The following is a 48,018-nucleotide window of genomic DNA, read 5'->3' as shown; positions in this document are numbered from 1 at the left end:
TTCCTTACTTCTGCGTTAAATTTACTTGCAATAGGCCAGCTATTGACGCGAAATTTGCCTTGAATTAAGAAAAACTATCAAGCTAGAGATATATTAAAATAATTTTTACTGGTATTTCAATCTGTTAACTATCTCTTAAACCGAGTTCAGGTTAAGTTAGGATCTAGATTAGTAATAATGTTAATCTGAAGAACGAATACAAAACATAAGAAATAAATATGCCAAAAGCCAACCAATTACAAGTTGATATCGCTTGCCATTCAATTCAAGGTTTAAAAGATAACAACGAAGATGCGGTTGGTTTTTTAGTGCCAGATGAGCATACCGTACTTGAAGGTAAAGGTATTGTACTTGCCGTGGCTGATGGCGTAAGTAGTGCCGAAGCAGGTAAAGAAGCCAGTAATACTGCAATTTCTCGCTTTTTAAGTGATTATTATCAAACACCCGATACGTGGTCGGTAAAGCATGCGGGGCAGAAAATTCTCTCTAGTATTAACTTAACTTTATTTAAACGCAGTCATGAATTTGCTAGTGAAGAAAAAGGTTATTTAACTACTTTTACGGCACTCGTTTTAAAGTCTCAACTCGCACATTTTTTTCATGCGGGTGATAGCCGAGCTTATTTATACCGTGCTGGAAAATTTAAACAACTCACTAGAGACCATGTGGCAAGTATTGGCTCTGGTCGTAGCTTTCTTGCCCGTGCTATGGGTATGGATAATTCTATTCAAATTGATTACAGCCAATTTACGTTAGAAGTAGATGATATATTGCTGCTCACTTCCGACGGTATTCATGATTTTTTAACCCAAGCAAGTATGATTGAACTAATATCATCCCCAAAAACTTGCCAACAACGTATAGCTGCATTAGTACAAGCGGCTTTTGATAAGGGTAGTGATGATAATATTAGTGGCTCGCTTTGCCAAATAGTGTCATTGCCTAATGAAAGCTTAAATGATTATAACTCGAAATTAACACGACTACCTTTTCCACCGCCATTGGATGAAGGCGTAATACTTGACGGTTATAAAGTATTGAAAGAGTTGTTTGCAAGCAGCCGTAGTCAATTATATTTAGTTGAAGACATTGATACACATGAACAAATAGTGATGAAAACACCTTCTATTAATTTTGAAGAAGATACAGGGTATATTGATCGGTTTATTCAAGAAGAGTGGATTGGTAAACGTATAAACAGTGATTATGTCGTTAATATTATTAAACAAAACAGGCCGAGAACTTGTTTATATTATTTAATGGAATATGTACATGGTTTGTCATTAGATAAATGGATGCTGAAAAATCATTTCCCTAAACCTAAATTGGCGATAAGTATTGTCGAACAGGTAGCAAAAGGTTTATCTGATTTTCATAAAATGGAAACTATTCATCAAGACCTCAAGCCAGCAAATATAATTATAAGTAATGATAATGCAATAAAAATTGTTGATTTTGGTTCGGTATTTGTAGCTGGGCTGGCAGAAGTTTTTATTCCTTTAGAGCATGAAGGTGTTTTAGGAACCGCAACTTATTCTGACCCTAAATATTTATTAGGTAAAAATACTGGTATACAGGGTGATTTATACGCATTGGCTACCATTACTTATGAAATTTTTACTGGTAAACTACCTTATGGTGAAAAAATAGAAGAATGTCAAACAGCGTTTGAATATGATCGATTACGATATATTTCTGCAACTGTGGCTAACCCAGTTATTCCCATATGGTTTGATCGTACTCTAGCAAGAGGCGTTAGCTTTGATCTTGAACAGCGCTACGATAATATTCCAGAATTTATTAATGATTTGAAAAAGCCCAACCCAACCTATTTACTTGACGATCCTAAGGTAACCAAAAATAAATCCCAAGTTTTATTTTGGCAGTTACTTTCTGGTTTTTGGATTTTGATGTTAGTGCTTGTTGTTGCTTTATTTACCCAAGGATAAACGTTTTACTCTTTATTGAGCATTTTAGCTCAGGTTTTTTAGTCATCGTTTTTAAACTTAGCTTTTAATTTGTCTAAATTGATTAAAAACCAACAATTGAGACCAACCATTAACCCAACAAATGAAAATAATTGTAAGGTTAAATAGAACTCGTTTCCTTGTGTTACTGGCCAAATAAGCAACATAGGAATATCTGCTACAAAGATAGAGCCAAACACTATAGTGAAAAAGTTAACTATTTTTTTTCTTTTTAGTATTCCCCAAAATTTGCCACCAATAAAAAACATATAAATATAGGCAACAGGAATTGCTGCTAAGGTTAAACCTAAAAACAGCCCCAAAAAGTCTAACAAACCACTATCCATGTTGAATCCTGGTATATCAGAAATATATGCATAAAAAGTAAAGGCGAAAGGCGTTATCAGTGGTGCAAGTGCTAAGGCTTTATTTTCAGTCATTATGATACTCGTTCTTTGTATATAAGATGTTAAATACCTATACTATTTAGTGTACAGTATAGCCATCTTCTATAATGAGTTTACGCGCTTTATCAATATCTAACTGCTCAATTGGGGCAGCTAAATAATAAGGTAATTCTACAGCCTGTGTACTTAATTTCAGCATTTTGCTTTCTACTAAGCGTTCTATAACCGACTCAAGCGTGTCGTCTAAGCGATCAGGCTTTTGTTGGTATTGTTTAGCCATAAAATCAGTTAGTTCTTGCAACGTATGCTTGCCATCAGCCAGCGAAATTACTACACCAAACCACTCTTCTAGGGCTGTGGTTTCTGTTGGATTACTAATATCAGCAAGTGCAACAATACCAGCTTTACGAGTGAATATTACGGTGCGATAGAAATAGTGTGATTTATCCAAACTTTGTCTCTGCTTTGTTATAAAAATGGTCGAATTTAGTGGCAAAATACTAACATAGAATTTTGTCTAAAACGCTGATCTAGATTAAATCATAAAAGAAAAAAAACAGTAAACTGGTATGATGGTACTGACAATTAAAAAATAGCAGCGTAATGTTGTTAGTGTTGTATTTTTGTTTAAAGTACTTTCTTTGTTATTAAGCATTTTAGTGTTAACTTGGCTTGAGGGTGTTTTATTTTTCGGCTGACGCTAGTTATCCGTAATGATTCGATTTTATTATAATGATAAATAAAGTGAGGGTATTATGCGTATTTCATTACTTATTTTTTTACTTTTATTTTCTAATATTTTGTTTTCAAAAGAAATTGTTGTAGAAATATACAAAAAGCAATATATACCTGCTGAGGTTACTATTGAAGCAGGGGACACTGTCATTTGGAAAAATATTGAGAAACGTCAATATCATAATGTTTGGTTTAAACAATTAGATAAAGAAGAGCCAGATTATTTTTTTCCTGATGAAACGTATCAACGTAGTTTTGAGCAAGCAGGGGAGTTTTCTTATGAATGTGGCCCTCATCCTATGATGAAAGGCAGAGTGATTGTTGTTAACAGCAGTAAAGAATAATTTAATCAGGCTTATTTCGACGTAGTCTGGTTTAATCTTTTTGCCAAATATCTTTGTTGCGCATATTTAGCTCATTATAAATTTCGTAAACAGCCCTAGGCATAAAGTCAAACCGATCTTGTTTTAACATTTCAAATAAGCACTCTTGGTGGAGTCATATTAATACCAACATATTCAAATTCAAATGAGCCAAAGTCTGTTTCGGTAATTTGAAGTGTTCGAAGTATTGCCTCATTTTTATGTTGAGACCTTTTGTCATGTTCTGAAAAAGTTTTAATAATTTTACTGCGTCTATCGCTATTTGATGTTGTATTAGGAGTAATGCAACATCAAATAGCGATCATAAATCTAGTTAAGGAGATAGGCCTTATGTTTGACTCCCTACCGTATTATTTTTTGACTTTTATCACAAATATGCTGCTATAAACTTGGAAGTAAATATATTTTTATGCAAGTTAGTAGCAAAGAGGGGGCTCAAATAACGCACAATTGTTATGTGGCGGCCAAAGTTAAAGTCTTTCTATTTAGCTTAAAACCTAAAAATATAACCTTATTTTATATAGGGTTATAGCGTTTTTAGTGAATTAATTGTGTATAAATTTTATCTTTTACTTGATGTGGCGCAAGAATTATCAACTTTTAAACACATTTTCTTACAAGTCTTGAGAAACTTGATTTCTATCAAGCTATACTTTCTATTGTTTAAGTTATTATTCATTGGCTTTTTACTAACACAACTAACGCATGAATTTAATTATTCATTAAGGGAAACACCATGTCAGAGAGCTTTACTAAAGGCATGGCAAGGAATATATATTATGGGGGAAGTGTTTTCTTCTTCTTAATATTCCTAGCTTTGACTTTTCATACCACAAAAGAGATGCCTAAACGGGATCATCGAGAAAACATAACTGAGGCTGTTGAGCGAGGCAAAGAGCTTTGGGAAGAAAATAACTGTATTGGTTGCCATACACTTATTGGTGAAGGGGCATACTTTGCACCAGAACTAATGAATGTGTATAACCGTCGTGGCGGTGAAGCAGGCTTTAAAGCTTTCTTCAATGGCTGGATGAAGGCGCAACCTTTGAACATTCCTGGTCGTCGACAAATGCCACAATTTCATTTAACAGATCAAGAAATTGATGATTTAGCTGAATTCCTTAAATGGACATCAGAGCTAGACGCCAATAACTGGCCACCAAACATTGAGGGATAAAGCTGTGAGTACTTTAAAATATGAATCACAAGCCGTAGCAAAGCCTTATTTTATTTTTGCTATGATCTTGTTCGTTGGTCAAATATTGTTTGGCCTATTAATGGGGTTACAGTATGTTGTTGGTGATATTGTTGGCGGTTTAATTCCGTTTAACGTTGCACGTATGGTGCATACAAACCTTCTAATTGTTTGGTTACTATTTGGTTTTATGGGTGCGGCCTATTACTTGGTTCCTGATGAAGCTGAAACAGAGCTTTATAGTCCTAAATTAGCAATAGCACTGTTCTGGATATTTGCAGCAGCAGGTGTTGCTACCATTTTAGGTTACTTATTAGTACCTTATTCAACGCTTGCTCATATCACGATGAATGATTTATGGCCAACAATGGGGCGTGAATTCCTTGAGCAGCCCACGATCACCAAAATTGGCATTGTTATTGTCGCGTTAGGTTTCTTATTTAACCTAGGTATGACTGTCTTAAAAGGTCGTAAAACAGCCATTAATATGGTGCTTATGACAGGTTTGATCGGTTTAGCTGTATTCTTCTTATTCGCTTTCTATAACCCAACTAACCTAGCATTAGATAAATACTTCTGGTGGTTTGTTGTTCATTTATGGGTTGAAGGTGTTTGGGAATTAATCATGGGTGCTATTTTAGCTTATGTATTAATTAAAGTAACTGGTGTTGACCGTGAAGTCATTGAAAAATGGTTATACGTAATTATCGCGATGGCATTGATTTCAGGTATCTTAGGTACAGGTCATCACTTCTATTGGTTAATGACACCAGAATACTGGCAATGGGTTGGTTCAATCTTCTCAGCACTTGAACCACTACCATTCTTTGCAATGGTGCTATATGCCTTTAATATGGTTAACCGTCGTCGTCGTGAACATCCAAATAAAGCGGCTACCTTATGGGCACTAGGCACAGCAGTAATGGCTTTCTTAGGTGCTGGTGTTTGGGGTTTCTTACATACGCTTTCTTTTGTAAACTATTATACTCATGGTTCACAAATTACAGCAGCTCATGGGCATATGGCTTTCTACGGTGCTTATGCCATGATCGTTATGACTATTATGTCTTACGCAATGCCTAAACTTCGTGGTATTGGTGAAGCTAACTGTAATAAAGCGCAAGTTATTGAAATGTGGGGCTTCTGGTTAATGACAGTTGCGATGGTATTTATTACCTTATTCTTAACTGGTGCTGGTATCTTGCAGGTTTGGTTACAACGTTTACCTGAGTCTGGTGAAGCATTGAGCTTTATGGCAACACAAGATAAATTAGCCATTTTCTACTGGTTACGAGAAATTGCTGGTGTGATATTCTTGCTTGGTCTAATTGCTTATATCTCTAGCTTCTTTATAACTGAAGAGAAAACAGCTTAACACTTAGCTTAGTGTGAATTGCAGTTAGCGTGATAATCGCAAAAAATAAAAGCCGCGAATTTTACTTCGCGGTTTTTTTGTTTAAAAAAGTTACTATTATTCAAAAATAATGGATGAAAAATTATGAATAACTTGCTAAGTTAATTCCGCAATTATGGAAAGGTGTTTCTACAACACGTTCAAAATAATAGAAAGGAATAGTTTCAATGAAAAAATGGCTTTTTTCTAATAACGGTGAAATCACTGAATCATTAACTTTTGATGAAGCACAGAATTATATTAAAAAATATGGAAACTTAAACCTTTATGTTTGGCATCCAACCTATGCGTATTGGAAGCCACTTTATCTAGTTGAAGACTTTCAGTTAGATATAAAAATACCTCCCCCCCCTGTAGCAATACCTAAAGCGCTGTTGGAAGAGTATAAAAATAAAGAAGAAGCATTGTTTAAAATACTCACTCGCGTTGATAATACTTTAGGTAATACACGGTCTGTTATTTCAGAAATAGATCAAGATATTGATATGTATTGTACATTTACCGAAGAACTTAATGTTGAAGTTAAGGAAACATTAGATAGGGTAAGTGAACAATATGCTGCTTTACAAAAAAGCATTAGGACATCACCTAAAAGTAAGCTGGTCTATAGATAAATACAATCTACTTTGTGGTGAATTTTATTTCAAAATTAACAATAATAAGATAAATACATTATGGATAAATGGTATATTTCAGCAAATGGCCGTGTTACAGGGCCATTGAATATAGAGGGTGTTAAACGCTTAATTGCTAAACATAATGATTTGTATGGATGGAATCCGTCCTTTAGTCACTGGTTGCCGATAGCAGAAATAAAAGAATTAAGCGTATTTCTATCGAAGGAACAGTCCTCTGAACAAGTGTCAAAAGAGCTTATTCAAAAGTTTGTTAACCGAAAACGCGATCTTTATAAAAAGACTGCAATTATTGATTCCGCTATTGAAGCAACAATTGAAAAGATGACGCATTTTGAAAAAGAAATTAATAATTACAAAAAGCTAACTGCCACGCTGGCTGCTGACGTTCAAGATAATATTATACCACTAGAACAAAAATACAGTGGTATTGAAAAGCAATTAAATAATCTTCAAAAAGCGTTAATTATTTCGAAACAAGAAATCAATGACACAATAAAAGAATTTGGCGAATTGGTGCTACCTAAATCAACCGAAAGTAATGATGATTTTGTTGGACTTGTTCAAAACACGACTGCTACACCTGCAACTATATCAAATGAAATACCAGTATCTATTACAGCAGCTCCTACAGAGGTAGTGAAAAACAAGCCAGAATCTTTTGGTATTCCTGCTGAATTACGCGGTACTGTGGTTAATTATACAGAAGAGCCCAAAGCGCTTAAGCCCTCAGTTGTGCCTATTAGAAAGGAGGAAAAAGACGTCAATATTGCTAAAAAGTCACAAGATCTTTCTTCTATAGTGGTAGAACATCAGTTAGAGCAAACAAGCAAAGTTAATAAGCAGGTAGATTTACAACCCGTACAGAGTGAAAAAAAGGGTTTTACAAATAAATTAAAATCAGTTTTCGGGAAACAAAATAATAAAGCCGACTCCGCCAAACTTTCTGATAGGTTATTGCTGCTTGAACAAGAAGCGACTGAAAAGGTTGATACGACGAAGGATGACCCAGAAGATGAAACGGTAGGTTTTGAGTATGAAATAGAATCTCAGTTGGAAGATGATAGCGATCTTAAAAAGAAACGTCGTAGAAGAAGACGCATTTAAAAATGTAAGGGCTTTTGGTTGCTTATTAAACTAAATTCATATAAAGAAATTGCTTTTATACTTCCTAGTTCTATCCAAAATATGCTTAATTATGCTAATGAATTGTTTTATTTGAAAGAAGTTTTCATCTTAAAAGTAACCTATTTTCATTAGCATTAGAATTACTTTTTATTTGCCTTTTTGGGTTACTTTGGAGCTTGCATCATCTACAGAAATCCTTTTAAATAAATCGTCGGATTTATTATTCATCAGCTAAATTTTATTCGTATTGGATAAGATTTATTGGTTTGGGATGTTCCTATTATTGATGAGGAAATTTTCTCTAAACATGTTTGAATAATTAGTTTGGCCACAACGTAGTTTTTATCACTTATGCTTAAGTGGTGACTTAAAAGGTATTTTTAATATATAGTTACGAGGTGTTAAAGAATGAAAAGACAGAAAAGAGATAAATTAGGAAGAGCGCACTCAAATGGTTACCAGGCAGGACTCAGTGGTAAGTCAAAAGACCATTGTCCTTATCAATGCATAGATGCTAAATCAGAATGGTTAGGAGGATGGCGGGAAGCCGTAACCGATAGAAATATGGGACTATTTAAATAATACTCTTTTTATCGCTGTTGTTGATTGCCATTTCGCTCATCTTTACTGCTAAGTTACGAACGAAATGGCTGTAATGTAAACTAACGTTTTTTACCGCAAATACTACAATCTTCTTGTTTCTTCATTTTAAACTGTTGCCATTGGTTTGATAAGCCATCAAATAAATTTAATTGATTAACTTGTGCATCATTATCTATTCCATTGCCAATAAGTAACTTTATTGCTTGCAAAGCTTGCATTCCTGCAACAATTGCCAGAACAGGCCCTAAAATTCCAAGTGTTTGGCAGTTGTTTACTGGTGCTTTCATCGAGGAAGGAAATAAACAATGATAGCAAGCACTGTTTTCATCTCTGGGATCAACGACTAATTGTTGGCCGTCAAAGCCAGTTGCAGCACCGATGACTAAAGGTAATCTATGCTTAACGCAAGCTTGGTTGATTAAATACCGAGTTTTAATATTATCTGAACAATCCAGCACCAAATCAACTTGGGGTAAATAGTAGTCGCATAACTCTTGATCTAACATCTCGTCAATGGCTTCAATATCACTGTCGGGAAATTGTACGCTAAGCTTTTCAGCGGCGGTATCTGCTTTATTTTGGTTAATATCTTGTTCGTTAAATTGAACTTGACGCGGTAAATTACTGATTTCTACTGTATCCCCATCTGCTAGGTATAAAGTGCCAACACCTGCTGCAGCTAAATATAAACTAACAGGATTACCTAACCCTCCCATACCTACAATGAGTATTTTTGCGTTACGCAGTTTTGTTTGACCTTCTTCACCAACTTTTTCCATCATAATTTGACGTGAATATTTGAGTTGTTCTTGCGTTGTTAACACATGAGTACCTTTTGTTTTTATATGTAATTGTTGTAAATTAAAGTTTATAAGTAAAAGTCTGTAATCTGAAATTAATAAAGGTAAGTGCGAACAGCTCCTGCTTTAAATTGTAAATAGACCATTTGCCCTAGCGTTAGCGCTAATTTTTGTTGTGAAAAGGCGCTAATTTCAATAAAAAATAACTGTTCTCCATCAATTTTTTTACAAGAGGCAGTGACAATAACTTTGTTATTTTGCACTTCGATCATGCTAATTTTGGCTAATAAATGGTTAACAATCGAAGAATTGATGGGCTCTGTTAATGAAATACTAATATCGGTCGCTAAAATAAAGCAGCGCAAGCATGCTCCTGTTGAATACTCTGTTGATGCGGACAAATATATCTCATCTTGGGCATTTAAGGTTAAAGTTGTCAAGCCGTGACCGTTATCGGCTTTTTTTACAGGTAATGACAAGCTAGTTTGTTTATGAATTAAATCAGGTGCTTTTTCATGTTCATTTTGACTGCTGTTACCAGTGTGCTTAATCTCTTGGTTAATTGAGTTTAATCGATGAATCATTGAGTGAATATCGTCATAGCCTGTGACTTTGCCTTGCGTCAATACAAGTAATTTGTCGCAAACTTGTTGTAATTCATCAAGCGAGTGACTTACGTATAACATAGGCAATTGTAGTTTGTTTTGTACTTTTAAAATTAGTTTCAGTAAACCTGCTTTTGCTTGTCTATCTAAGGCGCTAAGTGGCTCATCTAGCAATAATAATTGCGGCTCTGCTAAGATAGCTCTGGCGAGGGCAACTCGTTGTTTCTGCCCGCCTGATAATTCATTAACATGTTTATGTAAGAGGTTATTTAACTCAGTGAGTGCGATGATTTCATTTAAATCTAATTGTCTATTTTTACAATGTTTTGCTGAAAATGTTAAATTACCTAATACGGTTAAATGCGGAAATAAGCGAGAATCTTGAAATACTAAACCAATATTTCTGTGCTCAGCTTTAATAAAGTGTTTATTGGTATTGTCAATTAAGCAGTTGTCGTTTAACAGAATCCTACCATCAAATTTATTTTCTAAGCCAGCTATGGTACGCAATAATGTTGATTTTCCAGAACCAGAATGACCAAAAATGCCTGTAATACCCCGTAGAGAGAGTTCTTCTTTAATAGCCAAGTTAAATTTTTCAAAACTAAGCTTGATATTAATCGAAAGGGTTTGGGGATTATTTTTTACAAAAGTCATTTTACTTCCCCTTTAAATGTATCTCTTTTGGGACTATTTAACAGATAAATTGCCGCTAATAGCATCATGGAACCAGCCAACAAGCTAATTGCCAAAATGTGGGCTTTTGCGTAATCGAAGGCTTCAACATGGTCAAATAGAGCAATAGATAATACTCTTGTTTCACCAGGAATATTGCCTCCTATCATGAGAATTACGCCAAACTCTCCCACCGTATGGGCAAAGCCTAAACTGGCAGCGGTAATAAAGCTAGCCTTGGTAATGGGAAAAACAATACTGAAAAATCGGTCAAAAGCGCCAGCACCTAACATTGCTCCAGCCTCTAGCAATGGCTTACCCAATTGTTCAAAAGATTTTTGCAGTGGTTGAACGACAAACGGCATAGAATAGAGTACAGAGCCAATGACAATGGCTGAAAAACTAAAAGCTAATTGCTGTCCTGTTACCTGCTGCCAAAGTTGCCCAGGTAAATGTTGAGGAGAAAAAGCAATAAGCAAATAAAAGCCGAGTACCGTTGGTGGTAAAACTAAAGGGAGAGCGACAATAGCTTCGATAATAACTTTATAGCGGCTTTGCATGTTAGCCAAATACCAAGCTAAAGGTGTGCCGATAAGTAATAAAATCATTGTCGTTAAGGCTGCTAGCTTTAATGTGGTAAATAAGGCAAGTAGATCGGGGTTTAACATACTTGTCTACTCTATTCCAGCATAACCAAACTGGATTATTTTTTGTTGTACGCTTTTTGATAGTAAGTAATTACTTAGTTGTTGTGCTTTATTAATGTTGCTACTGTTTTTTAGAATAACCAATTGTTGCACAATGGGCTGATGATAATTTGCTGGAATAATAACACCCGATAAATTATTGATTACTAATTGACTATTGGCAACTAAACCACTATTGACTGCTTGTGTGCGCACTTGAGAAAAAGTCTGATTTATATTCATTCCTATAATCAATGCAGCTTGATATTGTTGCCATAAACCAAGATGGGTTAGTACTTGTTTAGCCGCTTTTCCATAAGGTGCAGTGTCAGGATTGGCAATAGCAAACCGAGGAGGAACTGTACGTAAATCGTTTAAGTGCGCTTTTGAATTCATTGATAGCAGCGCTAATTGCCCTTGTGCGTATGTTTTTCTGCTATTGGCGACAACTAAACCCTGTTGTTCAAGTTTTTTAGGTCGTAAACTGTCGGCAGCAATAAATATATCAAAGGGGGCACCATGCTGTATTTGTATAAACATGGCGCCTGTCGCACCACTAATAATTTGTGTTTTGATATGAGTTTGTTGATGAAATTCAACTAAGAGTTTTTTTAATGCAGGTGTAAAATTTGAAGCAACAGCAATCCGCAGTGGTTGGTTTGTTTTTTCTGCTACTTTCTTTACTATATTTTGTGCCTTGCTATGAAAACTAAAACAAAGTAATACTGATGCTAATATAAAAAACAATGATTTAGTAAATGATTGTTGTTGCATGGGAATAATATTCTCTAGTTTTTACCAAGTTGCCGCTTTGTGTTTGTCACTTGATTTTGCATCTAACCAATTAACACCATCTTTATTCGCTTCTTTTTTCCAAAAAGGTGCCTGAATTTTTAGGTAATCCATAATAAACTCATTGGCAGCAAAAGCATCTTGTCGATGTTTACTGGTTACGCCAACAAAAACAATTTGATCGCCAATAAAGAGCTCACCCACACGGTGAATAACTTTTACTCGACCAATGTTCCAGCGTTCTTTTGCTTGTGCAATAATTTTGGATAGTGATTTTTCAGTCATGCCAGGATAATGCTCTAACGTTAAACTCGTTACCTGCTTACCTTCATTTTGATTACGTACTCGGCCAGTAAAAGTTACAACAGCGCCATCTACGTCATTTTCATATTCGAGCAAAGCGACTTCATCTGATAAGTTAAAGTCGTCTGTTTGTATGGATATTTCAGGGTAAGTTGTCTTTGTCATTTTTATCCACCTGTTACGGGCGGGAAAAAAGCAACTTCATCACCCGATTTTACCGTTTGTTCATTATTTACCATATCGTGATTAACTGCTGATAATAAAGCGTTATTAGCAAAGACTTGTTGCCACTGTTTATCTTTGCCCGCAAGGTGCTGTTTTATGTCTGCAACTGTGGTGAAATCGTTACTATTTAATGATAGTTCACTGCAATTTAATTGTTCGCGTAGTGCGGCAAAAAAAACAACTTTGATCATAATTATTCTCTCTTTAAATAAGTGCGATTAAAATCTTATCTACCAATAGGAGGTTGTTGAGTATTGTCAGATGTAGGCGAACTTATGAAGCGTGCCAGTGACCTGACTTACCCCCTTCTTTGGTGAGCACCTTAATGTCGGTAATCACCATCGCAGGATCAGCTGCCTTACACATATCAAATAGCGTTAAACATGCCACAGAAGCTGCTGTTAATGCTTCCATTTCCACCCCTGTTTGCCCAGTTAAGCGGCAAAGACTGGTAACCTTTACTTGTGAGTTTTCATCATCAAGTGCAAAATCAACTTGTACTTTACTGAGCATTAACGGGTGACATAAAGGGATTAAATCACTGCATTTTTTAGCTGCTTGAATACCCGCTATGCGGGCGACAGCAAAAACATCGCCTTTTTTGTGCTTGCCAGTAGTAATTAACTCAAACGTGGCACGGTTCATTTTGATAATACCTTGCGCGGTTGCTGTACGAGAAGTCATTGCTTTTTCAGTAACATCAACCATATTCGCTTCACCTTGTTGATTTAGGTGACTAAGCTCTACTGTTGTCTTTTGAGTTGATTGTGTTGAACTGCCCATTAGTCGCGTGTCTCACATTGAGCGGCACTAATATTTAAATGAGGCACAAAGTTACAAGGTCTATGGCTGGCATCTAATTGCTCTTTAATTACTTCATCCCAAGCTGTTTTACAGGCATTAGTTGACCCTGGTACACATAAAATAACAGTTTTATTAGCAATACCGCCAAATGCGCGTGATTGAATGGTTGATGTCCCTATTTCGCTTAACGATACATGACGAAATACTTCGCCAAACCCTTCAACATTTTTATCAAATAATGCCATTAATGCCTCTGGTGTGTTGTCACGTTCGGTAAATCCAGTACCACCTGTTGAGATAATGGCATTAATCGTATCATCTGCAATCCATTTAGATACTTGCGCACGAAGTTGATAAACGTCATCAATGACAATTGCTTTGTCTGCTAGGTTATGACCAGCAGCAGTAAGACGCTCTACTAATGCTTGTCCAGAGGTGTCATTTTCTTCTGTGCGGGTATCAGAAACAGTGAGTACCGCAATATTTAAGGGAATAAAAGTTGTTCCGCCATGTGCTGACATAGTTTTTCCTTTTTACACTTATCTGTTTAAGTTAATCATCTAAAAATTAACAGGTTAAAATGAATTGATTAAAATTTAAGTTGCTGTTTTGCATGTTGCCATTGTTCAGGAGTATTGCTATTAAATAAAATAGTTGCATCGCTACTTTGAATAGCTTGATGCGGAACTTTTTTTAGTAATGCTTTAATTGAAGGCCCTTTTTCCTGACCCGCAATGGTAAAGCGAGATTGATCATTAGACTGTTTACCTGTTTTTATAAAGGCTTGTGTTAAAAAAAGCGCTACGTAAGAGTTATTAGGTAAATAGAGCGGAATATTATGGCCTTCAAAAAATGTTGCTTTTTGGCTCAGCTCTCCTTTCAAACGTAAATCGGCTAAGGCTTTGGGCGTCATAAAAGGTAAGTCTACAGGGAGTATCAATAAGGATTTCGCTTGAGGGTATTTTGCCAAAACACTTAAAATACCGCCAACAGGACCACTACGTTTGATCTTATCAGGTACATCATAGTTATCACCGCTAACTACAATGTTATTAATGCCTGAATCATTAAGTAGTTGCTTAGAGAACTCTAACATTGAAAGCATAGCATGCTCGTTTCGTAGTAGTTGTGCTTTATTTCGTCCCATTCGCGATGATAAGCCGCCAGCGAGCACCACACCTAAACATTGCTCGTTTAAAAGAGCGGTATTTAAAGTTGAAGTATGTAAATCACTACTCATGTTAACCGCCTAACATGGCTAAATGCTTGGTACCGCCAGTAAGTTTGTCATGTAAAAAATGCGCGGCTTTTTTATCACCTAATAAAGATAATATTTGTGTTTGCAAAGGAATGATATCGTCTGATTGTAATTGCTCTCTTAACGATAAACCATTTTCACCAAAAAGGCATAAATGCAGTTTTCCAGACGAACTCACACGCAAACGGTTACAGGTATTACAGAAATCTTTGGAGTAGGGCATGATCAGCCCAATACGACCTTGATAATCAGGATGATAAAACTCTTGTGCAGGCCCTGCTGTTTTATCTTGAAGCACTGGTAGCCAGCCATCTAAAATTAGGTTTTGCTTAATGCGAGATCCTTGTACGTGTTGCGCATCAAAAAAAGTTTTATTATCACCCGTTTGCATTAGTTCAATAAACCGTAAAGTGACAGGCGTATCTTTTAACCAATCTAAGTAACTTTGAATATTTCGACCACTATATTCTTTCATTAATACCGTATTGACTTTGATGGTCGGTCGACCATCAGCGAGTGCTTTATCAATGCCTTTTAAAATAGTGTCGAGTTTGTTATGGCCTGTAATGGCAAGGAATTGTCTTGGGTCTAAACTATCAATACTGATATTGATAGCATCTATACCCGCGTCTAACCATGCGGGTAAGTGATCGGGTAACTTAAAACCATTACTGGTAATCGCAACTTTTTTAATGCCTTGAGTTTGTTTACAACTTGCTATGATCTCAGGAAGATCTTTTCGAAGCGCGGGCTCTCCGCCTGTAATACGAATTTTTTCTGTACCTAATCCTGCAAAAGCCGCTGTTAAACGTTTGATTTCAGTAAGCGATATAAAATCGCGCGGCTGATCACATTGATAACCGTCAGGCAGGCAGTAGTTGCACTTAAAATTGCACACGTCTGTAATGGATAGACGCAGATAGTAAAATCTACGACCAAAATTGTCTTGTAACATATCACCTTTCCAAATGTCGGGAGGCTAACGTGTTTCCTTGTTAACCCTGGTAGCAAATGTATTTTTTGATGATTTTTAAGGAAATTATCAAAATAATGCATTGCTACGGCTTGAAATGGCATAACCCATGTTATTAAAAACTGGGCGGTAGCTATTTAAGCTCGGTGTAAAATATTTTTGTGTAATGTATTTTTCATTGATATTGTATTTATGAACTAATACCTATCAATGAAAATGAGTATAGCACTTAATTACCTATCAATGAAAATGAGTATAGCACTTCTTAATGTAACGTCGAGTAGCATAATATTTTTTGATTTAATACTCTTTGATGCGTATCAACATATAGTTAATAAAAGCGCTGTTACTTTGGCTGTTAATTAAGTGATAATAACTGGATTGAGGTATTTCAATTTTAAAAAATAATTAAGTGAGATTATTATGTCTGATTGTTGTTCTGCTCCAGGTTTATTGCCATTTGAGTGTGCATTAGAAAATATGTTGTTACAAATAACACCCGTGAAGGAAACATTAACTTTGCCAATATCTCAGGCACTTAATTATACCTTAGCGCAAGATATTGCAAGCCCTATTAATGTGCCAAATCATGATAATTCAGCTATGGATGGTTATGCTTTTGCAATTGAAAGCTTGCAACAACATAGCGTGTTAACCTTAGTTGGTCGTTCTATGGCTGGCACTCCTTTTGAAGGTGAATGCAAATTAGGCGAATGTATACGTATTATGACAGGGGCTAAAATGCCAGCCTGCTGTGATAGTGTTGAAATGCAAGAAAACGTGCAAGTAAATGATGATAAGATAACTTTTCTTCAAGAGAAAGCATTGGGTTCGCATGTTCGTCATGCTGGCGAAGATATTCAGTTAGGCCAGCATGTTTTGAGTGAAGGCCATCAATTATCCGCAGTTGATATTGGCATTTTAGCATCACTCGGTATCAGCGAAGTGAATGTTTATCGTAAATTAACTGTGGCGTTAATTGCAACTGGTGATGAATTAAAACTGCCTGGACAAAGGTTAAATTCAGGCGATATATATGAAAGTAATAGTTTTGTGTTACGGGGTATGTTAACTAAATTGCATGTTGATATCATTGATTTTGGTATTATTGAAGATGATTTTGATGCGATCAAAGCTGCTTTTGTTAGTGCAGATCAGCAAGCTGATGCGGTTATTTCATCGGGCGGGGTTTCCGTTGGAGATGCAGATTATACTAAAACTGTGCTTGATGATTTAGGTGAAATTAATTTTTGGAAGCTAGCCATGAAGCCAGGTAAACCTTTTGCTTTTGGTAAGTTACCTAATAGTGTATTTTTTGGATTACCAGGAAACCCAGTATCGGCTTTAGTTACATTTCATCAATTAGCTATTGTTGCATTAACCAAAATGCAAAATGCCAAAGCGCTAAAGCGGACTACTTTACAGGTTAAATGTGTTAGTGATCTTAAAAAGTCGCCGGGACGGCTGGATTTTCAGCGTGGTGTGTTAAGTATTAATGAGCATGGTGAAAATGTAGTTAAATCGACAGGGTCGCAAGGCTCGGGTATTTTATCAAGTTTGGCACAAGCTAATTGCTTTATCGTTTTACCTTCTGAACAAGGAAAAGTTAATGCTGGTGAGCTAGTAACTGTTCAATTGTTCGACCATTTCATTCAATAAGTAAATAAATTTTATATTAAAAAAGTCAAAGGATTAGGCTATATGTAACTTAACGAGGTACGTTATAGATGACCTATCATTTGAGTTTTGGAAAAATTAATATTATTAATGGCAATATTGCTGAAATAATTATCAATAAAGACATTGAAATGTCGATAGAAATGGTTGAAGAGTGTGAGTATTTCTTTAGCCAGCACTTTCATGACAACTTTGCTATTTTAGTCAATAAAATAAATACTTTTAAGTATACGTTTGAAGCTAAGCTGACTATTGGCATGAGTGATAAACTTTGTGCTATTGCTGTTGTTAATTATCATGGTAGCGGTCTTGAACAAACGGATAGAATAATGCGGCTGCGAAAACAAGATAATTTAAACTTAAAAGTTTTTTCAGGTTTAGAATTAGGTTGGCAAGAAGGGGTTGTATGGCTAAATAAAGAGCTGTTAGCATAGGCTAGCAGCCCTTTATTATGTGATATTATGTACTATAGTGCTTACTAAAGCTGTGCAAAACACTTAGCCGCAGCTTCTAATGTTTTTTCAATAATATCATCATTGTGAGCCATAGAAACAAAGCCAGTTTCAAATGCTGATGGCGCTAAGTAAACACCATGTTCCAACATTAGATGAAAAAATTGTTTAAATTTTTCACTGTCACATGCCATTACCTGTTTAAAGGTGGTGATTGGTGTTTCATCACTAGTAAAGAAGAAGCCAAACATACCGCCAACATAGTTAATATTTAAATCAACGCCATGTCGCTCGGCTGCGGCTTTTAAACCCATGGCTAATTTTTCAGTCGCGGCACTTAATTGTAGATGCTTTTCACCTTTGGCTAGCTCAGTTAATGAGGCTAAACCAGCAGCCATTGCTAATGGGTTACCAGAAAGCGTGCCTGCTTGGTATACAGGGCCAACAGGGGCAATGAAATCCATAATTTCTTTTTTACCACCAAAAGCACCAACAGGCATTCCGCCGCCAATGACTTTACCTAAGGTGGTAAGATCTGGTTTGATACCATAATGAGCTTGTGCACCACCTAGAGCAACACGAAAGCCTGTCATTACCTCATCAAAAATAAGTACAGCGTTATATTCATCACATACTTTGCGTAAACCTTCTAGAAAACCTTCCACAGGAGGAATACAGTTCATGTTACCCGCAACAGGTTCAATGATAATACACGCAATTTGCTCAGGATATTTGTTAAAAATTTCTTTTACTTCATCCAGATTATTATAACTAACCGTTAATGTATGTTTTGCAAAGTCGGCAGGAATACCAGGAGAATTAGGCACGCCTAAAGTTAATGCGCCTGAGCCTGCTTTTACTAACAAAGAATCAGCATGACCATGATAACAGCCTTCAAATTTCAATATTTTATCGCGACCTGTATATCCTCGTGCTAAACGAATGGCGCTCATGGTTGCCTCAGTACCTGAGTTAACCATGCGTAAAGACTCCATTGAAGGTACCAATTCACGGACTTTCTCAGCCATGGTAATTTCAATTTCTGTTGGTGCACCAAAGCTTAAACCGTTTTGAGCAGTATTAATAACAGCATCTAAAATTGCTGGGTGGTTATGACCTAAGATCATAGGTCCCCATGATCCCACATAGTCGATGTAGGCATTATCGTCTGCATCATAAATATATGCACCTTCTGCACGCTTAATAAATGAAGGCGTACCACCAACACCATTAAATGCTCGTACTGGCGAATTAACACCTCCAGGGATAATACTCTTTGCTTTAGCAAAAAGTTCTTCTGAATTGTTTGTTGAAAAGTTAGTGGATCCATTCATAGTCAAAACTCTTTTTGGGTTTGTTATTTTAAATAGTTAGTTACTTGCTTCAATAGGAACAAGTTTTCACTGTTAAAATGATAAATTAGTTGTTTGCAGAAATATTAGTGTTTATTTGTGTGCCAGTTTACCTCTTTTTCGTACTGAGTTAATTGATCTTCGACACCTAATGCTAAAGCAAATAGTGCCATTCTCACTAATACCCCATTTTGTGCTTGCCTAAAAATAGCTAAGCTATCTAAGTCATTTAAATCAATATCCAGTTCATTGGCTTCTGGACGAGAATCCCGAGGCAGAGGATGCATTATTACGGTGTTTTCACGGCAATATTGTTGATAAACACTTTTGTTTAAACTGAAATGGCCACGATATAAATCAGCTTCATCTTTACTGGCAAAACGTTCTTGTTGAATTCTAGTTTGATAAATAACATCGCAAGATAAGTTACCTGCCATTGTATCAGTAACAATAACTTGATGGCCTGCATTTTCTAGTGCAGAAATAACACTGTCAGGCATTTGTAATGCGGTTGGTGAAACCATGGTGACTTTAACGTTGTTATACAGGCTGAGTAGTTTTGAAAGTGAATGAACAGTACGACCATGTTTTAGATCGCCCATTAATACAATATCAAGGTTATCTAAGCCTTTTTGATAATGCATCATTTCAGATTGTATGGTGAACAAGTCTAATAATGCTTGTGTTGGGTGCTCATTAGCACCATCGCCACCGTTAATGACAGGCACAGTGCTACCTTGTGCAAATTTTTCCACAGAATGCATTTGTGGATGTCGCATTGCAATGATATCACTGTAACCACTGATCACTTGTGCAGTATCAAATAACGATTCACCTTTACTTAGTGATGAGTTTTCTTGCCCTACCGTTTCACGGACAAAGCCGCCTAGCAAATTAAAAGCAGTACCAAAACTAACTCGAGTTCGCGTGCTGGGTTCAAAAAAAAGATTACTTAGAATAGCTCCATCAAGCACGGTACAACGCTTTTGTCTAGCTGCATAGGGCGCCATCTGTGCTGAAACATCGAGAATTTTCGCAATAGCATCACGATCAAATTGAGAGACTGACAGTATGTTATTGCCTTGGAATTTCATCATTTGGAGAAGCCCCGCTGTTAATGAAGAGCAAAAAATTTGCGGAAATATAGCATAGATTGAATATTTATAGAATGATAAAAACAAGTTTTCATGACTAATGTAGGTGAATTAACTAGCCTAGCTAACCTAGTTAATTCACCTACTTCTTAGCTAATGCTAGCGTTTAACACAAGATTTCGTTGTTAAGGTCCATTCTTGTGAGGTATTTATTCGTTTCAGTAAGCAATTATCACCTTGTTTTAGTAATTCAAAAACGATAGCAACTTCGTTATCAGTACGAATAATATTAATACCATCTGGCGAAGTCACTGGTGTTTTGCCTAGTAATAATCGACTTGTCTGTTGAAAAATATCTTTAGCAATAGGAATTTTTTTTCCTCCCATCGACTCACTTATTAACGTTATTATTTCAATACGGGCTAGTTCACTATTAGGTGTGAGTAAAGCGGCTTCTTTTTCGTTTGCTTGAATAGCACACGCGCATAAAGCAACAGGTAGAATAAACAATATTATTGCTTTGGTTTTGCTAAATAGATGCTTATTCATTACTGTTGCTTCCAGAATTAATGTGTCTGTATTTGTTAATGTAAGCATCGCGAATAATGGCATCTTGCAAAGGCGTTTTACCGTGAAGTATTATTTCTTGTTCTGATAGTAGTGTATGCGAGCGCATTGATTTCATTTTTTTCGCTGGCTGTTCAACCACATCAGGGCAGTCGTTGTTTGCTTGGTAGTACAGGGCACTGGCTAATAACAGTTCTTGCTCATCACCTAAGTCATGTTGGTAATCTTCTATTATTGGGCAGCCTTGAACTTGTGCTAATTTACCAGCAGCTGGTAATACAACAGGCATCAAACCATCAGTATAGTCACCAAAACCAGCGTTATTTTCACCTTTAAATTGAATGGTATAATAGGTTGAACCACAATTATCTTCGCTATCAAAACCATAAGGTTTACCGCAAGTAGTTTCACCAATTTGAATAACTTCAATATCAATACCAATAAGGGCGTTAATGAAAGATTCGCTTGCTGAACATGAAGAACCTGTAGTTAGTACATAAATGCGATTTAAATTTAACGTAGGTAGGGCTTGTCCCGCTTGAACAATAGACTCACCGCCTATGAGTCTTCTTAAATCCAGCGTTTTATCATAAAAGGGCATGGACTTATTTGCTATTTTATCGTTATATACGGTTGTTTCGTATGTTTTACCTGTTGTGGCATTACTACCCGCAATCATATACGCTAATTGTGATGATAGGGCTAAGTAGCCGCCACCGTTATAACGAAGGTCAACAATAAGCTCACTAATGTTTTGTTCAGTAAAGGTCCTTAAGTTTTCAAATAAATCTTTCTCAACGATGCTATTATAAAATGAATTGAGTAATATATACCCTGTTTTGCCTTGTGGGGTTTCAATAGTTTTAGCTATTTGTAGTGGTACCCCAGTTATTGCGGCGGTTTGTAGTTCAACTTCATAGGTATTATCTTTATTATCAATAAATTTAAAAGTATGTGCTTCACCTTCAATATTACTGTAAATAGCATTATTGATTGTATCTATATCATCTTCATTATCGCTATTAACAAAATCAATACCATCTATTGCTAACAATTTTGAACCACGTGAAATATTAGCGTTAAATGCTTGTGTGTTTGGGGTGATATTTTGAACAACCCATTGTCTTGGTATTGAACTTTGTTGCTTATCAAATAAAATACCGTAACCATAACTCACACCTAATTGTGTCAACTCTTCAACCTCGCTAGTAGGGCGGACAAAATGATAATAATCTTTCTCTTTTCCTGAGTCGGTTACAGCCGTAGTTTTAAGCTGGTCAAAGTAATCAGACAAGCTATAGTTTTTTGGATCTTTATCAATGACTTCCTTGTACCAAAGATAAGTTTCGTGAGTAAAAGCACGTTGCCAGTGTTTTTCTATTAACTCACTACCGTCTTTGTCTGGGTAGGCTATACCTGTAATAGGGCTATTACCTATTCTCGGGTTTTCACATTGAGCAGCAAAGTTATCAGATGGTTCAAATGTACCTTGTTCCCAAGAAGGTGCTGTATTGTCAGTGGGATTGGTGGGAGTTGAGTTTGTACTTCCGCCACCACCACAAGCTGTCAACAAAGCAAATGGCAGCAATATGGTTAATAATCGCGGGTATCGAGTGAAAGTATTTATATTCATTGTTTGAGGGTCCTTTTCATTATGCTTTCCTGTAAATATCATATCAAACAAATAGTAGGAGAGAATATTAAAAGTTATTAATAAAGCTAACAATAAGCAGGGTAAGTGCTTTGAGCTAGCGTTAATTTTTTATTAAATATAAGAACACATTAACCAAATGTAGGCTTGATATAGGCTAGCAGTATTACTGCAAATAAGGCTAATACGGGTATTTCGTTAAACACACGATAAAACTTACCTGAGCGCGTATTATTGTCTTGCTGAAAAGTTTTAACTAGCTTAAAACAATAGCCATGGTACATTAACAGTACAATCACTAAGGTAAGCTTTATATGTAACCATTTAGCAGCTACAAACCAAACATAACCATAACTATAAATGAGTGCTAAACCAAGTAAAACAGTAAATATTGCAAACGGAGTGATGAAATAAAGTAACCGTTTTTCCATCCCCTTTAATTGCTCACAAACTTCAACAGAGCTTGTTTCTGCGTGATTCACAAATAATCGAGGTAAATAGAATATTCCTGCAAACCAAGCCACCATGAAAATAACATGAAAGGCCTTAAACCATAAAACATTGTTCAATATAAATTCACTCATTACTCTTTTTTTCCTTCAAGTACGCATTCTCTTGCTGTTGATTGTGCCGGTAATATACTAGCAATGAGTTTACCATTCACTAGATATTGTCTAATTTGTTCAAAGGTCACAATGCCGATAATATTATCGATATTATCTTGATAAATATAAACTCCACCACGACGGTCATGTACAAGTGCTAAATATGCCTCTGCCAATGTTGCCTGTTGAGAGAGTGGGATAAGCTTATGAAAATTCATTTTTTCTGTTATTTGGTATTCCACTGCAATATTCTCAGGCGTTGTGTCAGTTTCAGCTTGTATGGTAACTAAAGGAATTTCTTCATTGAACTCAGCCCAATGATAATTTACTTGCTCTACTACTTTTTTATTTTTCATTATTTTTCTGATAGTTTTATTTACCACTGGAATCTTACTGTCGCTTGTTACTATCATGCCAGCGATAGTATTTGCTGAGGCATTTTCTGTGTATTCTATGTTTTTTATCATCAAACTTAACACCCCAATCTTTTGTAATGTTTTTTCTATTGGAGGTTTACGATAAACTAAGCCCTGCACATCTAACTGCATGGTAAATACAGATCGATTATTAAATAATTGGCCTGAAATAATACTTGCAACGGTGATAACAATCATTGCGGGTAAAATGACTTCTAACTGTCCTGATAATTCTACTACTGCTAACAAAGCAGCAAGAGGGGCATTTAAACTTGCCGCCATAAAGCCCGCCATTCCCATTAATATAAAGTCATTGCCAATGTGTTCACCAGGCAGTACTTGCATTACTAATGCGCCGCCTAATCCCCCCGCAATTGCACCTATTCCTATAATAGGGCCGACAATACCACCTGGAATACCTAAGCCTAAAGCAAACGTTGTCATTAAAAATTTGGCTAATAGCAAACTAAATAATAAACCAATATGCCAATTATTTGCGAGTGATAGATCAATAGCCCCACTGCCAACGCCCATAGCACCAGGTACTAAATAACCTAAGGCTCCAGTGATCAATGCTGCTAACATAAGCCTTGGCACAATATGAAAATTTTCACTATGTTTGATGACTGTTACAAGGGTTTTATTAAAGGCGGCAGCAAGCGAACCGAGTAAAATACCTAAAATAACTAAAGGAATATAGTGTTGTGGAATTAGCTCTATTCTATGAAAGTAATCAAAGTGCTGTGAGACCTCAAAAACATTGCGTGTGACCAAAGAGCCCACTAAAGAAGCCAACATAACAGGAATAAAAATATGAATTTTATATTCTCTCATGATGACTTCCATGACAAAAAGTACAGCGGCAATTGGTGTGTTAAATGTTGCAGCAATACCAGCAGCAATACCACAGGCACATAACGTGCGAATGCTATTATAGGGGAGTTTTAATAAACTACCTACATAGCTACCTGCGGCAGCGCCTAGATGAACAGCAGGACCCTCTCTTCCTACAGAAAAGCCAGAAGCAAGTGCCACCGCACTACCAAAAAATTGGTTGAAGGTATTTTTGAAAGGTATAACACCATGAGCGATTTTTAAGCGGTAAAGCACAAATGGGATACCTGTTCTTAAATACTCATAGCCAGTAATCCAAGCAAAGAGTAATATAATAAGTGAACCGATAATAGGCAAATCAAAACGACTTACCCCATCTAAAGTGATATAGTTATCGCGTTTAACTAAATAAAGCTGTTGGATTTGCTCTATAGTCAAGGTGAATAGAATAACTAATAATGCGGATGCAAACCCACCCACAATAGCAAGTAAACAAACTTGCCATGAAGTTTTGGGTAACGCTAGATGCTTTCTTACTGTGCTAATGTAACTCATTATTAATGACTAGTTTTATTGGTTTTACTTATTAACTGTGCTTATTTAGATAGTCTAAATAAGCACAGTTAATAAGCGACAGCTTCACAGCGCTTTTTTATTCTTTATGCATTAAGGTTATTGTACGTTACAAATGAATTGGTTAGCAAAAATAAATCTCACTGTTGTAACAAAGCGCTTAGGCCCCTTGAAATCAGCACTTTTTTTAGTCACGTTAATTATCCTTTGTTTATTCATTGGCTATAGATTTGGTAACTTCTATCATAATTTTCAATCAACTACGTTAGAGCAACAAAAAAATCGACTTGATCAATTATATGAAGAACAAGCGAGGCAAGTTGAACGTATTCACACGTTAGAAGTTGAGTTAGCAGTAGAGCAATTAGCGAATCAAAATGCACAAGCAACCTTGAAGAAGATGTCACTTGAGCATTATCAGGTAAAAAAAGAATTGGCTTTTTATGAAAAAGTGATGGCACCAGAGAAAGAGGTTGATGGTTTAGTTATTGATAATATTAAAATTTCAGCGAGTAAAAGCCCTGGTTATTATCACTTTCAAGTTGTATTAATGCAGCAGCAACGAAAAAGAAGCTATGTTAAAGGCTATATTGATTTAGCAATAACAGGTAGTTTAGCAAGCCAACCCACTCAATTAACATTGTCGGATATTTCAACTGTCAGTAAAAAAGATGTGTCATTTAGTTTCAAGTATTTTCAAATTATAGAGGGTACTTTTACTTTGCCTGAAAACTTTACTCCAGAAAAAATGCAAATATCTGCAATATTAACGAAAACTAAATGGCAAAAATATCAAAAGCTTAATAAAACATTACCTTGGGGGCTTGAATAATAAAACAATAATACTTGATTAAATTAGTCAGGTTTAAGATAATATCACTGTTGGCAAATTTATTGTCCTGACTAGGAAAAAATTTAATAGCCTTGGTATAATTACCTCAATTTTCGTATTTTTTTCAATCAAAAGTAGAGCTCCATGTCTGATCCTATTTCAAATCCAGAGTTACCCATTAAATTCACTGATTCAGCGGCTAAAAAAGTATTGTCTTTAATCACTGAAGAAGAAAATCCTGAACTAAAACTAAGAGTATATGTTACTGGCGGTGGCTGTTCTGGTTTCCAGTATGGTTTTACGTTTGATGAAAAAATTAATGAAGGCGATATGACCATAGAAAAGCAAGGTGTTACTATGGTCATAGATCCAATGAGCTTACAATATTTAGTTGACGGTGAAGTTGACTACCTTGAAAGTTTAGAAGGGTCTCGTTTTGTTGTGAATAACCCCAATGCAACAACTACTTGTGGCTGTGGTTCTTCTTTTTCAATGTAATTTCATTTATTTAACGCTTTGTAAACACACATTCTAGCGCAATAATAATTCAATATTATCAAACTATGCATTTTTCTAAATGTTTTCATTGGTTACTTCAGCTTTTTTACGCAAATAGAGTTGCTCATCAGCTTGCTGTAAAAGCTCTTCCATTGTTTGCTGTCCATCACTTGCAGCCGCGCCGCAGCTAATGGTTATGGGCAGGTATGAGCCTTGATAAGGCATAGGGTTATTCTTGAAAAATTCAGTTAAGCGTTTACAAGCTAGCAGTGCTTCTTCGTAGGTTTGACTTGCTAAGGTGATGACAAATTCATCACCAGCATAACGAAAGCACTTGTCGTTTTCACGGATTAGTTCTTTTAGTTGTGTGGCAACGTAAGTCAGTACTTTGTCACCACAATCATGTCCATAAGTATCGTTGATTTGTTTAAATTTATTACAATCTATGAACAATAATGAGAAAGGGATATTATATCGGCGCTGACGAATTAACTCTTCGTTAATCGAAGTTTCCATAAGACGTCGATTAGCGACCCCTGTCAATCTATCGTAATGAGCCATGTATTCTAGTTGCTCTCGAATTAATGTATTAGATAAACATAAGCTCACTTTTACTGCGAGTTGTTCTAGGTGTAATGTACCTAAGTTTGGCTGAAAACGTTCTTTATCATCGTCTGTAAAAAGTAGGCTACCAAATAGTTTGTCCTCAATAATTAAGGGGATTAGCGCGGCAGATTGAGTTTGGGCTCTTAAACTCTTTGGTATTATTGTTTCGATAATGTGAGGCGTATTAGTTAAAAATGGTTTTCTCTGAGGGTGAAGCTTTTGCAATTCTTTCATTGCGATGTTTTTGCAGTTTTCTCTATGCCAATTAGAATGCATGTTGCCACTTAATAGATAACTTATTGGGATTGGATCTGCCAACAACAAGCAAATCCCTGTTAGATTGAATTTATCTTTTATCGATGAAAGTAGTTGATGCAACAAATCTTGGCTTGTGGTGCAGGTTAATATTTGTGTTTCTATGTCAAATAGCTTTTGTGCTATTTCACTATTAACCCGTGAGTTTTCAATCACATTTGCTAACTTACGCGCCAATTCTATTTCGGTGTCAGACATTTAATAAATACCAGTTTTCCACGTTGGAAAAATTAGGGTAACTAATTTGTAAATCATACCATTGTGAATTGTTTTACATAGCTAAGCAAGTGGCTAAACCAGTAAAGTTAACCTATAACTTCACGTTGTTTATATGAAATGAATCACATTACTCGCTGGTTTAGTCACATAATCAATCAGGTGTAGTTTAGAAAATTGTTTTTCTGTAATTATTTAATTTTAAACTATGAGTAATAATGATTCTTATTTATAATAAGACGTTCTTACATTTTTATTTGGATCTCAATTGTTCAAGCTGTGGTTACGTAGAATACATTTATTATTAGCAATATTTTCAGGTTTATTTTTAATTAGTTCTAGTATCACAGGAACATTATTAATTTATGCACAAACGATCCAACGTGAAATTAACCCAGACTATTGGCAAGTATTACCTGAAGAGCGCACGCTAACATATAACAACATTATCCAAAGTGTTGAAGACGATACTCAGCAGAAGGTGACACTAATTCAACCAGAATTAGAGTCTAATTTAGCTTGGCAAATACAATTAGCGAATAAACGCTATGTCAGCGTTAACCCTTATAACGCTAAAATTTTATTAGAGTATGATTATTATAGTACCTTCTATGGTTTTACGATGGCTTTTCATCGTTGGTTGTTATATCAAGACAAAGACGGAAACTTTCCATTTAGATTATGGGTTTCAATTGCGACCTTATGTTTGATTATAGAAATTATTGTTGGTCTTTATTTATGGATAAGACCGAGAAATCGTATAAAGCGTTTAAAAATCAATAGAAAAGCCAAAAATAAAATTTTATTTTACCAATTACACACCGTTCTGGGGGTGTTTTTATTTATCCCTCTACTATTAGTTGCTTTCAGTGGCATCGCTTTTCATTGGAAAATGGAAACGTCAACCGTCGTTGAAATGCTTACCTTGGGTGAAATTGAACAAAGACCTGACGCGCCTACTATAGAAAATCAATACTCATCAGATTTACAACTTGGTTTAGCATTAAAAAATGGTTTAAGTGCCTTACCGCAAGCCAGTTTATATAGAATTTATATGGCTAAAAATCCATCTGAAAGCATGGCGCTTAGAATGAAAATGCCAGGTGAAAGTCATGCTTATAGTTGGGTTTGGGTAAATCCTTATACGGCAAAGGTGTTGCAAGTTTATGATGCCACTAAAGCGTCATTTTCTACTCAAGTATGGAATTTTAAGTATAAATTTCATATTGGTGATTTTTTAAGCCCTATCGTTCAAGTATTCTGGATTGTAATAGCGCTATCGCCATGTTTTTTTGTTATTTCTGGGTTTTATCTTTGGTTTTGTCGTCATAGAAAGAAAAAAATATAAACAGTTCTTGATAATAGTTATTATTGTCATTAGTATTTGCGCCAATTAAATTAAGGAAGGCGCAATGAAATTCACACAACTTACAACACTTGCTGTGGCTATATCAGCTCAGTTTTTGACTCCTATTTATGCTCAAAATAATGAGCAAACTGAAAATATGGAAACTATTATCGTGACAGGAAGTCGTGTTATTGAAAGTATTGATGAGGTGCCCGCTTCAATCACCGTTATTAGTCGTAAAAAAATAGAACAACATTTAAAAGTATCGCCTGAATTACAAAGCTTATTGGCTATGTATGTTCCTGGCATGGCAACCAGCACAGGCACCTCAAGCAATGCTGGGCAAACATTACGTGGTCGTGCTCCCTTAGTCATGATTGATGGTGTACCCCAATCAACACCCCTACGCAATGGCTCGCTAGGTATTAAAACTCTTGATCCTAGTGCAATTGAACGAATAGAAGTAATAAAAGGGGCTACCTCTATTTATGGTAATGGTGCAGCGGGTGGTATTATTAACTATATTACCAAACGTTCATCAAATGAAGGAATGGCAGGAGAAGTCAGTTTATCTAGTCGTTTTAGTATGGTTCAACCTGATGAAAGTGCGGGTGGTCGTTTAGAAGGTAATATTAATGGCAAAATAAATAAATTTAGCTATTTATTTACGGCTAGCTATGAAGAAAACGGCGTACAACGAGATGCTGAAGGTGATATACCCGGTTTACAATACGGTTTGTCTGATGCAGAAACTCAAAACTATTTTACCAAACTTGGTTATCAATTTGACGATGATAAAGCATTACAGCTGAGCTATAACTTCTATAGTTCTCAGCAAAAAACAGATTTGGGTGATGTTTCTGGTGATATTAATGTAGGTGAAAAGACTTACGCTATTCATGTACCACTAGAACAGCAAAAACAGGGAGAGCCACAAGGACAAGATGGCAATACCAATTTAATGGTTAAGTATACTGATTACGCTGTGTTCCCTCAAACCCAAATGACGTTAGACTTTTATCAGCAAGATATTAAAAATACCTTTTTCTACTCTCCCTCTTTTGCTAACCCAAGTGAAGGGTATACAGGTGGACAATCAGTAATAAAATCTGAAAAAATGGGTGGCAGAGCTACATTTAATACCCAAATTGATTTCGATAATATTGAAGCCACATTTATATATGGTATTGATTCACTTAATGATATTACTTCACAGCCATTAGTTGATGGGCGTATTTGGGTGCCTGAAATGGATATGACAAACTTAGCGGGCTTCTTACAAACTAAATGGGTAATTAATGATGATATTATTGTTAAAGTCGGTATTCGTCAGGAAGATATTGAACTGCAAGTAGACGATTACCAAACGCTTAAACAATGTAAATCAGTAGATCAATGTCAAGCATCAATTGATGTTGTTGGTGGTACTATTGATTACGAAGCAACAACGTATAATGCAGCAATAAAATATAACTATAGCCCTTTATTTAGCCCCTTTGCTAGTTATTCACAAGGTGCTGATATTTCGGATATTGGCCGATTGTTACGTACTGCCACGGTAACTAATATTACGCTAATTCGTACTCAAGCTTCAATTATTGATAACTATGAAATTGGTTTCAATTCACAGGTTAATGATGATTTACGTATTGAGTTTGCTGCTTATCGTAGTACATCAGAGTTAGGTACTAGCAGCCAATTTGACGAAGCCACTGGGGTGTATTTACCTGTAAGAGCACCTCAAAAAATTTGGGGTTATGAAGGACTAATTGATTATCAGATCAGCCCTGATTTACAAGTAGTAGCAACATATAGCTATGTTGAAGGTAAAAATACTGAAACAGATGTGCATTTAGGTGCGCAACAAATTTCACCACCTAAAGCAACCGTTAACCTTGCTTGGCAATCGTCAGATGACTTATCTTTTACCTTGAGCTATTTGTATGTAGCAGATCGTAAAAAATTTAATGCAAATGAAGAAGGTGAATATGTTGGCGATCAAGGACCTGTTAACCATTACCAAATCGCTAATCTAAGTGGACAGTACTTGATTAACAAAAATTGGAATGTATTTTTTGGTATAGAAAACTTATTCAATGAAGATTACTTTCCCGCAAAGTCTCAAGCCTATCGTTATGGTGGCTACAATGTTAAAGGGTTAGGAACAACAGCTAATATTGGGGTTAAATATCAATTTTAATAGAGATATAAAAATAGCATTGCACTAACATAAAATGCTCACAACACGTTTGAAAAAGAAAAAGGCAGCCAATATTATCTTGGCTGCCTTTTTCTTTGGGTGGGCAGATTAAGGCGTAACCGTGTTGATAGAGTTAAATACAAAATGTTTTGGTCTTTATATTGCATCAAGATTAATATTTTAATTGCATAGCTGTATTATTTAATGATTTACGTGCTAAGTTTTATTAGGCTTGGTTTTAATATAGCTTATGTTTAGTTTTGTGCTTTGCTGCCGATAAAAAATAAAGTCAAAATTTTGTCTATTTCCTAGGATTACGATATGCGTATTACTCTTTTTTTAATTTCTTTGTGTTTTTTACCTTTAGCTTATGGGCAAAATTTAACAGCAGTTCAAGTTTATACAGATGACCAACTGCTAAATTTAATAAAAGTAAACAAACATTTAAGTCAAGTTGTGCTAGATGATTGTCAATTAGTGCAAGACATTGAGGCCCGAGCAATAAAATCAGAAATGCCTTCATATCAATTTTTGTGGGGTGATATGTTAGCCTACGGCGTTTGTGTTAAAAAAGACGTTGAATTGGGTGTGCATTATATGCGGTTGGCGGCAGATCAAGGATTAGCTGAAGGTCTTGAACAAATGGGACGTTATTATCATATAGGTAAATTTATGCAGGTAGACATAGAGCAAGCCATTATTTTCCTAAAAGCTGCCGCTTCTATGAATAATCTTGCCGCTCAAATGCGATTAGCCAGTATCTATCAACAGGGGTATGGAAGCCCGCTTGATTATCCTGAATTATATTCTCAACTTCATCATGCCATGACAGATGATAAAGTTATTCATAAAAAAATTAGTCAATTGAAAAAGCAATTAGCTATGAAAATGCCAACTAAAGTTGTTAATGCCGCTAAAAAAACAGATTATACTAATTGATTAACACGGCCCTTATTTTAGGTGAAAATAGGGCAAAAGCCCTGTTTATTCCAATGGTTTACTTTCTACTTGTGTTTTTCAAATTTGTGGTATACTTGTCAGTAATTAATTATTAATTTCACTTATTTATTTCCATTCATTACAAGAAACACATTATTTTGACCCTAAATGATCCCCACGCTAAGCGTGAAGCAAAAAAATATGAAAAACCAGTCGCTTCACGCGAATTACTATTATCAATTATTGAAAAATGCTCGCCACCTCCCACCTTTAATGCCCTTGTTAAAACATTAAAATATCAAGAGGAGCATTTACTTGTCGGTTTAAAGCGTCGTTTACGCGCGATGGAAAATAGTGGACAGCTTGTATTTAATCAATTTAAACAATATGCCATTCCTGCAAAAAGTAGTTTGTTAACAGGCACCGTTATTGGTCATCGAGATGGCTTTGGTTTTTTCTCACCTGATAAAACCAGTATGAAAGATGACTTGCCAATAAAGCCAGGCAAAGATTTTTATATCTCCTCTCATGAAATGCAGCGTGTTTTTCATGGTGATGTAGTACAAGCCATATTAGTTGATCGAACTGACAGAAAGGGACGTAAAGAAGTTAAAATTCTTGATGTAATAGAGCCTAGAAAAACACCTATTGTTGGGCGGTTCTATATTGATCATCATATTTGCACGGTTGTACCTGAAGACAGCAAAATAAAACAAGAAATATTAATTGACCCTAAAGCGAAGCTTGGTGCACGTCATGGTCAAATGGTTGTAGTTAATTTAAAGCAAAGACCAACCAAACGATCTCACGCCATCGGTGAAGTGATCGAAGTATTAGGCGATCATATGGCGCCAGGCATGGAAATAGAAATTGCCTTGCGAGCCCATGATTTACCGCATCAATTTACACATGCAGTACAAGCTGAAATTACCCAAATTGCAGATGAAGTAGAAGAGTCAGCGAAATTGCCTCGTAAAGATTTGCGTGATTTACCTTTAGTCACTATTGATGGTGAAGATGCTCGCGATTTTGATGATGCAGTTTATTGTCAAAAAGAAGCTGCTGGTGGTTGGCGTTTATGGGTAGCTATTGCTGATGTGAGTTATTATGTGCGCCATGGTACAGCATTAGATGATGAAGCTATTGCTCGCGGTAATTCAGTGTATTTTCCAAGCCAAGTTATTCCCATGTTACCAGAAAAGCTATCCAATGGTTTGTGTTCACTAAACCCCGATGTTGACCGGCTTTGCATGGTGTGTGAGATGATAGTCTCTGCTACAGGACAATTGTCAGATAGCCAATTTTATCCTGCAGTAATGCGCTCTAAGGCACGATTTACTTACAGTAAAGTTGCCGCAATACTGGGGGTTAATAAAAACACATCAAATGGCGAAAGTGAAAAAAACAGTGAAACGGATGCTGGTCAAAAACTTAGAGCTGAATATTCAGCATTAGTACCTGACTTAGAAAACCTAGAAGACATGTATTTAGCATTAAGTGATGCACGTAATAAACGTGGTGCTATTGCCTTTGAAACAGAAGAGTCACTTTTCCTATTTAACCAAGATAAAAAAATTGAAAGTATCGTGCCGCTTGTTCGTAATGATGCTCATAAAATTATTGAAGAATGCATGATTTTGGCTAATGTGGCTACAGCACAGTTTATTGAAAAACATAATAAACCTGGCTTGTTTCGTGTTCATGATAAACCAAGCGAAGAAAAATATAATAATTTTGTCAGTTATTTATCAGAGCTAGGTCTTAAAATACCAAACAGAGAAGAGCCTGAGCCAAAAGATTATTGTGATATTTTAGCGAAAATAGTTGATAGACCAGACCATGAATTGATTCAAACAATGCTTTTACGCTCAATGCGACAAGCTGTATATCAAAGTGATAATTTAGGACATTTTGGTTTGGCATTAGCGTCATACAGCCACTTTACCTCACCTATCAGGCGCTATCCTGATTTAGTGGTGCATCGCGTAATAAAAAGTATTCTGCTTAAAGAAGCGCAAACACAAGCGCAACGAGAAGCCAATGCAGGCGCTTATGACTATAAGCTTGAAGAGGTTATAGCGCTTGGAGAGCACTGTTCGATGACAGAGCGCAGAGCTGATGAAGCCACCCGAGACGTGAGTGATTGGTTGAAATGCGAATTTATGCAAGACCATGTGGGTGATAGCTTTACTGGTGTTATTAGCACAGTCACTAATTTTGGCCTTTTTGTTCGGTTACATGATTTACATATTGAAGGTTTAGTACATATCACTTCGTTGGGGCGAGATTATTATCATTATGATGATGTCAGAATGTGTTTGACAGGTGAAAATACTGGCGTTAAATACCGTGTTGGTGATGTTGTAACCGTGGAAGTTGCAGCGGTTAATTTAGATGAAAAGAAAATTGATCTTGCGATACAAGGTGTTGAAGGAAATAACACCAACAACGTGAAAGTGAAAGGTAAAAATAGCCAAAGTAAAAGCCGAAAATCATCGAAAACCAAGGTTAAAGCTAAAGAAAAAGACAACCCTAAAGTTAAGTCCAAAGCAAAAAAGCGAACTGCTCGCAAAAAACGTCCTGGAAAAAATGCACGTAAAAAACCAGCTAAATAAGATAATTTTTCAGTTAGCTTACTAATAAAGGTTAACTAACTTAATGTTTGAACAGTGATTGTAGGCAAGATTTTAGTCACCTATGTTATGCGTATAAGCTTGTAACTATGTGCGATAAAGGCAAATGAAATGGCAAAGAATGAAGAAGTAGTATTTGGTATTCACGCGGTTAACGCTTTATTAGAAAGCGCACCAGAGCGTTTTATAGAAATGTGGCTATTAAAAGGGCGTGACGATGATCGTTTGTTGCCTATTATTAATTTAGCTCGTAAATATGGTATTCCTGCTCAAATGGTACAAAGACGCGTACTTGATGATAAAAGTGAAGGAGAGCAGCATCAAGGGGTTATTGCACGAGTAAAACCAGGCAAAATACTCACTGAAAATGATTTAGAAGATATTATCAGCGCGGTAGAAAAACGTAATGTTTCCCCATTTTTGCTTATTTTAGATGGTGTTACAGACCCTCATAACCTTGGCGCATGTCTGCGCAATGCCGATGCGGCAGGTGTTCAGGCGATTATAGTCCCCAAAGATAATGCCGCAAAGATCACCGCGACTGTGCGCAAAGTTGCTGTTGGCGCGGCAGAGTCAGTGCCGTTAGTGCAAGTGACAAACTTATCTCGTACGATGAAGCATTTACAACAAATGGGCATATGGATAGTTGGCACTGCGGGTGAAACTGACACTTGTTTGTATGATGTGAAATTATCAGGACCAATGGCACTTGTAATGGGAGCTGAAGGTAAAGGTATGCGTCGATTAACCCGTGAAAATTGCGATCAATTAGTTAAACTGCCTATGGCTGGCAGTGTATCAAGCTTAAATGTGTCAGTTGCCACGGGCATTTGTTTGTTTGAAATGGTTAGACAACGTTTGATCTGATGAAACTTTACAGTATAATTTCAGCTTTAGTTCAGTGTAAGCGCTGAATTATTTCCTAACATCCTTAACTCTTTCGGAAAAAACACCAGGGACGAAGTACATGAAAAAACTCTTAATAGCACTTTTGTTACTTATTGTTGCTGTTTTACTTACACCAAAACTTATTGGCGGTGTGGTTGAAACTGAGCATCAAGCGGCTATGAAAAAACTGAATGAAAATCCAGCGATTACAGTGAACTCAACGACTTTCGCTCGACAATGGTTTAATGGTGCAGCAACGACCGAAATAGCAATTAAAATAGAAGGTGAAGAAGTAAACAATATCACGCTTGTTGTTGAAGAAGATATATTATTTGGCCCCATAATTTTCACTAAAGAAGGTGTCGAATTCGGTTTAAGTTATTCACAGGCTGACATTAATTTTAAAGACTTTATTCTTGACGAAGAAATTGAAACTTTTATTAAAGACACTGTTCACTTAAGTGCTTTGTTAACTTTTTCTAAAAATATTGTTTCTCATCTTGTTGTTGATGACGTATCTAAAGAAATTGATGGGAACAAAATTATATCTGCAAAGGCACTAGGTAAATTTACCTTAGAAAATAACAGTAGATTTTACGGTGATTTTACTTGGCCAGGTTTAACGATAACGTCAAATGAGGAGAGTCTTAGTATTAAAAAGCTAGGTTTTTCGGTAGATCAAACATTGATCGCTGGTGACTACTTTCAAGGTAATGCCATTTCAATTGGTGATTTCAAATTTTCACTCGCATCGGTGACAGGCAAAGACACTACAGGTGAAATTGTGCTTACGATAGATAACCTATCAGCGATAGCAATGTCATCCGTGCACGATGATCTGATGAATATCACGATGAATTATAGTGCTAATAAAATCTTAACCAAAGGTCTGCAGCTAGATAACGCTAATTTAGCTATTATATTCGACAGGTTTAACATTCAAGTAATGCAAGACGTTAATACTTTTATATCAGGTTTTTCTACAAACAGTGAAGCAATGTTTAATTCAGAAAATATACAAAAAATGTCTGATTTTATTGCTAAATTACTGATTGATGATCCAATTATTAAAATTGAAGATTTAAGTGTAGACACCCCCGAAGGTAAAATTAAATCTGCAATGCAGGTTAGTGTTGATAAAAACTTGTTTGACACAGCCAATATCATGTCGATTATGGCAGCAGTGAAAGCTGATGCTAAGGGTAAAGCCCCTATGCCATTTTTTGATAAACTTGGTTTAGCGCCTATGATTGGAATGTATGTAGATCAAGGCTTTATTATTCAAAAAGAAGATGAATTGAGTTTTAGTCTTAACTACGTTCAAGGGAAATTAGATGTTAACGGCAAAATAATACCACTATAAGTTTAACGCATACTGTTTAATACAGTGTGCAATGTGTAAGTAGATTAAATAGGTGGCTTGGTATTTTCAGTGTTCTTAGTGGTTAAAAAATGTTGAATACAAATAGGTATAGAACATTCAACCACCAAGAGCACCACGTTAATATGTGATTATTTATGTAATGTTATGTAAAGCAGGTAGTATTTAAAGATAAAACTAAACTAAAATAACACGATAATAAACCACATTGCTTTTTAGTTTATGACAAAAAAAATCAAGTCATTATACGTCATCATCACCTCTATGTTCCTGCTGTCTTGCAGTACAACAGGAGGATTAGATAAAAACCTCCGTCAATCTCACGTACCAGAAAACTGGTCATCTGATGTATCTACAGCTCAAATAAAAGAGAACTGGTTTGAACAACTGCAAAATGATCAGATTTACCAATTGGTAGATATTGCGCTTGAGCATAATTTTCAATTAAAACAGCAAGCTTTGTTAATTGATATTCAACAACAGCAACTCTTTGTGGCAGGTAGTGCGTTATGGCCTTCGCTGACTACGTCTTTAAGTAACAACCGTAGAAAAACTGTGTCAGATACTGCTGACGCTAGCTATAGTAACAACGCATCACTTGACTTGAACTTGCAGTATGAACTAGATCTTTGGGGCAAGTTATCTGCAGCAGATCAGCAAGCCAATTTAGAATTAATGGCGCAAAAAGCAACATATGAACAAGCCAAACAACAATTGGTTGCTGATGTGATTAAAGCATGGTTTGACGTAATAGAAGCCAATAAATTATTAGCGCTTTATCAAGAACGAAGTAATAATACAAAACAAAGTTTATTGATTATTGAATCAGGTTATCAACAAGGGCTTAACAGCGCGCTCGATGTTTATTTAACACGTAATGAAGTGAACAATGAGTTATCACGAATAGCCGAACAGCAAGCACAACAAACCTTAGCTATTCGTAAACTTGAACAATTATTAGGGCAGTATCCAGAAGGAAAACTTTTGGTTAACGCACCATTGCCTCTACTTGAATCAGATATACCTATTGGTTTACCAAGTGATTTGATTTCTAGAAAACCTGAATTATTGGCCAGTTGGTATCAATTACTTGCCAAAGATTCTGCCTTGGCATTCGCGCATAAACAGCGGTTTCCTAGTGTGAGTATAACGGCTACATTATCAGACAATAAAACTGAAATTTCAGATTTGTTATCAACATCTTCATTAGGTTGGTCATTATTAGGTAACTTATCAATGCCACTATTTAATGCAGGTAAACTTAAAGCCAACGAAGAAAAGTCTCGCTTAACACTTAAACAAACAGAGCAAGCATATTTGTCGACACTTTATAACGCGTTTGCTGATGTTGAAAATGCGGTAACGACAGAAGCAACATTGACTGAGCGTTATCAAATTATGCTAAAAGCGCAAGAGAATGCAATAGCTGCTGAAACATTGTCATTTGAACAATACCAAAGAGGCTTGGTGGATTATACCACTGTGCTTGATGCAAAAAGTCGCGCTTATGACGCTCAAAGCACTGTAATTCAAATTAAAAATCAACTAATTGCTAATCGAATTAACTTGCATATTGCCCTTGGTGGTAATTTTTCTGCAACTGTTTCAGCAGAATCAAAATAAAGGATAAGTAGGCAATGACTAACAACAATAATCATTCAATGAGCCAGTCAATGAATCAATCAACGCCCCTTGCAACAAAAAAGTCAAAAGTAAAAAAAATTATTATTCCAGTAGTAATTTTAATTAGCACGTTTTTTATTTCACAAGTCATTATAAATAACCCACCTGAAAGTAATCGTGGTAGTGGTGAAATTGCGGCAAAAATCACGGTAGAAACATTACCGTTGGTACCTCAACGCTATACGATTATGTTGAATAGTTTTGGCACTGTGCAACCGAGAACACAAAGTGTTTTAGTCGCGCAGGTATCAGGTGAAATAAATGAAATAAGCCAACAATTTAGAAACGGGGGCTTTTTTGAAAAAGGTGATGTACTTGTACAACTTGACGATAGAGATCATCGTGCTGAAGTGAATCTTAATCAAGCTAACCTACTTTCAGCAAAACAAGCTTTATTAGAAGAACAAGCAAGAGCTAAACAAGCATTAATTGACTGGCAACGATTAGGTAATGGCGCACAAGCGAGTGCTTTAGTTTTACGTGAGCCGCAACTCGCTGCTGCACAAGCACAAGTTTTATCAGCACAAGCTAACTTAGAAAAAGCACAGTTACAGTTAGAGCGCACTAATATTGTTGCGCCGTTCGCAGGACGGATTCTAACCAAACATGTTGATCTTGGCCGTGTTGTGGCAAGTAATACGCAGTTGGCAGATATTTATGCAATTGACTATGTTGAAATAAGACTTCCCATTAAGAATAAAGATTTAAGTTTTATGGCTTTGCCAGAAGAGTACCGTGATTCAAATAAAACAGTACAAGGTACTATGGTGCAACTTACCTCCACCTTAATAGGGCAGCAACAATGGCAAGGAGAAATTGTTCGTACGGAAGGGGCTGTCGATGAAAACTCTCAGCAGCTTTATGTTGTTGCTCAAATAGATAACCCTTACGATGTAAGTAATAATAAAGTGGCACCGATTAAAATTGGGCAATACGTTAATGCTGAAATTACAGGTAGAACCATTGAAAAAGCACTTGTCATTCCTAACAGTGCTATTTATCAAGGGAGTTATGTTTACACCGTTGAAAATATAGAAGATAAGAATGTGTTAAAACGAAAAGATATCAATATACGTTGGCAAAACAATGAAGATGCACTGATTGAAGCTGGTTTAACCTTTGGTGAGAAGTTGGTATTAACACCATTGGGTCAAGTGAGTTCAGGAACGCCTGTAAAACTGGCTGGAGAGACAACCGTTAGAGGACAAAAATCAAATCGAGGAGACAAAAAAGAAGAGGGGCGTTTAAACAAAAAGAAGAATAATGTTGATAAAGCACCTTATGTGGAGAATAACTAATGATTGCTTGGTTTGCACGTAACCATGTAGCGGCTAATTTATTAATGATTAGCATCTTATTTTTAGGTTTATTTAGCTTGTCATCCAGAATTCCTTTGGAAGTATTTCCTTCTTTTGCCACAGACAAGATCTCAGTAAGTGTCACTTTGCGTGGTTCTACCCCAGAGGATGTAGAGCAAGGCGTTGCTATTCGTATTGAAGAGGCAGTTCAAGACTTAGAGGGTATTGAACAAATTTCTTCTCGTTCATCTGAAGGGGCTGCATCGGTAAGTATTGAAATTGACTCTTCCTATGATGCAAGAGAAATGTTGGCCGATATTAAAGCCCGTGTTGATTCAATTAATACCTTTCCCGTTGACGCAGAAAAGCCAATTGTTTCCCTTGCAGAGCGTAAACGAGAAGTTATAGCTGTCTCTGTTTCTAGTATTTATGGTGAAAAGGAAATTAGAGAATTTGCTGAGCGAACCCGTGATGACTTATTACAAATTCCAGGCATAACACAGCTTGAACTGAGTGGTATTCGTAACTATGAAATTGCTATTGAAATATCTCAAGATATGTTACGTCAATATAATTTGACTATTAGCCAAGTGAGTAGTGCTATTGCTAACTCAAGTAGTGATATTTCTTCAGGAAATATTAAAACCCAAGGTGGAGATGTTCTAATTCGCTCTAAAGGTCAAGCTTATCATAAAGATCAGTTTGCTAATATTGCCATAAAAACTAACACTGATGGCTCTATTATTACCTTGAATGATATTGCAGTAATTAGAGATGACTTTGAAGAAACGCCAGTAAGAACAAGGTTCAACGGTAAGAGTGCCGCCTTTATTGATGTGTATCGTATTGGCCAACAAAGTGCTATTGATGTAGCAGATAAAGTTAAAGACTATATTGAAGAACGTCAAAGTAGTTTACCTCATGGTTATGAGCTAAGTTATTGGGATGATGACTCGCAAATTGTTAAAGCGCGTATTTCAACGCTAACAACTAATGCTATGCAAGGGGGAATATTAGTGTTTGCGTTATTATCACTATTTTTACGCCCGTCTATTGCTGTTTGGGTTTGTATTGGTATTCCTGTGTCTTTTATGGGGGCTTTTATTGTTATGCCATTTATGGGTATAACGTTAAATGTGATGAGTTTATTTGCTTTCATTTTAGTACTGGGTATTGTGGTTGATGATGCCATAGTGACAGGTGAAAATATTTATACCCATTTGCAGAAGTCAGAATCGGGTGAACTTGCAGCCATTCGAGGTACAGAAGAAGTGGCAACACCTGTAACCTTTGGTATTTTGACCACAGTAGCTGCTTTTTTACCATTAGCCTATATTGAAGGGGCGCGTGGCGATTTGTTTGCCCAAATTCCAGTGGTGGTTATTCCTGTATTAATTTTTTCATTAATTGAATCTAAATTTGTTTTACCATCACACTTAAAAACAATTAAGTTACGCCACGAACAAACCCAACCAAGTAAACTTGAGCAATTTCAACGTAAATTTGCAGATGGCTTTGAACAACTTATTTTACGTTATTATCAACCTTTGTTAGCCATAGCACTTAAGCAAAAAATAACAACCTTAAGTTTGTTTATAGGTGTATTTATTATTATTGTTTCCTTAATCGTGAGCGGTTGGACTAAATTTATCTTTTTCCCTCGTATTCCTAGTGAAACAGTTCGTGCCAGTATTACAATGCCAGTAGGTACACCATTTGATGTAACGAATAAGTTTGTGATTGATATGGCAGATAAAGCTCAACAATTACAAGAGAAATACCGAGATAGCGACACAGGAAAAAGCATTGTGCTAAACATATTAGCAACCACTGGTGGTAGAGGGGGAGTATCTCATTCGGGTGGTGTTCGCTTTGAAATTACACCGCCAGAGCAAAGAGAGTCAAATATTACCTCACGTCAATTGGTACAGGAATGGCGTGATATGATTGGTGTTATCCCTGGCGCAGAAAGTGTTACTTTTAGGGCTGAGCTAGGTCGTTCTTCTGATCCCATTAATGTGCAATTAACCGCAACGTCGTTAGTTACACTGAAAGAGGTTGCCAACAAAGTTAAAGAGCGATTGCACACTTATCCTACCGTATTTGAAATTGCTGATAGCTTGTCCGATGGTAAAGAAGAATTACGCATTGAATTAACTAAACAAGGCGTTGCATTAGGTTTAACACGGGTTGAAATTTCTCGTCAAGTTCGTAGTGCTTTCTTTGGAGCGCAAGTTCAGCGAATACAAAGAGGCAGAGATGATGTGCGTGTGATGGTGCGGTTACCTCAAAATGAGCGTAGTGCCATTGCAGACGTAGAAAACCTTTTAATATCAACACCGCAAGGAGGGAATGTTCCTTTATCTCATGTAGCAATACTGATACCAGATCAAAGCCCTTCAACAATTAATCGTATTGATTTATATCGCACAGTTAACGTGACAGCGGATGTTGAAAAGTCAAACACTAATATGACAGTGCTACAGGCAGACTTAAAAGGCTATTTAGATGAACTGATTACTCACTACCCTGGTGTTGGTCATTCTCTAGAAGGTGAAGCAAAAGAGCAGCGTGAATCATTTAGTTCATTGAGCTGGGCGTTAGTTTTTGTATTTTTTATTATCTATGTACTGTTAGCTATTCCTTTTAAATCTTACTTACAGCCGCTTATTGTAATGAGCGTTATTCCTTTTGGTATGATTGGGGCCATTATGGGACACTGGATTATGGGAATGGAATTAACCATTATGAGCTTATTAGGTATGTTAGCCCTCGTGGGGGTTGTAGTGAATGACTCGTTAGTGTTAGTTGATTTTATTAATAAAAAACGTGAAGAAACGAATGATCTCATGGAGGCTGTTTTGATAGCGGGCGCAGCACGTTTCAGACCTGTAATGCTAACCAGTTTAACCACTTTTATTGGGTTGATGCCACTACTTTTTGAAAAATCAACTCAGGCACAATTTTTGATTCCAATGGCGGTTTCATTAGGCTTTGGTATTTTATTTGCTACGTTTATTACCTTGTTACTTATCCCTGTTAATTACATGCTGGCAGAACGAGTGAAGAACGTATGGCAACATTAATTCTTTAAGGGAGAATAAGCGCTTGCATTAACAGGGCGATTTCCCTACAATACGCGTCCTTAATTCAGTCCGAACTTTTTGTTCCTTGCCTCAACTGGTGTTGACTGAGCCAGATTATGAGGCTACAACCCATAAGGAGCTCGTAATGCGTCATTACGAAATCGTATTTATGGTTCACCCTGATCAGAGTGAACAAGTGCCTGGTATGATCCAGCGCTACACAGACTTGATCAATGCTGCTGAAGGCAAAATCCACCGTCTAGAAGACTGGGGTCGTCGTCAATTAGCATACCCAATCAATAAATTACATAAAGCACACTATGTTCTTATGAACATTGAAGCGCCACAGTCAGTTATTGATGAGCTTGAAACTTCTTTCCGTTATAACGATGTTGTTATCCGTAACATGATCATGCGTACTAAAGACGCGGTAACTGAAGCATCAGTAATGGCTGCTGCTAAAGAAGACCGTCGTGAAGTTAAGAAAGATGTTGCCGCTACGTCAGCTGATACTGAAGAAGACTCTGTAGAAGAGAGCTCTGAAGAAGAAGCTAACGAAGAATAAGTAATCTGTGATGCTCTCGCAAGACTCTTTTAAAGACTCTTTACAAGAGAATATTCTTGTGTTGGCTGGTTCTGTAGTTAAAACACCAAAACAGTCAACAAGCCCAGCGGGTATTACTCATAGCCAGTTTTCAATAGACCACAAGTCTATACAAAATGAAGCAGGTATGAACCGACAAGCATTTGTCAGAATACAAGTTGTTGCAACAAGTGAATTATCACACTTAACTCGTGAATTAGTTGTTGGGCAAATAGTAAAAGTGACGGGATTTATTAATCGTCATGAATCAAGAAATGGTAACCCGTTGCTTGTTTTACATGCTCAACAGATCGAAATGATTAATTAGTGTTTTATTTTTATATTAAGTTATAAATAAAATCGTATTCGGAGAATATTATGTCTCGTTTTTTTAGACGTCGTAAGTTTTGTCGCTTTACAGCGGAAGGCGCAACATCTGTAGATTATAAAGATATTGCCACGTTAAAAAATTATATCACTGAAAGTGGTAAAATTGTTCCTAGCCGTATCACTGGTACTGCTGCTAAATACCAACGTCAATTAACACGTGCTATCAAACGCGCTCGTTACTTGTCATTGTTACCATACACTGACTTACACAAGTAAGCTAATAAGGGGTTTATTATGGAAGTAATTCTTCTAGACAAAATCGCCAAATTAGGCGGCCTTGGTGACAAGGTATCTGTTAAATCAGGTTATGCACGTAACTACTTACTACCTCAAGGTAAAGCAGTTTTTGCATCAGCAGCTAACGTAGAGCACTTTGAAGCACGTCGTGCTGAATTAGAAGCTAACCTAGCAGAAGTTTTAGCAACAGCTGAAGCTCGTGCAGCTAAAATTGTTGAATTGGCTGAAGTTACTATCGCATCTAAAGCAGGTGAAGAAGGTAAATTATTCGGCTCAATTGGTACTCGTGATATTGCTGAAGCGATCACAGAAGCTGGCGTAGAAGTTACTAAAGCTGAAGTGCGTTTACCATTAGGTGCAATTCGTGAAACTGGCGAATTTGAAATCGCTATTCACTTACACACTGATGTTGATACTAACATCAAAGTAGTTGTTATCGCTGAAGCTTAATAGCTGAATTAGCGTAGGTTGGAATATATTTCAACAAACACTACCGACAAAATACCGCATTATTTTTAATACTGCGGTATTTTTTTGTCTAATAAGAACAAAATTATATAAAATAAATAGTTTCTAGCGTGGGGGAATTCTCAGGTATAATAACCTTCCTCAATTTTTAAAAGATTAATATAATAGCAACATGGCTGGACGAATCCCTAGACAATTTATTGATGACTTATTAGCGCGTGCTGATATTGTTGATTTGATAGATGGCCGTGTACCTTTGAAAAAAGCAGGTAAAAATTATCAAGCCTGTTGCCCCTTTCATAACGAAAAATCACCTTCTTTTACCGTTAGTCAAGACAAACAATTTTACCACTGCTTTGGTTGCGGTGAGCACGGTAATGCTATTTCGTTTTTAATGGAATTTGACCGCTTAGACTTTGTTGATGCGGTTGAGGAGCTTGCTAGCCACTGTGGTGTTGAGGTGGTGCGTGAAGAAAATAATGCAAGCCCAGCACAGCAACGTCAACAACAACTGGCGTATCAACAAAAGCAAGACGATTACGAACTGATGAACCAAGTGAGTCGCTTCTATCAGCAACAATTAAAAACCGCGGCTGATAAAGAAACCGCCATCAACTATTTAAAAAGCAGAGGGCTAAGTGGCGAAATAGTTAAACGCTTTGGTATTGGCTATATCAGTGACGCGTGGGATGGCATGATGAAGGTGTTTTCTTCCCAAGGCAAAGCCAATCAACAACTTGTTGATTTAGGTATGGCAATACAAGGCGATAAAAATAGACCTTATGACAGATTTCGCGCGCGAATTATGTTTCCTATACGTGATAAACGCGGACGTGTTATTGGTTTTGGCGGTAGAGTGTTGGGTGATGAGAAACCAAAGTATTTAAACTCACCTGAAACTCGGGTTTATCACAAAGGTCAAGAATTATATGGTTTATATGAAGCCAAACAGGCTAATAAAACATTAAACAGATTAGTGGTTGTTGAAGGTTATATGGACGTCGTTACTCTTGCTCAGCATGGCGTAGATTATGCTGTAGCTTCTTTAGGTACTTCAACAACGTCTGATCAACTGCAAACCTTATTTCGTACCGTTAAAGAAGTTATTTGTTGTTACGATGGCGATAGAGCTGGGCGTGATGCCGCATGGAGGGCAATGGAAAATGCCTTACCTTTAATTCGCGATGGTTTTTCATTGAAATTTGTTTTTGTACCTGATGGCGAAGATCCCGATTCATTAATTCGTGAAAAAGGCCAACAAGCATTTGAAAAAATTCTTGATCAAGCCATGCCACTATCACAATTTTTGTTTGATAAGTTTTTAGAAGACAACCCAGTAAATAGTATGGAAGAAAAAGTCGCTTTAATTGACAAGCTTCAACCTTATATTTTTAAACTCCCTGACAGTATGTTAAAAAATTCAATTATTGATGAAATGTCGGCACATTTTGGTGTAACAAGTGAAAAACGGCTATTAGAGTTACAAAAACTGAACGCAAGCCCCAGTAAAAAAATAACACGTAAAAACACCAAAATTACCCCTGTTAGGTTAGCTATTGCATTACTGCTTGAACATCCCCATATAGTAAAAGAACTAGAAGATATTTCAGTATTAGAGCCGTTAGATGTTCCTGGTGTTGAATTGCTTAGCCAATTATTGCGACTGTGCCAAGAAAAACCAAGTATAAAAACGGCACAATTATTGGAGTATTTTAGAGATACAGAACAAGGTAAACAGTTAGCAAAATTAATGTGTTGGGAACATCATGTTGCCCCCGATGCCGCAGCAGATGTTTTTCTTGATAGTATTGAGAAATTACTGAATAGCTTTGTTGAAAAGCGAACGGAGTTTTTATTGCAAAAAGCACGTATTAAACAAATAACCACCCAAGAAAGGCAAGAGCTACAAGCAATACTTAATGCTTAGGCACTCATTGGCTTAATTGAAGGTTGCTTTTGCGGTGTTTAAAGCAACGTAGCAGGTTAATACCTAAATTCAATGGTGGAAATAGTGCAAAAAACTCGCTATAATTTCCTGCTTTATTTTGTGCAATTTTTTACTACCCCATATTTACAATATTGTTTTTTAAAAACCATATATACCAGACATAGGTGGATACTCGTCAATGGAAAAAGCCCCTCAATCTAGATTGAAAGATTTAATAACCAAAGGTAAAGAACAAGGTTATTTAACGTTTGCGCAAGTTAACGACCATCTTCCTCAAGATATCATCGACTCAGATCAAGTCGAAGATATTGTTAGTATGATCAATGATATGGGTATTCAAGTTTTTGAAAATGCCCCTGATGCCGACACGCTAATGATGAGCGAAGCCAATACCGATGAAGATGCTGCAGAAGCCGCTGCCCAAGCATTAGCCACGGTAGAAAGTGAAATAGGTAGAACAACTGACCCCGTTCGTATGTATATGCGAGAAATGGGTACAGTAGAATTACTGACGCGTAAAGGCGAAATTGTTATTGCCAAGCGTATCGAAGAAGGTATCAAAGAAGTTCAACACAGCGTTTCTGAATACCCACCAGCGATAAACTATTTATTAGACATGTGGGACAACTTCGAAGCTGAAGAAGTGCGTTTAACCGACATTATTGTTGGCTTTTTAGATCCCGATGCTGAAGATGATGACGTTGCTGCAGCAGCAACGCATGTTGGTTCTGAGTTGTCAAAAGAAGAGCTTGATGATGAAGACAGCGATGACGATGATGAAGAAAAAGATGATGACAGTGAAGAAGAGGAAGAGGACACAGGGCCCGATCCTGAGTTAGCCCGTGAAAAATTTACTGCGTTACGCGATGCTTATGAAAATGCCAACAAAATTATAGAGAAAAATGGTCGTGGTCATAAAGATGCGCAAGAAGCGATAGACGGTGTTGCCGAAGTATTTAAAGAGTTTCGTTTAATTCCTAAACTCTTTGATAGACTTGTGAAAAACATGCGCAGCGTAATGGACAGATTACGAGTGCAAGAACGTTTAATTATGAAGCACTGTGTTATGGGTGCAGGCATGCCCAAAACCACGTTTATTAAAATTTTTCCAGGTAATGAAACCTCAAAAAATTGGTTTGAAGAGCAAAAAGCGGCAGGTCATAGCTATTCAGCTAAACTTGCCGACATTGAACTTGACGTAGAACGTTGTATTTATAAATTAAACCAAATTGAAGAAGAAACGCATTTAAATATTCACGGCATTAAAGATATAAATCGCCGTATGTCTATTGGTGAAGCGAAAGCGCGCCGTGCGAAAAAAGAAATGGTTGAAGCTAACTTACGTTTGGTTATTTCAATTGCGAAAAAATACACTAACCGTGGTTTACAGTTCTTAGATTTGATTCAAGAAGGTAACATTGGCTTAATGAAAGCCGTTGATAAATTTGAATACCGCCGTGGTTATAAGTTTTCAACGTACGCAACGTGGTGGATTCGTCAAGCTATAACACGTTCAATTGCTGACCAAGCACGTACTATTCGTATTCCTGTTCATATGATAGAAACGATTAATAAACTGAATCGTGTTTCTCGTCAAATGTTACAAGAAATGGGGCGTGAGCCAACACCAGAAGAATTAGCTGAACGCATGATGATGCCT

General features: G+C 36.4%; 45 protein-coding genes and 1 riboswitch. Of the genes, 26 read left to right on the top strand and 19 right to left on the bottom strand.

Features of this window, described 5'->3' with window-relative positions:
- The first annotated feature begins 218 nt into the window (after positions 1-218).
- The gene (locus tag ACE1OF_RS14680) at positions 219-1,949 is read left to right on the top strand and encodes a protein kinase domain-containing protein (RefSeq protein WP_448895395.1); all 1,731 of its coding nucleotides are present in this window, start codon (positions 219-221) and stop codon (positions 1,947-1,949) included.
- A gap of 38 nt (positions 1,950-1,987) precedes the next feature.
- On the opposite strand, the gene ACE1OF_RS14675 is transcribed toward ACE1OF_RS14680, so the two are convergent.
- Entirely contained in the window at positions 1,988-2,407 is a 420-nt protein-coding gene (locus ACE1OF_RS14675) for a hypothetical protein (protein WP_448895394.1), read from the bottom strand.
- A 46-nt stretch (positions 2,408-2,453) separates the two neighbouring features.
- Complete coding sequence (locus ACE1OF_RS14670) at positions 2,454-2,825, bottom strand: hypothetical protein (protein ID WP_448895393.1); 372 nt, start codon at positions 2,823-2,825, stop codon at positions 2,454-2,456.
- 304 nt (positions 2,826-3,129) lie between these two features.
- On the opposite strand from ACE1OF_RS14670, the gene ACE1OF_RS14665 reads away from it, so the two are divergent.
- From ACE1OF_RS14665 to rmf, 6 genes are all read left to right on the top strand, one after another.
- Positions 3,130-3,453, top strand: a complete 324-nt coding sequence (locus ACE1OF_RS14665; protein ID WP_448895392.1) for a cupredoxin domain-containing protein — start codon at positions 3,130-3,132, stop codon at positions 3,451-3,453.
- 775 nt (positions 3,454-4,228) lie between these two features.
- Complete coding sequence (locus ACE1OF_RS14660) at positions 4,229-4,669, top strand: c-type cytochrome (RefSeq protein ID WP_448895391.1); 441 nt, start codon at positions 4,229-4,231, stop codon at positions 4,667-4,669.
- Between the two features lie 4 nt (positions 4,670-4,673).
- On the top strand, positions 4,674-6,062 hold the full coding sequence (locus ACE1OF_RS14655; protein WP_448895390.1) for a cbb3-type cytochrome c oxidase subunit I: 1,389 nt from the start codon (positions 4,674-4,676) through the stop codon (positions 6,060-6,062).
- 206 nt (positions 6,063-6,268) lie between these two features.
- Positions 6,269-6,715, top strand: coding sequence for a hypothetical protein (locus ACE1OF_RS14650; protein ID WP_448895389.1), 447 nt, complete (start codon positions 6,269-6,271; stop codon positions 6,713-6,715).
- Between the two features lie 60 nt (positions 6,716-6,775).
- Positions 6,776-7,843, top strand: coding sequence for a DUF4339 domain-containing protein (locus tag ACE1OF_RS14645; protein WP_448895388.1), 1,068 nt, complete (start codon positions 6,776-6,778; stop codon positions 7,841-7,843).
- Between the two features lie 429 nt (positions 7,844-8,272).
- Positions 8,273-8,446, top strand: coding sequence for a ribosome modulation factor (gene rmf, locus ACE1OF_RS14640; protein ID WP_242284087.1), 174 nt, complete (start codon positions 8,273-8,275; stop codon positions 8,444-8,446).
- Between the two features lie 80 nt (positions 8,447-8,526).
- On the opposite strand, the gene ACE1OF_RS14635 is transcribed toward rmf, so the two are convergent.
- The 10 genes from ACE1OF_RS14635 to moaA all read right to left on the bottom strand — a co-directional run bounded on the left by ACE1OF_RS14635 (position 8,527) and on the right by moaA (position 15,570).
- Positions 8,527-9,291 (bottom strand): HesA/MoeB/ThiF family protein, encoded by a 765-nt coding sequence (locus ACE1OF_RS14635; protein WP_448895387.1) that lies wholly within the window; start codon positions 9,289-9,291, stop codon positions 8,527-8,529.
- A 71-nt stretch (positions 9,292-9,362) separates the two neighbouring features.
- The gene (gene modC / locus ACE1OF_RS14630; protein ID WP_448895386.1) at positions 9,363-10,529 is read right to left on the bottom strand and encodes a molybdenum ABC transporter ATP-binding protein; all 1,167 of its coding nucleotides are present in this window, start codon (positions 10,527-10,529) and stop codon (positions 9,363-9,365) included.
- Positions 10,526-11,215: a molybdate ABC transporter permease subunit gene (modB, locus tag ACE1OF_RS14625; protein ID WP_448895385.1), complete on the bottom strand. Its 690-nt coding sequence runs from the start codon at positions 11,213-11,215 to the stop codon at positions 10,526-10,528. The genes modC and modB overlap by 4 nt, the downstream gene beginning before the upstream one ends.
- Before the next feature lie 6 nt (positions 11,216-11,221).
- The gene (gene modA / locus ACE1OF_RS14620; RefSeq protein ID WP_448895384.1) at positions 11,222-12,007 is read right to left on the bottom strand and encodes a molybdate ABC transporter substrate-binding protein; all 786 of its coding nucleotides are present in this window, start codon (positions 12,005-12,007) and stop codon (positions 11,222-11,224) included.
- Between the two features lie 21 nt (positions 12,008-12,028).
- Positions 12,029-12,493, bottom strand: a complete 465-nt coding sequence (moaE, locus tag ACE1OF_RS14615; RefSeq protein ID WP_448895383.1) for a molybdopterin synthase catalytic subunit MoaE — start codon at positions 12,491-12,493, stop codon at positions 12,029-12,031.
- Between the two features lie 2 nt (positions 12,494-12,495).
- A complete protein-coding gene (moaD, locus tag ACE1OF_RS14610; RefSeq protein ID WP_448895382.1) occupies positions 12,496-12,744 on the bottom strand; it encodes a molybdopterin converting factor subunit 1 in 249 nt (82 codons plus the stop codon).
- Positions 12,745-12,826: 82 nt separating this feature from the next.
- Positions 12,827-13,336 (bottom strand): cyclic pyranopterin monophosphate synthase MoaC, encoded by a 510-nt coding sequence (gene moaC, locus ACE1OF_RS14605; RefSeq protein ID WP_448895381.1) that lies wholly within the window; start codon positions 13,334-13,336, stop codon positions 12,827-12,829.
- A complete protein-coding gene (gene moaB, locus ACE1OF_RS14600; RefSeq protein WP_448895380.1) occupies positions 13,336-13,878 on the bottom strand; it encodes a molybdenum cofactor biosynthesis protein B in 543 nt (180 codons plus the stop codon). Before moaB ends, moaC begins: the two co-directional genes overlap by 1 nt.
- A 68-nt stretch (positions 13,879-13,946) precedes the next feature.
- Positions 13,947-14,597 (bottom strand): molybdenum cofactor guanylyltransferase, encoded by a 651-nt coding sequence (mobA, locus tag ACE1OF_RS14595; protein WP_448895379.1) that lies wholly within the window; start codon positions 14,595-14,597, stop codon positions 13,947-13,949.
- Position 14,598: 1 nt separating this feature from the next.
- Positions 14,599-15,570, bottom strand: coding sequence for a GTP 3',8-cyclase MoaA (moaA, locus tag ACE1OF_RS14590; RefSeq protein ID WP_448895378.1), 972 nt, complete (start codon positions 15,568-15,570; stop codon positions 14,599-14,601).
- Positions 15,556-15,749: riboswitch (molybdenum cofactor riboswitch) on the bottom strand. Its footprint overlaps the gene before it by 15 nt.
- Before the next feature lie 262 nt (positions 15,750-16,011).
- Here moaA and moeA point away from each other — a divergent pair.
- Both moeA and ACE1OF_RS14580 read left to right on the top strand, forming a co-directional pair.
- Positions 16,012-17,247: a molybdopterin molybdotransferase MoeA gene (gene moeA / locus ACE1OF_RS14585; RefSeq protein WP_448895377.1), complete on the top strand. Its 1,236-nt coding sequence runs from the start codon at positions 16,012-16,014 to the stop codon at positions 17,245-17,247.
- A 68-nt stretch (positions 17,248-17,315) separates the two neighbouring features.
- A complete protein-coding gene (locus ACE1OF_RS14580) occupies positions 17,316-17,699 on the top strand; it encodes a hypothetical protein (RefSeq protein WP_448895376.1) in 384 nt (127 codons plus the stop codon).
- A 44-nt stretch (positions 17,700-17,743) separates the two neighbouring features.
- Here the strand turns inward: ACE1OF_RS14580 and hemL are convergent, their stop codons facing one another.
- The 6 genes from hemL to ACE1OF_RS14550 form a co-directional block, all read right to left on the bottom strand.
- A complete protein-coding gene (gene hemL, locus ACE1OF_RS14575; protein WP_448895375.1) occupies positions 17,744-19,051 on the bottom strand; it encodes a glutamate-1-semialdehyde 2,1-aminomutase in 1,308 nt (435 codons plus the stop codon).
- 104 nt (positions 19,052-19,155) lie between these two features.
- A complete protein-coding gene (locus tag ACE1OF_RS14570; protein WP_448895374.1) occupies positions 19,156-20,166 on the bottom strand; it encodes an aspartate carbamoyltransferase in 1,011 nt (336 codons plus the stop codon).
- A 156-nt stretch (positions 20,167-20,322) separates the two neighbouring features.
- Positions 20,323-20,712, bottom strand: coding sequence for a hypothetical protein (locus tag ACE1OF_RS14565; RefSeq protein WP_448895373.1), 390 nt, complete (start codon positions 20,710-20,712; stop codon positions 20,323-20,325).
- Positions 20,705-22,363: a S41 family peptidase gene (locus ACE1OF_RS14560; RefSeq protein ID WP_448895372.1), complete on the bottom strand. Its 1,659-nt coding sequence runs from the start codon at positions 22,361-22,363 to the stop codon at positions 20,705-20,707. Before ACE1OF_RS14560 ends, ACE1OF_RS14565 begins: the two co-directional genes overlap by 8 nt.
- Before the next feature lie 149 nt (positions 22,364-22,512).
- Positions 22,513-22,965 (bottom strand): protoporphyrinogen oxidase HemJ, encoded by a 453-nt coding sequence (gene hemJ, locus ACE1OF_RS14555; RefSeq protein WP_448895371.1) that lies wholly within the window; start codon positions 22,963-22,965, stop codon positions 22,513-22,515.
- Positions 22,965-24,791, bottom strand: coding sequence for a chloride channel protein (locus ACE1OF_RS14550; RefSeq protein WP_448895370.1), 1,827 nt, complete (start codon positions 24,789-24,791; stop codon positions 22,965-22,967). The genes hemJ and ACE1OF_RS14550 overlap by 1 nt, the downstream gene beginning before the upstream one ends.
- A 133-nt stretch (positions 24,792-24,924) precedes the next feature.
- Here ACE1OF_RS14550 and ACE1OF_RS14545 point away from each other — a divergent pair, with 133 nt between their 5' ends.
- Positions 24,925-25,641, top strand: coding sequence for a DUF6776 family protein (locus tag ACE1OF_RS14545; protein ID WP_448895369.1), 717 nt, complete (start codon positions 24,925-24,927; stop codon positions 25,639-25,641).
- 156 nt (positions 25,642-25,797) lie between these two features.
- Complete coding sequence (gene erpA, locus ACE1OF_RS14540) at positions 25,798-26,139, top strand: iron-sulfur cluster insertion protein ErpA (RefSeq protein WP_420839718.1); 342 nt, start codon at positions 25,798-25,800, stop codon at positions 26,137-26,139.
- A 75-nt stretch (positions 26,140-26,214) separates the two neighbouring features.
- On the opposite strand, the gene ACE1OF_RS14535 is transcribed toward erpA, so the two are convergent.
- Positions 26,215-27,258: a DUF484 family protein gene (locus ACE1OF_RS14535; RefSeq protein WP_448895368.1), complete on the bottom strand. Its 1,044-nt coding sequence runs from the start codon at positions 27,256-27,258 to the stop codon at positions 26,215-26,217.
- 286 nt (positions 27,259-27,544) lie between these two features.
- Here ACE1OF_RS14535 and ACE1OF_RS14530 point away from each other — a divergent pair, with 286 nt between their 5' ends.
- From ACE1OF_RS14530 to rpoD, 15 genes are all read left to right on the top strand, one after another.
- Entirely contained in the window at positions 27,545-28,624 is a 1,080-nt protein-coding gene (locus tag ACE1OF_RS14530; protein ID WP_448895367.1) for a PepSY-associated TM helix domain-containing protein, read from the top strand.
- Positions 28,625-28,688: 64 nt separating this feature from the next.
- Positions 28,689-30,824 carry a TonB-dependent receptor gene (locus ACE1OF_RS14525; protein WP_448895366.1) on the top strand — a complete coding sequence of 712 codons (2,136 nt, stop codon included), beginning with the start codon at positions 28,689-28,691 and terminating at the stop codon, positions 30,822-30,824.
- A gap of 321 nt (positions 30,825-31,145) precedes the next feature.
- Positions 31,146-31,763 carry a tetratricopeptide repeat protein gene (locus ACE1OF_RS14520; protein WP_448895365.1) on the top strand — a complete coding sequence of 206 codons (618 nt, stop codon included), beginning with the start codon at positions 31,146-31,148 and terminating at the stop codon, positions 31,761-31,763.
- A gap of 158 nt (positions 31,764-31,921) precedes the next feature.
- On the top strand, positions 31,922-34,378 hold the full coding sequence (rnr, locus tag ACE1OF_RS14515; protein ID WP_448895364.1) for a ribonuclease R: 2,457 nt from the start codon (positions 31,922-31,924) through the stop codon (positions 34,376-34,378).
- A gap of 129 nt (positions 34,379-34,507) precedes the next feature.
- Positions 34,508-35,263 (top strand): 23S rRNA (guanosine(2251)-2'-O)-methyltransferase RlmB, encoded by a 756-nt coding sequence (gene rlmB, locus ACE1OF_RS14510; protein ID WP_448895363.1) that lies wholly within the window; start codon positions 34,508-34,510, stop codon positions 35,261-35,263.
- A gap of 100 nt (positions 35,264-35,363) precedes the next feature.
- Positions 35,364-36,647, top strand: a complete 1,284-nt coding sequence (locus ACE1OF_RS14505; protein ID WP_448895362.1) for a DUF945 family protein — start codon at positions 35,364-35,366, stop codon at positions 36,645-36,647.
- A 240-nt stretch (positions 36,648-36,887) separates the two neighbouring features.
- Positions 36,888-38,288 carry an efflux transporter outer membrane subunit gene (locus ACE1OF_RS14500; RefSeq protein ID WP_448895361.1) on the top strand — a complete coding sequence of 467 codons (1,401 nt, stop codon included), beginning with the start codon at positions 36,888-36,890 and terminating at the stop codon, positions 38,286-38,288.
- 50 nt (positions 38,289-38,338) lie between these two features.
- Positions 38,339-39,646: an efflux RND transporter periplasmic adaptor subunit gene (locus ACE1OF_RS14495; protein ID WP_448895397.1), complete on the top strand. Its 1,308-nt coding sequence runs from the start codon at positions 38,339-38,341 to the stop codon at positions 39,644-39,646.
- On the top strand, positions 39,646-42,732 hold the full coding sequence (locus tag ACE1OF_RS14490; RefSeq protein ID WP_448895360.1) for an efflux RND transporter permease subunit: 3,087 nt from the start codon (positions 39,646-39,648) through the stop codon (positions 42,730-42,732). Before ACE1OF_RS14495 ends, ACE1OF_RS14490 begins: the two co-directional genes overlap by 1 nt.
- 145 nt (positions 42,733-42,877) lie before the next feature.
- Complete coding sequence (gene rpsF / locus ACE1OF_RS14485; RefSeq protein ID WP_448895359.1) at positions 42,878-43,297, top strand: 30S ribosomal protein S6; 420 nt, start codon at positions 42,878-42,880, stop codon at positions 43,295-43,297.
- A gap of 10 nt (positions 43,298-43,307) precedes the next feature.
- Entirely contained in the window at positions 43,308-43,643 is a 336-nt protein-coding gene (priB, locus tag ACE1OF_RS14480) for a primosomal replication protein N (protein WP_448895396.1), read from the top strand.
- 50 nt (positions 43,644-43,693) lie between these two features.
- On the top strand, positions 43,694-43,921 hold the full coding sequence (gene rpsR, locus ACE1OF_RS14475; protein ID WP_159821572.1) for a 30S ribosomal protein S18: 228 nt from the start codon (positions 43,694-43,696) through the stop codon (positions 43,919-43,921).
- An 18-nt stretch (positions 43,922-43,939) separates the two neighbouring features.
- Positions 43,940-44,392, top strand: a complete 453-nt coding sequence (rplI, locus tag ACE1OF_RS14470) for a 50S ribosomal protein L9 (RefSeq protein ID WP_448895358.1) — start codon at positions 43,940-43,942, stop codon at positions 44,390-44,392.
- A 190-nt stretch (positions 44,393-44,582) separates the two neighbouring features.
- Entirely contained in the window at positions 44,583-46,337 is a 1,755-nt protein-coding gene (gene dnaG / locus ACE1OF_RS14465; protein ID WP_448895357.1) for a DNA primase, read from the top strand.
- 199 nt (positions 46,338-46,536) lie between these two features.
- Positions 46,537-48,018, top strand: a 1,482-nt coding sequence (gene rpoD / locus ACE1OF_RS14460; RefSeq protein ID WP_448895356.1) for an RNA polymerase sigma factor RpoD, incomplete at its 3' end; no start/stop codon positions are given.

The organism is Colwellia sp. E150_009, from assembly GCF_053543955.1.
Note: the sequence above shows the minus strand (reverse complement) of the source record. Positions and strands in the feature narration are given on the sequence as shown.

Coding starts and splice junctions, on each gene's coding strand:
- moeA (WP_448895377.1), top strand. CDS start 16,012: ATGTCTGATTGTTGTTCTGCTCCAGGTTTATTGCCATTTGAGTGTGCA.
- ACE1OF_RS14545 (WP_448895369.1), top strand. CDS start 24,925: ATGAATTGGTTAGCAAAAATAAATCTCACTGTTGTAACAAAGCGCTTA.
- rplI (WP_448895358.1), top strand. CDS start 43,940: ATGGAAGTAATTCTTCTAGACAAAATCGCCAAATTAGGCGGCCTTGGT.
- priB (WP_448895396.1), top strand. CDS start 43,308: ATGCTCTCGCAAGACTCTTTTAAAGACTCTTTACAAGAGAATATTCTT.
- ACE1OF_RS14660 (WP_448895391.1), top strand. CDS start 4,229: ATGTCAGAGAGCTTTACTAAAGGCATGGCAAGGAATATATATTATGGG.
- ACE1OF_RS14570 (WP_448895374.1), bottom strand. CDS start 20,166: ATGATGAAATTCCAAGGCAATAACATACTGTCAGTCTCTCAATTTGAT.
- ACE1OF_RS14495 (WP_448895397.1), top strand. CDS start 38,339: ATGAATCAATCAACGCCCCTTGCAACAAAAAAGTCAAAAGTAAAAAAA.
- mobA (WP_448895379.1), bottom strand. CDS start 14,597: ATGAGTAGTGATTTACATACTTCAACTTTAAATACCGCTCTTTTAAAC.
- ACE1OF_RS14520 (WP_448895365.1), top strand. CDS start 31,146: ATGCGTATTACTCTTTTTTTAATTTCTTTGTGTTTTTTACCTTTAGCT.
- modB (WP_448895385.1), bottom strand. CDS start 11,215: ATGTTAAACCCCGATCTACTTGCCTTATTTACCACATTAAAGCTAGCA.
- ACE1OF_RS14490 (WP_448895360.1), top strand. CDS start 39,646: ATGATTGCTTGGTTTGCACGTAACCATGTAGCGGCTAATTTATTAATG.
- rlmB (WP_448895363.1), top strand. CDS start 34,508: ATGGCAAAGAATGAAGAAGTAGTATTTGGTATTCACGCGGTTAACGCT.
- modA (WP_448895384.1), bottom strand. CDS start 12,007: ATGCAACAACAATCATTTACTAAATCATTGTTTTTTATATTAGCATCA.
- hemJ (WP_448895371.1), bottom strand. CDS start 22,965: ATGAGTGAATTTATATTGAACAATGTTTTATGGTTTAAGGCCTTTCAT.
- hemL (WP_448895375.1), bottom strand. CDS start 19,051: ATGAATGGATCCACTAACTTTTCAACAAACAATTCAGAAGAACTTTTT.
- rpsR (WP_159821572.1), top strand. CDS start 43,694: ATGTCTCGTTTTTTTAGACGTCGTAAGTTTTGTCGCTTTACAGCGGAA.
- modC (WP_448895386.1), bottom strand. CDS start 10,529: ATGACTTTTGTAAAAAATAATCCCCAAACCCTTTCGATTAATATCAAG.
- dnaG (WP_448895357.1), top strand. CDS start 44,583: ATGGCTGGACGAATCCCTAGACAATTTATTGATGACTTATTAGCGCGT.
- moaB (WP_448895380.1), bottom strand. CDS start 13,878: ATGTCAGCACATGGCGGAACAACTTTTATTCCCTTAAATATTGCGGTA.
- moaD (WP_448895382.1), bottom strand. CDS start 12,744: ATGATCAAAGTTGTTTTTTTTGCCGCACTACGCGAACAATTAAATTGC.
- ACE1OF_RS14535 (WP_448895368.1), bottom strand. CDS start 27,258: ATGTCTGACACCGAAATAGAATTGGCGCGTAAGTTAGCAAATGTGATT.
- rmf (WP_242284087.1), top strand. CDS start 8,273: ATGAAAAGACAGAAAAGAGATAAATTAGGAAGAGCGCACTCAAATGGT.
- ACE1OF_RS14560 (WP_448895372.1), bottom strand. CDS start 22,363: ATGAATATAAATACTTTCACTCGATACCCGCGATTATTAACCATATTG.
- moaA (WP_448895378.1), bottom strand. CDS start 15,570: ATGTTACAAGACAATTTTGGTCGTAGATTTTACTATCTGCGTCTATCC.
- ACE1OF_RS14565 (WP_448895373.1), bottom strand. CDS start 20,712: ATGAATAAGCATCTATTTAGCAAAACCAAAGCAATAATATTGTTTATT.
- ACE1OF_RS14680 (WP_448895395.1), top strand. CDS start 219: ATGCCAAAAGCCAACCAATTACAAGTTGATATCGCTTGCCATTCAATT.
- moaE (WP_448895383.1), bottom strand. CDS start 12,493: ATGACAAAGACAACTTACCCTGAAATATCCATACAAACAGACGACTTT.
- ACE1OF_RS14645 (WP_448895388.1), top strand. CDS start 6,776: ATGGATAAATGGTATATTTCAGCAAATGGCCGTGTTACAGGGCCATTG.
- ACE1OF_RS14675 (WP_448895394.1), bottom strand. CDS start 2,407: ATGACTGAAAATAAAGCCTTAGCACTTGCACCACTGATAACGCCTTTC.
- ACE1OF_RS14650 (WP_448895389.1), top strand. CDS start 6,269: ATGAAAAAATGGCTTTTTTCTAATAACGGTGAAATCACTGAATCATTA.
- ACE1OF_RS14550 (WP_448895370.1), bottom strand. CDS start 24,791: ATGAGTTACATTAGCACAGTAAGAAAGCATCTAGCGTTACCCAAAACT.
- ACE1OF_RS14505 (WP_448895362.1), top strand. CDS start 35,364: ATGAAAAAACTCTTAATAGCACTTTTGTTACTTATTGTTGCTGTTTTA.
- ACE1OF_RS14665 (WP_448895392.1), top strand. CDS start 3,130: ATGCGTATTTCATTACTTATTTTTTTACTTTTATTTTCTAATATTTTG.
- ACE1OF_RS14580 (WP_448895376.1), top strand. CDS start 17,316: ATGACCTATCATTTGAGTTTTGGAAAAATTAATATTATTAATGGCAAT.
- moaC (WP_448895381.1), bottom strand. CDS start 13,336: ATGGGCAGTTCAACACAATCAACTCAAAAGACAACAGTAGAGCTTAGT.
- rpsF (WP_448895359.1), top strand. CDS start 42,878: ATGCGTCATTACGAAATCGTATTTATGGTTCACCCTGATCAGAGTGAA.
- ACE1OF_RS14525 (WP_448895366.1), top strand. CDS start 28,689: ATGAAATTCACACAACTTACAACACTTGCTGTGGCTATATCAGCTCAG.
- ACE1OF_RS14500 (WP_448895361.1), top strand. CDS start 36,888: ATGACAAAAAAAATCAAGTCATTATACGTCATCATCACCTCTATGTTC.